Genomic DNA, 53,344 nt, shown 5'->3' with positions numbered 1-53,344 from the left:
CGCCGGTCGCCTCCTGGTGCGATACCTGCTTGCCGTCAACGGTGATCGTGCAGGTCACCTGCGTGTCGGCCGGGGTCTCGTTGTCGATGTCCAGGGACGGGTAGGCGCTGACCGTCCAATCCTTTTGGGCGTCGTCACCGGTGATGGTCTTCTCCCATTGGCCCGTGACGGTCTCGTTGCTGGTTCCGCCGCCCTTGCCATATGACACCTCGGCATTGCCGTTGCTGATGGTGACCTGCATCGTCAGGGACTTGGCGCCCTCGTTGACGATGCCCTTTGCCAGATTGTCGGAATCATGCTGGGCTTTCTTGCTGGCTTCGTCGAGGCTCTTGCTCGCGTCATCGACCGCCTTGCCGTACATGGATTGGGTGTAGAGCACCACGCCGCCGGAGATGAGGGAGATCACGACCGCGGCGATGACCAGGGCGCGGCCCTTCTTCCTTCCCTTCTTTCCGGTCGCGTGCAGGGCGAAGCATCCGAAGATGAGGCCGGCCAGTGCGAAGGCGAAGGCCACGTTGTTGACGATCGGGATCCATGAAAGTATGAGGGCGATGACCGCGAGCACGAATGCGGTGATGCCCAGCGCGCTCATATGCCTCTCCGCCGGAGCCTGCTGGACGGGCGACTGCGGTGCCGGCTGTTGCGGCTGCATGGATGGCTGCGGTTGCGGATTGCTGTCTGTCATCGGAATTTTTCCTTTCTTCTCTGCCGGCGGAGCCGGTTGTTCCATCGTAATCCCATTTGCTATCCGCCGTTGCCGGCCTCGGATGACGGTCCTCGCCTCACCGCACGCACACGCCCATGTCGCGCAACGCCTGTCTGTAATCGTCCAATACCTGAATGGTCACACCCAGTTCCGTGGCCATCATCCACTTGTCACCCTCGTATGTCTGTTCCGCCAGACCGTAGTCCACGGGGCTGATCAACGCCAACGCGGTCTCCCTGCGGCATCGTCGCTCGCATCTGGTTCCGTATTGGGTGCCACATCCGGGATCATGATGCCGGGCGTGTATGAGTTCGTGGCATAGGGTGCAGCGGCGTTGGTGGCCGGCCAGTCGTTCGTCGAGGATGACGAGGCGTAGCGGGTCGTAGTAGAGGCCGCATCTGTCGCCGGCCAGCCTACGTTCCTCGATGCGCACTCCCATGGTCGCGGCCCATGTGGATAGGGTGTCGTCATTCACCTGTTTTCGCGTCCTCGTCCCTGAATCCCGTGCCTTCGATGCGTTTCTCGTCGCGTTTCGCCCTGCGTTCGACCCTTTTGATGTCCTCCATCGCGGGGAGGTCCTCGGGTGCTATGCCGCGGTCGATGAGGCTTTTGCGTACCGCCTTGTTGTTGTCCACGTGTTCGCGGGTGATCGCGGGCGTTCCGTGCAGGTCCCGTTCCTGGATTCCGTAGTTCGTCATTTGGGTGGCGAGTTGTTTGGCGGTCACCGCGATGGGGTGGAGCCTGTCGGCCAGTGGCTGGTTTTTCGGCGCTTCGAGTTTGAGTTTCATGTCGGTGGTGCTCATGCCGAACAGTGCCTGGTCGCCGCGTGAGCGGATCATGCCGAAGTCCTTTTCGTTGACTCCGCGCTGGTATGCGAGGGAGCTGAGCTGTTTCTCCTCGGCGGTCAGCGCGTGCCGTCCGGCGATGCGCAGTATCTCGCCCATGCGTTGTTCCAGTAGTTCGGCGGTTCGTGTCTGTACGGCGAAATAGCTTTGCAGCAGTGCGACCTCTTCCTTGCGTGGGTCGCCGTTCTGGGCCGTCAGGTAGCAGGCGTAGCGTGTGAGTTTCACGTCGTCGATGGAGCGGATGGCGCCGCTTCCGAGTTCCACGTCTCGTTTGGTGTCGCGGAAATGCGCGTCGATTGGCTGTCCTGCGTTGCTGCATGAGACCCGTGCCTTTTCGATGACTTTGCTGAAGTTTCTCCATTCGGTGTATCGCATTTGTTCCATCAGGTCGCGTGCGTACCAGAATTCCACTTCGTTGTCGTCGGTGTGCATGATGGAGTCGAGCGTATTCGCGTGTTGTTCGATGTCGTTTCTGTCCATCTTTCCGTTCCTTTCGTGGTCGACCATTTTGTTGGCGCCAACAAAATGGTCTGTTCGTAGTGTTTCCAACGATCTCGGTTTGCAGGAGGTCTTTGGCTATTCTCTTGGCGTGTCCCGTTCCAGTTCCTTGTTTTTGTCCTGGTTGGCGGCCATGTCGTATTCCTCGGGGTGCGCGGCGATCCGGCTGATCGCCTCATCCGTAACAACAAACCCGCGAGCGCGGTCATCGTATTCGCGGGCACCATCAATTGAGGCAGATCCGCAAGCTGCTGCGATTAGCGAGAGAGCGTCTGGCAACCCAAAGAGGGGTGAGATACGGTCAAGTTCACTGATTGCCCAACTTCTTTTCCCGAGTACTCGGTCGCTGATATATCCTTTTGATCTGCCGTCAAGAGCCTTGGATAAATCTGCCTGGGTGACGTTCCTAGCTTCCATTGCTTGATTGATATACTGACGAATCACCGCGTCAGTGCGAGTTGTACTGCTGTCCATATCGATGACTGTATTCGAATTCTCGGTAAGCTACATCTTGATACCGTTCGGCGTGTCGCGTTTGCTATACCAAATATTCGGGATTATATTGAGGGCGTATTACCAAATATCCGGTAATTATCGAATGGTGTCCCGAATATTTGGGGATTGGAGGTGATGTGACAAGCAATGAATATGTGACGCGAGCAATCAAAGTGCGTATGGCTCGGCTTGGAATAACCCAATCCGATATCGCAGATGCGGCTGGCATCAATCGTGTGGTGATGAGCCGATACATGCGTAATCAGCGCGAATGGCCGATTCGGGTCTTGGACAAGATTGCTCCCGCATTGAGATGGCGGGACGGTCTTGACATCTTCCTTGCGGCAAAGACAGAAGAAAGAGACCAACAGACGGCGCTCGCTAGCGCTTGAATCGAAAGGATAATCCGAAATGAGCATCAACATCCCGGACGAAACCCCCAAAAAGGCCACGGATTGTCCGTTATGTGGCGGCAACCCGGAGATCCACGTGACGAAACATGTCTATTCGCTCAACCACAGGATGGATTACTTCGGCATATCCTGCCCGAACGGGCATGGCCCTGCAGAGGATGGCGTCTCGCGGGAATTCATGCTGAAACGGTGGAACGCCTGGGCGGCCAAGGCCACGTCGATTCTCTCGTCGCCAATCCGCCCGTGCCCGTTCTGCGGTCACATGCCACACGTCAAATCGAACGATCTGGGCCTCATACTCGACTGCGAATGCGACGGAACAAGCTCGAAAACGGTCTCGGATCCGGTCAGCGCCATCGAAGTCTGGGAGCGGGGCATCGAAAGACGAAAACGTCTCAACGCCGACGCCGAGTTCCTGAACGGGACCATCGCCCGGGCATCGGAAAAGGGTGCGTGATGGACAAGTCCGAGTACATAGGTTTCAACATCACCGACCTTTCGACGGGGAAGGCAAGCCGCATGGCCACCTACCTCTTCGCGCATTCCGGCAAGTGGATGGCGGAACTAGCGGGCAATTCGATCAGAGTCGATTCCATCGGCGACGGGAAAGCAATCGTGACCTTTCCGGCAATCGCGGAAGTGGACATGAAGGAATTCATGTCGATGTTGGGAGATGAGTGAGTGATGGGCATCTATGAATTGCGCCGCCGCCAGCTGAGGAACGGATTCTACACCGGCGGCGACTACACCAGTGCCGTCAAGGCGGCAAGGCTCACCTACGGACTTGGCGAATCAACAACTGCGTCTCGTCAACGGATTTATCCAGAAGCGTCATCGCATACGCGAGATCGTTCAATCCCTTCGCAAGCTCACGCTGCGAGTAATCCGTCGCCGAATTGGAGGCGTTATTGAAATGCGTTTGCGCGGAATGAAACCAGCTCGTCGCATTACTCATGATTCTTCTCCTAACTGTTCGGCCCGCACGTCGCAAATGCGGGATGACACCGATTTTAGGAGAGGGCCGGGCGGTTCTCCTAACGCCGCCCGGCATCATACACGACAAGGGGGTGCGTGATGTCAAAAGAGGATCTAATGTCTTTGGGTATTGGTGAGGCGTTGCTCGATCTCGTCGCTTCGTCTGCCGCCCAGCTCGGTCGTATAGACGACATGGACGTTGACCTTGCATCCGCCGCGTCCGATGAAAGTGAAGCCGGGCTGCGCGTTCAGACGGTCGACACCAGCTTGGTCTTCGAATATCTTCTGCGCGAAGAACTCATCTTCGAATACGATCTCGCCGAACGGCGCAACCTCATCGACATGCCGTTGCGCAACGGTCTGGTCTTCGTTGCGGATGAACACCTGCACGTCTCGTGCCATGTTGGGGCAGTCATTGACCAGGAAGACGGTCGAAGCGTCTCCATCGTACCCGACCCTCCACTTGTAGACCGTCTGGTCGGCGGTGACAGCCAACGCCCGCTGGCTGATCGAGTTCGCGTCTGCAGCTATCTCGTTCGCCTTTCCTGCAAGGCCGTTGGCCTGCTTGGCGATCCTCTTCGAGTCGATGGAGATCCGGTTGGCTTCCTCCGCCGTTCCGTTGGCATCCTTCGACAGCTTGTTGCCGCGATGCGTCTGGAACAGGGCGATGCAACCGGTGACGCAGCCGATCGCGGACAGGACGAGACCGATGACGTTGAACCAAACCATGTGAACGATTCTACGCGCGATGGAGGTGCGTGATGGCGTTACGGCAGATGATGACCACCGCCCAGGTGGCACGACTCTTCGGCGCCGAAACCCCGGCGGAAGTCAGGACCCGACAGGCGTATCTGGCCCAACTGAGATTCCGCGGACAGGGACCACGGTTCGTGAAGCACGGCCGCATGATCCTCTACCCGCAGGACGCGGTCGCCGAATGGCTCGAGGCCGGCGAGACCGACTGCACAAGGAGCATGCGATGAGCTGGATGGATGACGGCGGGTTCGTGATGAACCTCCTGCCGCACAGGAGACACCTCGATGGCGGCGGGATCGTCCGAACAGGTAGGGCGGCATCACGATGAGACTATCCACCCGCATCAGAACAAGACGCCTCCACCGCAGGCTCGACGCCGCAAGCTACGCGGCGATGTCCCTGTGGTCCGAAACGAGCCGAAGCGACAACCCCGACGAGGGAGAGCTGGCACCCGTCCTCTGGGAGATCCTGAAGGACATCGAGGCCCTGAGGGACGAGACGCTGGAACTCGCACGACACGCCAACCGGAAGGAGGAGCCATGAAGCGTCTCATGTCCGTGATCCTCATACAGCTATTGGCCGTGGCGTGGCTGCTGGCCCTTTACGTGCTGTTCGGCATGTCGGCCTGCACGCATCCGGTCGAGCATCTGCTCGCCATACCCGTGGCGGTCCTGCCGCCCGCCCTGCCCGTCATATGCCGGCTGGGTTCCGACGTGCGCGTCAGGCGCTGGCTCGCCGACCTGGACGGCGAATGAATGACCTGGACGGCTCCCGCATTCACATTGCAGGCACTCGTCATTCGCCCCGTGGGGCCGTCCGAGCGTCAAGGAAAAGACGTCAACACCACCGGCCGGGTGTCTTCTTCTCCTCCCGGCCGGCCCTGCCGGGGCCCGCGATGGCGGCGGGCGCCATGGATCCGCGTGTCCGGGACACGCGGGCGAACGGATGACGTGGTCCGAAACCACGCCCCGGCACAAGCATCCACAGAACAAGGAGTCCATTGATGAAACAGACATACAGGCCGGAGGGCGAGCGGTGGTTCGAGTGGCCTCTGACACCCGACAGCATCGGCATGAGCTCCGGCGAGCTGATCGCGGAGCTCTATGAGATCGTCAGCAAGCTCAACCACGACCGCGGCTGGGACCTCACCATGGTCGCGCCGGCACGCTTCGGCGACGTCATCATCGACAGGCAGGCCGGCTGCCTGCGTGCCAGGTGCGCGTGGAAGGCCAAGGATCCCGGCCAAATGGGTGCCGAACCGTCCACCTACGTCAAGGAGGCATAGCCATGGCCGCAGAGACCGTCATCACCGTCATCGGCAACCTGACCGCCGACCCGGAATTGAGGACCACCGGCCAGGGCACGCAGGTCGCGGGCTTCACCATCGCGTCCACGCCACGCAACTGGAACCGGCAGACCAACCAATACGAGGACGGAGCGGCCCTGTTCCTGCGATGCTCCGCATGGCGCGACCTTGCCACGCATTGCGCGCGGTCGCTGTCCAAGGGCATGCGCGTCATCGCGCAGGGCAGGCTCCAGCAGCGCTCCTACCAGGCGCGGGACGGCTCCAACCGCACCGTCATCGAACTGCAGGTCGACGAGATCGGCCCATCGCTCCGTTATGCCACGGCGCAGGTCTCCCGCACCGGCCACCGGCAGGAGGGCGGCATCTACGGCGATCCGGCCAGCCAACCGCCCGTGGCCAACACCGGGCCGGGCGGGTGGAGCCAGCAGCCACGACAGGCCACGCCGCAGCAACCCACCCAGGACATGCAGGAACCGACGGACGACCCGTGGGGCCAGCCCGCAGCCGAACCGGACTTCTAGAGGGAAGGAAACGAATCATGAGGAAAACGGAACAACAGGCGCTCATCCCGCAGGAGGCCACACCCGACCTGCTCATCGACCTCATCGGCAAGACCCAGCAGATCACCAAGGCCGCGGCCGGCGTGCTCAAGGCATGCCGTACCTGCATGGACACCAGGACCAAGAAGGAATACATCGAGAAATGGGGCGGGATCCACACCGTCACCGAGGCGGTCTACGACTGCGCCGACCTCGCGCAGCGCATCGTCGATGCCGGGCTGGCGATGGAGACCATGTGCGCGAAGCCGGCCGGCAGCCGTCAGATGATCCTCATCGACGACCTGCGGCGCAGCCTCGACATGGAACACGTCGATCCGTCCACCGGCGAAATCGACTGAACCACGAAAGGAGCAAGGGAGATGTGGTTCATTATCGACGACCAGATGGCCGACGACAGGCGCATCCGCCGTCTGCCGCTCGCCACGGTCGGCCTGTGGGTCAAGCTGTGCGTCATCCATTCCAAGGGCGTTTCGATGCAGTCCAAGGATCCGAACGCGTATCCGGGCCGCTTCGACAGACTGGACCTCAAGGACGCCGGCGGCACCATGAGGCAGCTCCAGCAGCTCATCGACGCCGGCCTCATGGAGGAGCATGACGGCGGCTGGCGTCCCGTCTACGCCGAGGGCATCTGCAAGGAGCCCAAGACGCTCTCGCCAGGGCAGCTCGAAGCGCGCCGCAAGGCCGGAAGCAGGGGAGGACGAAGCAAGGCCGCCAACCGGAAAGCCAAGCAAACATCTAGCAAGTTGCTAGCGAACGGCCAAGCAAACGGGGAGCAAGACGGTAGCGAAACGTCTAGCAAGTTGCTAGCAAACAGCCAAGCAAAAACGTGGCATAAAACCGATACCTATACCGATATACCCTTCCCGACCCCTCCCGCCGGCAAACCGAAGCAAACCGGAACCGAACCGCCGGACGCCGGCTACGAGCGGCTCGCCGAAACCTATCCCGGCACCGTCGGCGCGAAAGGCCGCAAACCCGACCTCGAAGCCCGAAGCCTGTACGCGAAGATCGCCGAGGACCCCGCCCAGCTCGCCCGGCTCCAATCCGCCGTCCGCCGATACCAGCGGGCCGTCAACGACGGCCAAGTCCGCTCCGGCCACATCCCACGGCTCAACACCTGGCTCCGCGACCAGTGGCAGACCTGGGCACCCGAACCCACCACACCGACCCGACCACACCGCCACACCTGGGACTGCGAACACGTCCACCGGCTCATGGACCCCCACGAAGACGAATACGACCACACCGGCAGCCTCAGAGACGGCCATCCCAGCGAATGGTGGCAGGCATGCCAGGCATGCGCGGAAAACCTCAACCAACAGACCAGCAAGGAGAAGCAATGAGCGACTACCAGAGCAACGAAATCAAGCTCATCAACACGAGCCTGATCGACCCGCACCCGGACAATCCACGCAAGAACATCGGCGACGTGTCCGACCTCGCGGCCAGCATCAAGGCCAACGGCCTGCTCTCGCCCCTGTCCGTCGTCCCCAACGGCAAACGCTACAGGGTCATCGCCGGCCACCGTCGCCTCCAGGCATGCAAACAGGCCGGCACCGGCGCCGTACCCTGCTTCGTGCTCGACCTCGACCCGCTCCAACAGCTCGAAGCCATGGTCACCGAGAACACACAGCGCGAACAACTCACCGTCCTCGAGGAAGCCGACGCCATCCAGGGCATGCTCGACCTCGGGGCCACCACCGCGAGCGTCGCCCACAGGCTCGGCCGAAGCAGCGACTACGTGCGCGACCGCAGCAAAGCCGCCAGCATCCCCGCCGAAATCCGCCGGACCCGCAGCGACTTCGACCAGATCACCATCGGCCAGCTGATCGTCATCAGCCGATACGGCGGCCAACCGGACCGTCAGGAACGCCTCGCACACGCCGCCGGCACATCGAACTTCGACTACATCCTCAACAGCATCGAACGCGAGGAGCATGACCACCGATGGTTCGAATCGATCGCCGCGCTCCTCGGGGACGAAACCACCGGCCTTAACCTCATCCCGGACCCGGAAAAACCGTTCAACGACCCCGAATGGCGTTACGACGGCTGGGTCGGTGCGGCCTCCGGCACACCCGAAGAGACGTTGGAGCGCCTCCGGGAGCAGCGGCCCGACGCGGTCTCCGTCCACGAGTCGTCCTGCCAGATCTACCTGTGGCGCCGTCGGGACCGGGCCGCCGCCTCCGCCGAGGAGGAACGACGGGCGCTCGAACGGGCCGAACGCGACGCGAGGATCCATGCGCTCGAGGAATACGCCGCCGCCTCCGCCACCAAACGCATGGCATGGCTGCACGCCAACCTCCACGCCATCAAACGCGCCAGACTCATCGAAACCACGGCGAGGCTCGGACTCCTGCAACTCGTCGACCCGGACCCGGACGGCTTCGCCAAGGCGCTCTCCACGTGGGACGACGTCAACTGCGGCCGCATGGAATACGAGAAGATTACCGGCATCACCGCCGAAGACGCCCCGCACGCCGCCCACGCCTGCCTGCAAACCGCCGACTGGCCACTGGAGGCCGTATCCGTTCTCGCCGCACGCATCGAATGGTTCATCGAACCATCCGACTGGTCCGACCAGGGAGACATCGACATAGCGCGCATCATCACCGCCTACTACCGGATCCTCGTGGACCTCGGCTACGAGCCGGCCGACGACGAGACCAGCCATCTCGGAACACTCCGCCAGGCCATCGAACAGGCCGACCAAGAAACGGAGGAGGACGAATGACGGCCGACCAACGCAACCAAAACCAACGAAAGGAAACCCAACCATGACAGCCAATCATGTCCCCGAAACCCCTGCGGACGGAGGCGACGCGATGAACAGGCCAAAAATCGTGGCGGACGCACAATACCGCCGCATCGGCCCCCTGCACGTGATCGTCACCCACGGCGTGACCGCGGAAACACCGCACGGCTTCGCATCCGTGAACCTGCAACGGCCGATCCGCTGCATCGCATGGAGCCTGCGGAAGGTCTGCACGAAAGCGGCCGACCATGTCTGGCCGATCGTCCAGGCCATGGGCGAGGACCTCGCGGCCGGAACGGAGGAATCATGAGCGACGACGAACAATCCACCAGCGAGCCGTCCGACCCGCGCGTGCTCGCCGCCGCCATCGCGCTCTGGGAATGCAACTGGGCACTGCCCGACCGGATCACGGGCCCCGCCGCACGACACTTCATGGCCGAGAACGAATGGATCCGCGCCGGCTTCATCCGACAGGCGCAACGCGTCATCGACGCGATCGACCGGATCGGGGACGACCGGTGAACGACGCCGAACTCGAAGCGGCGAAAAGGGCCGCGCTCGCACGCCAGGGCCATCACTGCCAGCGGTGCGGCCGCAACATCCACGACCCGGCCCTCTGGCCGGGCCGCAGCGGCCACCACCGGCAACTGCGCCGCACCGCGGATCCGCAGGTCCGGCACAGTCCCGAGAACATCATCGAACTGTGCGGGTCGGGCACGACCGGCTGCCACGGCTGGATCCACGCCCACATCGACGAGGCGCGGCGCAACGGCTGGATCGTGCCCGCCGGAAGCGAGCCCGCATCCACGCCCGTCAGGAACTGGACCGGCCGCTGGCAGCTCCTGCTGCCGGACGGCACGGCCAGGACACTCACCCCAGGCGAACTCATCGCCATCAGAACCAAGGAGGAACCCCAATGACCAGCAGACCCGACATGCTCCTATGGATGGACGTGGAAACCATGGGCCTCGACCCCGACACCGACATCCTGCTCGAAATCGGCATGCAGTGCACCAGCATGGACGCATCCGAAACCATCGACACGCTCCACCGCATCATCAGCCCCGACAAGGGCAGGCTCACCATCGGCGAGCGCGAGGTGACGGCGTTCGAATGCCATGCGGCCAACGGCCTGCTGAGGGAGGCACTTGAGGCCTATCCGTCGTGCGACAGGCAGTCGGCGGCCAATATGGCGGGAAAATTCGTGGCGGGGTTGGCGCAGCGGTTCACCCTGCATCCGGCCGGTTCGAATGTGGCGTTCGATCTTGACTGGCAGACGGTCGGACGGGATCCATACGACAGTGGCCACACATCGACGCATCGGGTCATGGACTGCATCGACCGTGACATCCGCGATTACATGGCGATGCTTGCCCAGGTCAGGGGAGTGGTCGTATGAGAGGGACCGTCAACCGTATGGCCGGCCGTGTGGGCGACGTCACGGCCACGCTGTTCACCGTCGCCGCGATGCTGCTCGTCCCGCATGCGGCCATCAGGCCGATCCTCGGCTATGGATGCGGATGGTGGATTCCGCTACGGTTGCTCGCCCTGCATGCGGCGCTGACCATCCTGCTACTCGCCGTCAGCCTCGCCTCCTACACCATAGCCGAGGCCACGGCATCACAGCCGCCGGAGGCGTACTGACATGGCCGGCAGGCAGGAGAGCGTCCTGATCGGGGTGGACACGCAGTACCGGGTCGCCGAGGCGATCTACCTGCGCTGGCATCGCAACGGGCACCGGCATCCACGCCCGTGGAACGAAATGGACCATGGGGACAGGGAGCCGTGGCGGCGTATCGCCATGGACGCCATACGCACGTTCCACCTCTCGCCCGAGATGCGGGACATGCTCGACGACGCCTACGACGAGGGATACGACGACGCAAGCCGACCGGAGGAGGACACGGAGTGAGCGTCATCATCCCACTGCGCAAATGGCGGACGGCCGACCCGGCCATCCCGACCGGCCGCCGCTGCATCGCCCGCACCGAACAGGACGTCATCATCGACGGCCGACTCGAACTATGCCGCGGCATGGACGGAACCGCATGGCTACGCTTCCAAGGCCTCGGCCGCAACATCATCCGCCATGACCCGAACGATCGTTCGAACAGCATGGCCGAAGGCATCCGAAACCTCACCATCCACACCAAGGAATGACACGAAATGAAAAGAAAAACCAAAATGGCGCTCGCCGACGGCGGGGAGGAACGGGATGCGCAAAACCCGTTCCAATGCCAACGCGACGAACTCGCCACGAGTGACATGCACGCCTGCGACCTGTGCGGCGGGTGGGTATCGAGTCCGGTCTATCAGGTTCTGCTGGCCTTCAACGGCCAAAGCAAGACGGCTACCGAGGTGTGCGCCGACTGTATGGATCGACTCGGATTCGAGCCGACCAGAGTGGTGCCATTGGAGGCATATCGGGATTATGAGCGTTGGGTTTATCGCGCATCCGGGGAAAGCGAGGATATGAAATGAGCGGGAGACGCAATCTGGCGGCGGCTCATACCGGGTACATGACCTGGGATCCGCCGGAGGTCCGTTGCCGTGGATGCGAGTGCCGCTTCGACTCGTGGCAGGCGTTCGGCGAGCACGTGGACGGTCTGCTCTCGGCCCCGCCGCGGTCCAGGGCGCAGGCCGTGAGGGACGTGCTGGCCGATCATCTGGGTGACTTCGGTTCGGACGGCGCCCTCGAGCCGTGCATCAACGGCCATGGTCGCATCGTTTGCGGCTGCGGCTGGATGGCGAAGGGCCCGGACGTCGGGGACTGGTACGACCATCTCGCCACCGCGATCCAGACCGGGCTGGACAGCGTGGCCGCCGAAGCGGTCGGGGGACACGCGACCGACAGTGAGCCGGGCGAGTGGGGAGATGGGTATGGAGGATAGGATGCTCAGATCCCGTGAGGCCGCGCGGATGATCGGGATCTCGCCCAGGACGTTGGCGAAGTGGCGTCAGAGGGGCGTCGGCCCGCAATGCGTGAGGTTGGGGTACAACCTCGTGGTCTACCGCCTTTCGGACATCGACGCATGGATACGAACGCGCGCGTGCTCCGCGCCGAAGGCCACCGCGGACGACCTCGAAGGGACCATAGGCCTTGACTGCACCGGCGGCCTCAATTCGGTCGATTACATCTCACGGCTCAGAGACGACCGAACGATCAAGACGGGTAAGGAAGAAAGCAAGGAAAGCGGAATGAAAGCCGAATACCACGAGCTCACCCGCCGTACGGACCGACTCAGGGACCTACTGGCCAAATACGCGGACGGCACGCTCGACTTCGAGCCCGCCTGTCCGATCGCACTGCTCAGCCGCCAGCTCGACGTCATGGACGAATACGCGCTCATCCTCCGCCGCCGAGCCAACATCGAGCACATCGATCTCGGAGAACAACTCATCGGCACAGGCATCCTCCGCGACACCAAACCAAACAGGGAGAACCAATGAGCAACGACATCGACACCAGCGCCAAACGCCTCGAACTCGCCAACCAGATCCGCGAGCGCTCGCGTGACATCGAACGGCGCATCGGCGAACTCACCGCGTTCATGTCCGCACAGCTCGGCGATGACGACCACGCCGTCGACGAACTGTGCGGCATCATGCTCGACACGCTCGTCAAATGCGCCAAACACGCGCACCACCTCATCGACGAGGCCGAGGCCCTCGACCACGCCGACAGGCGCGAGGAGGAGGAACACATGAGGGCGCTCGCCATGCGGCGCACGTTCGAGAGGATGGCGGGCGGGCAATGAGACGGCGGGCGGAGCGCAGGATCGTGGAACGTCACATCATGCAGGGCATGAGCGACATGGAGATCCTCAGGGTCATGCGCAATGGCATCACCATCGAACGCATCCGGAACATCCGGAGCCGGTGTTCCGGACCGGGGGACGCGTCGACGCCGCGGGACCGGTCCCATGGCGGATAAAAGGACAGGCCCCAACCCTTTCGAGCCGGAGCCTTGGAGACCATTCCTAATGGTACTCGCCCGAAAGGACTCAGATGGGAGCATGCGGATACTGCCGGCGGCCGGCCGGCGGAACATTGTGCAGGGACTGCGCGCGACGAATGGTCAGGGATGTGAACGACCTGGCGCGGCTCATCCCGGAACTGCGCGCATTGGCCGAACGCAAGGCGCGCATCGGCGGACGGGAGGGCGCCATGAACCATGCCGTGGCCGGCCTGCCGGTCAGCTGCGAATGGATGGACGTCCACGACGAGGCGCGTACGCTCATGCTGCGCGTGGCCGCCCTGGGCGAGATCCGCTGGATGCTCGCCCCGCCAGGGGCATGGAAGGGCGCATGGCGGTGGATCCTCGCCAACCATGCGAAGGTCACCTCAAGCCCGCAGGCCGGCGACCTGCTCGACGGGCTCGAACGGCTCCTGCACCATATCGACCGCGCCACCACGCCGTGCGACGGGCGCGTCACCGTGGTCGACTGCCCGTCCTGCGGGCAACGGCTCGCGGTGCCCGAACACATGGAATCCGGCCGGTGCCCTGCCTGCCATGACCGGCTCGATGACCTGCAGGGCCTCGTGCGAAGCCGGCTGAAGGACCTGCATGAACGCACATGGCAGGGCTCGCCGGCCGAGGCGGCCCTGTGGCTGACCGGCCATGCGGGCGTGCGCGTGACCCGCAAGCAGGTCACTGACTGGCTGCGCCGCGGCCGCCTGCCCAAGGCGCGGGCCCTGCGCCGGGGCGTATGGCTGTTCAACCTGGCCGAGCTCGTCGAGGTTGCGCAGGCCCCTGCCGCCGCGTAATATATACAGTGACTCGCACCCATGCGCCCACAGGGCTGGTGCTTTTCTCGTTAAGGAGCCCCGACCCATGGGCAATCCACGCTACGCCAACGGCCACCGGCGCCGTGAGGTCCAGGCCTACTGGAGGGCGCGCAAGGCCGACTGCTACATCTGCGGCCGGCCCATCGACTACACGCTCCGCCCGCCGGATCCATGGAGCTATGTGGTCGACGAGACCGTGGCCATCGCCAACGGCGGCCGCGTATGCAAGGCGAACAGCGGGCCGGCGCACCGCTGGTGCAACGCGGTCAAGGGCACGCACACGCTCGCATGGGCGCGCGCCGAGGTACGCCGCAGGCTCGCCGGCCACCGTCCGGGCACCGTCATCGCCGCCGACTGGGAATCGGCCGACTGGTAACCCCACGGGACCATACCCCCCACCCGGTTCGGGGGCGACCTCGGGTGCAGCGCCGATACCTCTCCCCGCGAAAAAATATCGTCACCCGCACCCCGCCGTCCCAAGGAGGCAGGCCATGCCGACCAGAACCTGCGCGCGCTGCGGCGCCGAAATGCCCAGAAACGCCAGTGCCAGACGCAAATACTGCTCCGACACGTGCCGCAAGCTCGCCTCCAAACGCCGCGCCCGCGACGCCGACGCACCGTCACCCGGACCGTCACCGTCACCGTCACCCGGACCGGCCACCTACCGCGACCTGCTCGAAGTGTCGCGCACGGCCCTCATGCGCAACCTCGAGGACGCGCACTGCCCGGCCACCGCCGTGGCCGGCCTGAGCAAGCAGCTGCTCGCCGTCGGCAAGGAACTGCTCGAACTCGACGGCGACAAGGACCCCGACCCGATACTTGACGATCCCGAGGAGATGACGGATGGCATCGAAGACGAACCCTTCGACGCCGAGGCTCTCTGAGGCCGCCCGCGTCCTGAACATCCCCGAAGGCATCACGTCCAGCGGATTCGGCCGTGTCCGCCGCGTCGCCGAACGCCTCGACATCCACTTCGACCGATGGCAGGAAGGCATCGGCACGCTCATGCTCGCCAAACGAGCCGACGGCGGCTACGCCTCAAGCGTCGGCGGCATCGGCATGTCGATCTGCCGGCAGACCGGCAAGACCTTCACCGTCGGCACCATCATCGTCATCGAATGCCTGACGCATCCCGGGCTCAAGGTCATCTGGACCGCGCACCGCACCCGCACGTCGGCCGAAACGTTCAAATCGATGCAGGCCCTCGTCAAACGGCCCGGCCTCGCCAGACACTGCAAGGCCATCCGCCAGACCAACGGGCAGGAGGAGATCGCGTTCGCCAACGGCTCGCGCATCCTGTTCGGCGCCCGCGAGCAGGGCTTCGGCCGAGGCTTCGCGGCCGTGGACGTCATCATCTTCGACGAGGCGCAGATCCTGACCGAAAAAGCCCTCGAGGACATGATCCCGACCGCGAACGCCGCGAAAAACCCGCTCATCATCCACATGGGCACCCCGCCCAGACCGGTCGACCCCGGCGAAGTGTTCGCCGAACGCCGCACGGCAGGCCTCAACCACGACCCCGACAGCGTCTGGATCGAATTCGGCGCCGACCGGGACTGCGACACCGCCGACCCCGACGCCTGGGCGCAAGCCAACCCCAGCTATCCGCACCGCACCAAACCCACCGCGATGCTGCGCATGCTCAAGAACCTCGGCGAGGACAGCTTCCGCCGCGAGGCCCTCGGCATCTGGGACCAGGACAGCGAACACGCGGCCATCGACCCCGAACTGTGGGCGCAGGCCGCCACCGTCGAACGCAAACCCGGCGGCTGGACTGCCATGGCCGTCGACATGCCCCCGCATCGCGGCTGGATCACCATCGGCGCCTGCCAGGCGTACGCGGATGGCACCGCGCACATCGACATCGCCGCCCTCAAGGGCGTGCGCAGACATGGCACCGGATGGCCCATCGCCTACCTCGCCGAACGGTGGCCACGCCTCGCCGCCGTCGTCATAGACGCCCAATCGCCCGCCACCGTGCTCATCCCGCCACTCAAGGCGGCCGGCATCGACGTGACCGTCACCGGCGCGTCCGACATGGGCAAGGCGTGCGGCCGCATGCTCGACATGCTCCAATACCACGAGCTCACGCACAAGGCCGGCAGGCAGCCGCTCGACCAGGCCGCCGCCGGCGCGAACATCCGCCGGATCGGCACCGGCGGCGCGTTCGGCTGGAACAAACTCGGATCCGACGTGGACATCAGCCCGCTGGTGGCCACCACGCTCGCCCTGCACGGCGCCGTCACCAGCACGCGCCGGCCCGGCGACGAACCAGAACAAAGGATGATCGAACTACCATGAGCCTGCTCGAACCATTCCCCAACGGCGCCGACGGCCTGAGCGACGACGAGACAGCGGCCCTGCGCCGTCTGGCCGCCAGACTCGTCCGCCACCGCACCCGCAACCGCATCCGCACCGTCTACTACAACGGACGCAACCAGCTCAGGGACCTCGGCTACAGCCTGCCGCCCATCGCCAAGGACGTCGAAATCGTCGTCGGCTGGCCCGAAAAAGCCGTCGAAGGGCTCGCCAACCGCGTCGTACTCGACGGCGTGACCACGCAGGACGGCAGCGACCTGGGCAAACAGGTCAGCGACCTGCTCGACGCCAACGACCTCGCCCAGACCGCCGAGAACGCGCACACCGACGCGCTCGTGCACTCCTGCAGCTTCATCGCAGCCCTCCAAGGCATGCCCGACAGGGGAGAGCCGGCCGCGATCATCCAGGAATTCCCCGCCGACGTGGCCACCGGCACATGGGACAGCCGCATCCACGGGCTGACCGAAGCGCTCCTGTTCGACGTGGACGAGGACGAGACCTACGGGCGGCAGATCCGCGCATGCTACCTCATGCTGCCCGGCCGGCTCGTCGGCATCAGCCGCGACGGCTGGCGGTGGCGCGTCTACGCGCGCACCGACTGGCAGGGCCGCCTGCCCGTCGAACTGCTCGCCTACCGGCCCGACAGCAAACGGCCCTTCGGCCGAAGCCGTATCAGCCGCACCGTCATGAGCCTGACCGACAGCGCCGTGCGCACCTTCCTGCGTTCGGAGGTGCAGGCCGAACTCTACAGCGTCCCGCCCAGATACTTTTTGGGCGTCACCGAAAACATGTTCCGCCGCGACGACGGCACCCTCAGACCACGATGGCAGATCATGCTCGATCAGGTCCTCGCCCTGCCACGCGACAAGCAGGGCAACCTGCCGCAGGTCGGCACGTTCACCCAGGCGAGCTTCGAACCGCACTCCGCGCAACTGCGCCAGACCGCCCTGATGTTCGCGGCCGCGACCAGCCTGCCACCCGACTCGATGGGCGTGCTCACCGACAATCCCAGCAGCGCGGAGGCGATCGACAAGGCTGTCAAGGAACTGTGCCTGAACGCCGAAAGCTGCCAGCGCCGATTCGGTCCGGCATGGGAACGCATCATCGCCACAGCCGCCCGCATCGCCGGCGACGGCCAGGCCGCGGCGGTGTCCAGCCAATGGCGCAACCCGGCCACGCCCAGCCGCGCCGCAGCCGCGGACGCGGCCGTCAAACTCGTGGGAGCGAACATCCTGCCCGCCGACAGCGACGTCACCTACGACATGCTCGACCTATCCGACCGGCAACGCCAGACATTGCGGCGCGAGCAACGCGCCAAACGCGCCCAGCAGGCGCTTGACCGCATCGACCAGACCATAACCCAGCAGCAAGGAGTCGACAATGCGAACAGCCAGCCGGCTGCCGAAGACACAGGAGGCACTGGACAGGCGGCTCGACCGACTGCATGACGCCTACCTGCAACGGCTCGAACGCCTCAAGCTCGAATCCGGATGGAGCCTCGACTCCATCTGGGACGACACCTATACGTGGCCGGACGACGAAAGCCGGTGGGAAGCCGCCTGCAAGGAGGTCGAAAGCTACAACGACAAGGCCGGGCAGGCCGCCGCCGACTACTTCGAGCAGATCCGAAGCGAATGGTCGACGTATCTCGGCGAAAGCCTGCCGGACTTCGACCGCCAGCCGCTTCCGGACGCCAACCGGACGGTCTGGAAGCTCGCCGGCGGCTCCAACAACACCGACTACCCAGGCCTGCGATACGAAGACGTCATCCCCGACGCCAACGGCCAAGTCCGCAACAAGGCCGGCCTGCGCATCGACGACCTCTGGCCCAAACACGCCGACCTCGACCAATGGAAGGCATACCTGCGGCACGTCGTCTCCACAGGCAGCCGCATCGGCATGCTCGACCAGATCGGAGCCGACCCGTCGAAACCGCGATGGGCCCGCGTGCCGGTGGGGGAGACGTGCGAGTTCTGCGTCATGCTCGCATCCCGCGGCTTCGTCTACCTGACCCGCGAGACCGCCAGCCTCGGCGGCGGCTTCCATAACGGCCGATGCGACTGCAACGTCATCCCATCCTGGGGCGAACGCCACATCGCCGGCTACGATCCGGAAGCGCTCTACAGGCAGTACAGGGCATGCGCCGACACCATATCCACGCTCACCACCGAGGAACGCTACCGGCAATACCTTGCGACCCTGTCCGACGAGGCGAAGGCCAAGGCGCCCGAATACAGGAGATGGAAGCGGGACCTCGAACTCGCCGAGATGCGATGGCGCGACCGCACATGGCTCAACACCGGCACACCGCCACCGATCACATTCCCCGACGATGAACTCAAACGCGAGACCGAAACCGCGCGGCCGCAGGAGATCCGCACGGCAAACCGACTTAGAAAACATGGAGTGACGCCGGCGTTCCGAGTCGACTACATCGCCGTCAAAAACCCGCAAACCGGAATCAAGGAACGGAAAGGACTCGCGGACTGGGCCGGAGGGATCGAAATCAAAACACCCGACAAAGCCGGGAAAAGAACGACCATCGAACACTACCTGGCCAGCGCATCAAAAAAACAGGACTGCACGCGACTCATCATCGACAACACCGAAAACGCATGCATGTCCGACGAACAACTCATCGAAATCATCAAAACAATCAACCGATTCAAAAGAGGAAGCGTATACATCCTCGATCATTCCGAAAACCTCATCAGAATCAAATGAGCGCCTCGGAAGCTATCGAAAAGACGGCAACGGGGGGCGCTCATGTAATTCCATCCTACCACACCGGCTGGCTACCGAAGAGGTCGAACGGAGCCGACTGTAAATCGGCCGCGCCATGCACGCCACGCAGGTCCGAATCCTGCGCCAGCCACTCACCGCGGACCCCGCACGCCGCGTCGCTAACCGTGCGCAAACCCATCAAGGAGCACCAATGCACCTCATCCACCGCAAACGCCACCTCATCATGCAGCGTCTGCGTCTTATCGAAGGCGGAGACCCGCAAGGAGGCGGAAGCGAACCGTCCGCAGGCCAAACCACCGGCGGCGAAGGCGACGACGCCAAGAACGCCAAAGACGACCAGTCCAAGGAGTTCAGCCACGCCCTCGCCGCACGGGTCGAACAGGAACGCCAGAAAATCGAAGCCAAATACGCCGACTACGCCGACCTTAAAGCCAAAGCCGACAAATACGACCAAGGCGAAAGCGACAACCAAAGCAAACTCGAGGAAGCCAACAAGGCCCTCGAGGAAGCCAGGACGAAGATCGAGGAACTGGAACGGCGGACCGAAGCCCTCAAAGCCAAGGAAGCCCGCACGGTCCTCATCGCCGAAATCGCCAAGGACACCGGCCTCGACACCGACCTCATCGCCCGACTGCAAGGCGACGGAGACGAGCTGAAAGCCAACGCGAAGGCGCTCGCCGACACCATCGCGCCGAACCACGGTCTGCCGACCCCGCCGCCCGCCGGGCATGCGGGACGGACGGGAACGCTTTCGCCGCTGCAGCTCATCTCGCAGGCCTACGCGGCGGCACAGTAAACCAGAAAGGAAACCATCATGGCACTCACCCTCGCCGAGTCCGCCAAACTCTCCCAGGACACCCTCGCCAAGGGCGTGCTCGAGACGTTCGTGCAGACCAGCCCGATCCTCGACCGCATCCCGTTCATGGAGGTCGCCGGCAACGCGTACGCCTACGACGAGGAGGCCACCCTGCCGGGCGTCGCCTTCCGAAGCGTCAACGAGGCCTACACCGAATCCACAGGCACCGTGAACCAGAAGAGCGAGAAGCTCGTCATCCTCGGCGGCGACGCCGACGTGGACCGGTTCATCCAGCAGACCCGCAGCAACGTCAACGACCAGCGCGCCGAACAGACCGCGCTCAAGGTCAAGGCAATCAGCTACAAGTTCCAGGAGACCTTCTTCACCGGCGACTCCAGCGTCGACACCAAGAGCTTCGACGGCCTCAGGAAGCGTCTGACCGGCAAGCAGGTCATCGACGCCGCGACCAACGGCATGCCGATCCTGGGCTCCTCCAACGCGGACATCCACCAGTTCCTCGACAAGCTCGACGAACTGCTCGCCGCGGTGCCCGGCATCAACTCCGCCAACGGCGCGATCTACGCGTCCGCGGCCATCATCCGCAAGATCGGCAGCGCGATGCGCCACATCTCCTACGACACGACCCTGCAGCAGGACATCGCCGGCAAGAGGGTCATGCAGTGGAACGGCATCCCGATCCTCGAGGCCGGCCAGACCCCGGCCGGCAAGGAGATCCTCGACACCACCGAAACCCAGGGCACCGCCACCAACACGGCCAGCATCTACGCCGTCAAGTTCGGCCAGAGCGAAGGCGACCAGGGCGTGACCGGCCTGACCAACGGCGGCGTGATGGTCGAGGACCTCGGCCAGCTGCAGGAGAAGCCCGCCTACCGCACCCGCATCGAATTCTACTGCGGCCTGGGCGTGTTCTCCGGCAAGGCCGCCGCCCGACTGAAGGGAGTCCTCAATGGCTAACGGCAAGCATCCGATCGACATCACGCCGCAGGAGCCCGCCATCGAGATCGACGACGACGCCGCGGCCGTAGGGGCCACGCCGCCGGAAACACCCGAACCGGCGGGGGAGGACATCCCGGAGGAGTTCCCGCCGGCGGGCCACCGGTGGGAGACGTTCGAGACGGCCCGCCCCGATGGGGTGCGGGTGAGCGTCACCCGTGACATCGACACCGGCGTCCAGCGGGTCCATCCCGTGGAGGGGTAATGCCATGACGGCCGAACCCTTCGCCAAGGTCGCCGACCTCGAGCAGGCGTGGCGTCAGCTCGACCAAACGGAACAGGCCAGGGCCGAACGGCTCCTGGCCGCCGCAAGCCGCAAGATCCGCCTGCAATGCCCCTCATGGCGGTCGGCCGAGACTGCCGAGCCGGGCGTCTGCAAGGACATCTGCTGCGCCATGGTCAAACGCGCCATGCTCGCCGACGAGTCCAATCCCGAAGGATGGAGCCAGGGCACGCGCACCACCGGCCCGTTCACCGACTCGTGGACGTACGCGAACCCCAACGGCGACCTGTACCTCACCGGTTCGGAACTCGACGACCTCAACGCCCTCTCCACAAGCCGCATGTTCACTGTGAGGATGATAGGAGACGACACATGAGCGCGGAAACCATCGAAGTGTGGCGTGGCACGGCCATGACCGACGTGGACGGCAACCCCATCCAAGGTGACCCCGCCCCCATCAAAACCCTGCAGGCCATGGTCGCGCCGACCGAACACGACGACCAGGCCGACGAGGGCGGCCGGCCCGACACTCTCGCCTGCACGCTCTACATCCGAGGAAGCCAGCCGACGGGCATCCAGCCGACCGACCTGGTCAAGGTGCGAGGCCAGCTCCTTCACGTCAACGGCCGGCCACAGGTCTGGCATGACCTGCACGGCCGATATGTCGGCGACGTCATCCAAGCCACGGAAAGGACAGGCTGATGGGCGGACGATGCAGATTCGTGATCAACCGCAAGGCGTTCAGCCAACAGGTCCTCAAAAACGAGACGCTGCGCTCGCGCATGAGGGACGCGGCCGAAACGGCCGTCACCGACAGCCGGTGCATGGTGCGCGACCATGACGGTGCGAACCGCAGCGGCGTGGCCATCCTCTGCCCGTCGGCGGTGGAGGCGGCCCACGGCACGTTGGAGGACGCGCTCGGAAGGATGCGCGTATGAGCATCCCCGTCACTCCGGTGCGCGCCGACTCGCTCCTGCTGCCTGCCTTGCGCGAGAGATTCCCCGACTACACGTTCGGCACGGTGCGCCGCCACGACGATCCGCCGGTCGAGGTCACCCTGGCGGACAGCATGCAGGGCATGTGCACGCCCATCTCGCAGTATGCGCGCCTGCGCGTGAGCGTCCGGTGCCGGGGTTCCGGCGGATGGCAGAAGGCCGCGGACATCTGGGCGCAGGTGTGCGCGGAGATCATCAGGCTTGGGACCACACGGCCGTTGAACAACGCGTCGTTGGAATCCGGGCCGGTACGCATGGTCGATGAGGACGGCCTGCAGGCGTACGCGTACGGCGTGCTCCTGCTGGAGGTCTCCATCGTCTGAAACCCCGACAATTTTTTCCGAAACGATCGAAAGGAGAAACGCCATGCCAGAACCGGAAACCATCGACTACGGGTACGTTTCCAGCGGCAATGACGCGAACAACACCCGACTCATCAAGAACTACGCGCTGTTCCTCTTCCCCAAGGGCGACAGCACGTTCCAGGCGCCGACGGGAGTGAAGTGGACCCCGCCGGCGGGCAAGAAGCCGATCGGCTATTCCACCGAGGACGGCGCCGTACTGCATCCGGAGCCGGGCGACAGCACCGACTACAAGGCGCATAACGGCGACATCGTCCTGTCCGACACCGATCCGGGCTATTGGACGCTCCAGCTCGCCGGCATGGAGGGCCGCAAGGACGTCGTCGGCGCGTATTTCGACGTGGATGTCGCCGCCGACGGCGGCATCACCGTCGCGGGCGCCGGGTTGAAGAAGGAATGGATCCTCGTGCTCGTCGCCCTCGACCAGCAGGACCGTCCGTTCCTCCTGTACGGCACGAACGCGAAGGTCTCCGACCGTGGCGACGTGAGCCTGAAATCCTCCGAGATCATGAGCTTCGACATGACGTTCAAGATGCTCAAGGGAACGGACGGCAGCCAGTTCCACGCGTGGGGCCTGATCACCGAAACCTCCTGACGGCCATCACCCCCTTTTTCTTGGCGCGGCCGGCCGGCGGCCCCGCCACGCCAAGGACCCCGCACATACCCATGACCACGGGCCGCCGCCACTTTCCCAATCATCCGAAGGAGAGACCGCCATGACGGACAACACCTACCACGTCGTCAACATCGACCTGACCGACGCCGAAGAACTCAAACCCGACGTGCACCTGGAGGTCGCGGGAACCAGACTCGACCTGCCGAACCTCACCAACGCGGAACTGCCCATCGAACTCGTCCAGGCCATCCTCCTGGTCAAAAGCAGGCAGGTGCTCACCGACGAGGAGAACGCCGCCGTGTTCGCCACGTTCCTCGCCTACTTCCAAACCATGAAACCGAACTTCTGGAACGCGCTGCGCAAGACCGAACGTCCGATCGAATACCTGGTCGCCACCGTCAAGGCATGGGCCGAGGAATCCGGACTGGACCCAAAAGCATTCTCCTCAACGCCCTCTGGCAACACCACCGGACAGCGCTAGCCTACGACTGGATCAAAGCCTACGGGCAAGTCTACAAACCCGTCACCCTCGCCGCATGGCTGCAAGGCCAGCGTCCCGTCATCGACTGGGGCCTCGCATGGCAGCTCACCAAGGAGATCCTCAAGGACCATACAAGCCACTCATACATGGCACTCACCGGCGCCGTCTACGCGCCCGACGGAGCCGAACAGGCCATATGGCTACTCGCCGGCCAACACGAGAAACGCCCATGGTTCGACACGACGCATGACCCGCTCCGACAGCCGGCGCACGTACACAACCTCACCGCAAGGCAACGCGAGGACAGGGAACGGCTCAAACAATATTTCCACATCGAAGACGACCTATAGGAGGTGATTTGCGATGGCGCAGGACATCGGCGTGGCCTACGTGCACGTCGAACCCTCCGGACAGGGCTTCGGCAAAAGCATCGAAGGCAGCATCAACGACGCAGTCGGCAAAGCCTCCAAGAAAAGCTCATCGAACCTCATGTCGAAACTCGGCGGCGCATTCGGCAAAATAGGCAAAGCCGGAACCGCCACCATCGCCGGCCTGGCGACCGGCATCACCGTGCTCGCCGCCAAAGGCGGCTTCGAACGCGCCCTCAACATCGAAAACGCCAAAGCCAAACTCACCGGCCTCGGCCACGATTCGCAAAGCGTTACCGAAATCATGAACGACGCGCTCGCATCCGTGAAGGGCACCGCGTTCGGCCTCGGCGACGCGGCGACCGTGGCCGCGTCGTTGAGCGCGTCCGGCGTGGCGGAAGGCACCCAGCTGACCGAAGTGCTCAAGACCGTCGCCGACACGGCGCAGATCAGCGGCCGTAGCCTGACGGACATCGGCACGATCTTCGGGTCGGTCGCGGCCCGCGGCAAGCTGCAGGGCGACGACATGCTCCAGCTCATGAGCTCGGGCATCCCGGTCCTGCAGATGCTCGGCAAGCATCTGGGCAAGACCAGCTCGGAGATCTCCGACATGGTCTCGGACGGCAAGATCGACTTCCAGACGTTCGCCGACGCGATGAAGGAGGGCCTGGGCGGGGCCGCGCAGTCCGCCGGCGACACGTTCACCGGCGCGTTGGCGAACGTGAAGGCCGCGTTGAGCAGACTCGGCGAGAGCGCGGCCACGCCGCTCCTCAATGGGTTGCGCGGCCTGTTCAACCAGGCGATACCGCTCATCGACTCGTTCACATCCACGGTGAAACCGACATTGGAGAAGGTCGGCGCGTCACTCCAGTCAGGCCTGGAGAACGCCATCCCGACCATACAGGCGAAACTGAAATCGTTGGGCGACACGATCGGAAGCATTCCGGGCCTGCAGATGCTCGCCTCGGCGGCCGTCAGCCTGAAAGCGCAACTGGCCGGGCTCGCCGGCGCGCTCATATCGCTCGCCTCCGGATTGAACGCCGGCGGCAGGGCGTCGGCGGCATGCTCCACACTGGTGTCGGCGCTCGGGGGAACGCTCGCCTCCATGACCCAGGCATTGTCAAACACGGTCGGATGGGTGAAGGAGTTCGTCAACCGGCTCGCCGCATCCGGTTCGCTGCAACCGTTCCTCGAAAGCCTCCTCAACATCGCCACCAGCCTGGCCGGTCTCGCGTCGGCGCTCACACAGACCGTGCAGCACATGCTCGGATTCGACAACAGCGCATCCACCGCGTCCGACATGGCGCAACGGTTCTCCACCGTGCTCGACACGCTGGCCGGCGTCATCAGGCCGGTCGGCGAATGGATCCGCAGACTCGGCCAATGGGCCCAATCCAACGGCGCCCTCATCGCCACCGCGTTGAAGACCATCGCCGTCGCGTTCCTCGCCATGAAAGGCTGGCAGGCGATAGTCTCCGGCGTCCAGGCCGTGACCGGCGGCCTGAAGGCCGTCACGACGATGGCCGGCGGCATCACCAGGACCGCGACCGCCGTGTCCGGCCTGATTAGCGGAATATCCGACGCGGGCGGCATGGCGGGCGCATTGTCGAAACTCGCCGGCTCGTTCAGCATCGTCAAGACCGCACAGGCCGCATGGAGCGCCGTGACCAAGGCGGCCACTGCCGTACAGCTCGCATTCAACCTCGCCCTGCAGGCGAACCCGATCGGCATCATCGTCACGCTCATCGCGGCCATCGCCGCGGCACTCGCCCTGTTCTTCACGAAAACCAAGATCGGACAGCAACTGTGGGCGTCGTTCACGGCGTTCCTCACGTCGGCATGGCAGTCCGCCGTCGGCATGGTCACCTCGGTCGGCCAGGGCATCGTCACGTTCCTCACGTCCACGGTGCCGTCCGCGATCCAGTCGGCCGGCCAGTGGTTCCAACAACTGCCCGCCAACATCGCCTCATGGCTGGCGGGAGCCGTGGCGGCGGTCGCGTCATGGGCGGCGGGCCTGGGCCAGTCGGCAATGCAGGCGGGCCAACAGTTCCTCACGAACCTGTCCAACGCGATCATGAACCTGCCCGCCACGATCGCCTACTGGCTCGGCTACACCATCACCAGCATCACGCTCTACGCGGCGGCGTTCGCCACACAGGCGGTACAGATGGGAAGCCAGTTCCTTACGAACATAGGCACATTCCTCATCCAACTGCCCGGACGGATCGCCGGCTGGCTGGCGTCGGCCATCTCATCCGTCTCGGCGTGGGCGTCCGGCATGGCGGCGCAGGCATCCCAGACGGGAAGCCGGTTCCTCACGAACATAGGCACGTTCCTCGCCCAACTGCCCGGACGGGTCGGCTCATGGCTGTCGAACACGATCGCCAAAGCCGGCGACTTCGCCTCGCAGATGGGTTCGAAGGCCATGCAGGCCGCCCGACAGTTCGCGTCGAACATCGTCCAAGGGCTCGCCTCACTACCCGGAAGGATGGTCAGCATCGGCGCGAACATCGTCAACGGCATCATCAACGGCATCAGGAACAGCATCGGCCAGATCGGCAGCACCCTCATGTCCGGCGTCAACGACGCCATCGCATCGGTCAAAAGCAAGCTCGGCATCAAATCGCCGTCACGCCTCATGCGTGACGAGGTCGGCGTGATGATCGGCCGTGGCCTCGCCCTGGGCATCGACGATTCGAACGCAATCGTGTCCAGATCCATGGACTCGCTCATCGCGGGCATGACGTTGGACGACGCCGACTGGTCGAAGAACGGCCGCATGACCGTCGCCACCGGCGTCACGGCGGCCGGCGGCGGCGATGGCATGGCCATGCTCATCGCGGCCGTCGAATCGCTGCACGCCGATCTCGGCCCGACCATCAGCCGGTATGCGCCGTCGATCAGCGACAGGGACTTCGCGAGGAAGGTGAGGAATGCGATCTCTTGAATACGTGTGCGCCGCCACCGGCGGACGCATCGGCTTCGAAGGGCCGGTCTATGGGGAGACCATGACCGGCCTGCGCGGCCGCGAATGGTCCTACAGCGTCGGCGGGCGCGGCCTGTCGGACATCATCCGCAAGGCGCGCGAACTCACCATGAACGTGAAGGTCAACCGGAGCGAGACGAGCCTCGACCTCATGCACACCATGTTCGACGCCGACATGCACGCCGGCACGCCGGGCAGGCTCGTGTGCGACGGCGAATGGGAGGCGCAGGCATGGATCCCGAAGACTAGCATCAAATCCATATCGCCGACGATGGTCGAGGCGGAACTGACCATCGTCCTGCATGACGGGCAATGGCGGCGCATGGCCACGACGCAACGGTTCAGCCCGCTCGCGGCCGTCACGGACGAAACCCTCGACCAGCCGTACGACCTACCCGTGGACCTGTCCAGCCCGCGACTGGTCATGCACGTGCACAATCCAAGCCCGACCGACAGCGAATTCGTATGCCGCGTGTTCGGACAGGCCACGAACCCGCAGTTCACCGTGGGCGCGAACCTCTACCAGCTGAACGACGTGATCGTCCCCGATGGCGGCTATCTGACATTGACCGCGTTGAACGATCGCAAAAGCATCGTCCTGACGGCCCCCAACGGCGACAGGGTCGACGTGTTCTCGAGCGGCATGCGCGGGTCCGGCAAAGGATGCGGAACCTATGTCTTCGAACCGATTCCGTCGGGCGATAGCGTGCTGACCTGGCCGGGCGACTACACGCTCGAGTTCGACGTCTACGAAGCACAGGGGGCTCCACCATGGTCGACGTCATCCTAGCCGACGGGAACCTGAAACCGGCGGGCGTGAGCGTCTCGGCCGGATTGGATTGGGCCGCCGGGTCAAGCGAGAACGATTTCGAACTGACGCTCGAGCCGACGGCACCCACCCCGGCGGACGGCTGGTATTTCTGGCTGGACGGCACGGACGTGGGCGGCAGGATCACCGACCGGCGCAGTACCGTGACGGGCGCGTCCAGCGTGATCACCTGGCTGGGCGTGAGCTGGCATGGCCTGCTGGCCGGCAAAATCCTCAAACCGGACAGGGGACAGGACTATCTGGTCGTGTCCGGCACCATATCCTCCATCCTCGCGAACCTGATCAAACGTGTCGGATTGGACACGGTGTTCACCGTACGGGCCGGCCCGCAGGATCCAAGCCTGTCGAACCACCGGTTCGAGAATCCCCGTTACGTGGATGCGTACACGGGCATCACCGGCATGCTCAAATCCCATGGTCTGCGATTGGACTTCAAGGCCATGGACGACATGATCATCCTCTCCGCGCAGCCGATCACGCGCGTCACGAACACCGTCGACTCCGATCTGGTGGATTTCAAGGCGCAGACCAGCCATCGGGTCACGAACCATCTGATCGGTCTCGGCCAAGGCGAATTGAAGGACCGGCTCGTGTCGGAATGGTATGCGGACAGGAACGGCAACGTGTCGCAGACCCAGTCGTTGACGGGCGTGGACGAGGTCGTCGAGATCTACGATGCCAGCAACGCCGACGCGGACGAGCTCGCCAAGAACACGAGGAAGAGGCTCGAGGAATACCAGACCGGCGGCAGCGTCGACATCACCGTCGGCGACGGTCCGGCCGACACGCTCATGCTGGGCGACCAGGTCACCGCATCCGACCGGAACACCGGCCTGCAGGTCACGAGCACCGTGATCAAACGCGTCGTGAAGATCTCGGAGGGCGTGCTTTCCGTCGACCACGAGCTGGAATAGGAGTCCGTTGGGGTGCCGCCTGATGGGCGGTGCGGGCCGACGTTATCGAAAGGAAACGGTCCGGCGGAAAGGCCCTCCGCCGGACCGGAACGTTTTTGTGGGAAAGGACCATGCAATGGGCAGACAAAAAGGATATTCCAAACTCTCCTGCGACCGATGCCAGTCCAGCACGTTCGTGTCGGACGGCAGCACGGACTCGCAGTCATGGCATGACATCAGCCATCTGAATTCGATGGCCGCGGCCGGCGGACATGCGCCCAGCACGCTCACCCTGTGCGACGACTGCTACAAGAGCTTCCAACGGTATGCCACGAACGGGGACGCATTGTTCGACAAGTGGCTCAGGAGCGGTAAGGGGCAGGAGTCATGACGATCGAACTGGTCGACGGCAAGGCCGGCACCGCGCACATCTCCAGCGAGGACAAGGCGATCGTCCATCAGGCGAAGTTCGGCAAGGGGTCGATGGTGTTCGACTGGGGCGACAGCCTCAAATGCACCATGCAGGACGCGAACAAGGCGACCATCGGCACCGGCTGCGCCTCCATCCAGGGCCTGGACTGGCACATCACCAGCGCCGAGACGGTGACCATCACCAACGGGTCCAGCGGGCTGAAACGCCATGACATCATCGCCGCGCACTACCATCGCGACACCACGACCGGCGTGGAGACGATCGGCCTCATCGTGTTCAAGGGCACGGCGACCCTGGGCACGCCCGTGGATCCGGCCATACCGGACAACACGATCCTCAACGGCGCGGCCGACGCGTACCAGGCGTTGTGGCGCATCCCGTTGGACGGCATCACGGTGGGCACGCCGGCACGCCTGGCCACTCCGGTCACGGCCGTATTCGACTCCGTGACCCGGATGGACGGGTGGCAGGTCATCCGCCGGAGCCAGGGCTATGACGCGTACAGGACCGTGTCCATGACGTGCAAACCGCACACGAACACGACGAGCGACATCACGCTGCCGATCCCGGCCGCCGTGTGGGACTCCTACATGGTCGGACTGCAGTTGATGAACAACGTCGGCGGCAAGGTGCCGAACTTCAACAATATCCAGCTGATCACCAACCTGCACACCGCCAGATCCTTCCAGCTCGTCGCTTGGAACGATTCGTCCGACACTCTCACCTACCGCGTCGCCATCGGCGTGCACGTCATGGACGCGGCCGCCTGACCCTCATGGATCCTCCCTTCTTTTTGGAAAGGCAGGCGCAGGAGCATGCCCGTCATATTGCGTGAACTGATCGGCTGGCTCGTCCCGTTCCTGTGCGGCGGCGGGGTGACCGCGTCCGTGCTGGCCTTCAAGTCGGGCAAGGCCATGGTCAGGGGCATGCGATGCCTGCTCAAGACCGAGCTCATCCGCATCCACAGGGACACCGTGCAGGCGGGCCTGCCGGTGCCCATCGACGTGAAGAACGAGGCCGACGACCTGTATTCCTGCTATCACGCGTTGGGCGGCAACGGCGTCGGCACCCACCTGCATGCGGAGATCATCGCCGCCCACGCATGCGACCAGATTCCCCAGGGCCGGAGGCCACGGGAAACGGACAACACCATCAGAAAGGAGACAGGATGATCAACAACAAGGGCAAACCGAAACACAAGCGGCCAGCCATCCGCGACTGGCCGAGGACGATCGTCGCATTGGCGTTCGCCCTGTCGGCCCTGCTCGCCCCATGCGCCACGGCCGACACCGGCATCGACACGGCCAGCTACCAAGGCTGTTGGGACGGGGCGCGGGCGAAGGCCGCCGGCGTCAACTTCGCGTTCGTCAAACTCAACGAAGGCACCGGATACGTCAACCCGTACGCGACCTGCCAGATCAGCACGATGCGGGCCAACGGCATCCGCGAGGGAGCCTACGATTTCGCCAGCCCGCAGACCAGCACGCCCGAAGCCGAGGCCGACAGGTTCGTTTCGGAGGCCAGGACGCGCGGCATGATCGGACGTGCCATCCCGGTGCTCGACTGGGAGCCATCCGCCCCGGGTGGATACTGGGCGCGCCAGACATGGTGGGCGCTCCGATGGGTCAACCGCGTGAAGGCCACGTGGGGCGTCACGCCGATGATCTACATGAGCGCGTCCACCATATCCAGCGCCGACTGGAGCCAGGTGGCCGCCACCGATGCCGGCCTGTGGGTCGCGGGCTATCCGCGCGGATACGCGGGCGAACGCCTGCGTAATCCGGGCGCCGTCCCGTACGATGTCGGCCCGTGGCCGTTCGCGGCCGCATGGCAGTACTCCAGTTCGGGCTCGGTCGGCGGCGTCAGCGGCGCCGTGGACGTCAACTGGTTCTACGGCGACGCGCTCACCTGGCAGAAGTACGCGGGCACGGCCGCCGACAGCGTGCCGTCCAACACGACCACCACGCCGAAGAACAACAAGACCAACGGCATGCCGGTCGCCGACACGCAGACCCTCGCCACCCTCGTCATCCGAGGCGACTACGGCAATGATCCGCAACGCCGCCGGCTGCTCGGCAGCCGGTATGCGGAGGTCATGGCCGTCGTCAACCGCCGGCTGTCGGGATCCTCCGGCAGCGTGGCCGGCAACAACGGGGGAGCATACTGCGTCGTGGTCTCCTCCGGTGACACCGTCTCGGCGATCGCCGCACGCACCGGCCGCACCCCGGCCAGCGCATGGAGCGTACCATCCGGCAACATCAACCGCATCTGGCCCGGCCAGAGGATCTGCCACGGCGGATCCACCACCGTCCCGGCCGGTGGCACGCACGTGGTCCGTTCGGGCGAAAGCCTGTGGTCGATCTACGGAACCGGCTGGCGGGCCGCCGCCCAACGCAACGGACTGCGCTACCCATACACCATCTATCCGGGCCAATACTTGCGATAGGAGGTGAAACACATGACCGACAACAACACCGACGTTGACGTGCAACCGCCCGCATGGCTCATTCCCGACAGACTGTACGACATCCTCAAATGGGCGGCCCTGATCGCGTTGCCCGCGCTCGCCCTGTTCGTGCAGGTGGTTGGCCCCGCGTGGGGCCTGCCATACGTCGACCAGATCGTCACCACGGTCAACGCCGTGGGGGTGCTGGTCGGCGCCCTGATCGGCGCGAGCACGATCAAGGCGAGACTCACGCCCACGGCCTGACGGAATACGCCCTCTCCTTCCTACCGAAGGGGAGGGCGTATTTCTTTGTCTTGGGGACGGATCGCCAACAACGTTCTGACAACATTTTGACAACATTTTTTTAAAAAACGACGTGATTTCTGTCATGTCCATAATCATTCCCGCAGTCCGAAAACCGTTGGGAATAAAGGAAAAGCCGCCATTTCCGGCGGCTTTCGAATGGTGGAGCTGCGGGGAATCGAACCCCGGTCCGATAACCGAACCCTCAGTCTTCTACGTGCGTAGTCTGCTGGCCGTGCGGCGGTTTTTCTGCCCCCATCGATATCGCAGACAACTGATGGCGAGCATATCCGCAGTTAAAGTCCCTCACCGGCCCTGTGGCTCAGCCGATGAAGCAAGTCTTCTAACGACGCTCAGCATCCTCCCGAAGACGAGAAGGAGTGAACGGAGCGGCTGCTCACTGGTTAATCCTAGCGCGAAGCTCAGGCAGCGAGAGCGAACTCAGTGCGGTTAGATTTAGCACTTATTCTTGTGTAGGGGTCATCCACGAGCGGACCCTACGTTCTCGGCACGCTTCCCTGCGACGAACAGGTCACCGTCGAAACCGATCAGCCCCAATCTTGAGTTATCAAGCATTCCGACTTTGCAGCCGGACATTTCAAGATATCATAGGTCTGCTGGGAATCGCAAGTTTTCTTCGAGCGATTCCCGACAATCGCCCTGAACGTCGATATCCGACGTCTTGGCTCATGTGTTGATGCGGATGCCGAAGAAGTCCATGACCAGCTCGCAGAACATCATGTTCGCCCAACTGAACCATGGCCTGGTGTACTGCGTCGGATCATTCACGTCGAAGCTTTCGTGCATGAGATGCGTGCCGGCGTCCGCCGCGACAAGCTGATCGAGGAGGTGTTCCTTTTCGGCCCTGTCGTTGCTGGTCAGGCCCTGCATGGCCATGGCGATCGGCCAGACATACCCGGTTGGCGTATGCGGCGAACCGATGGCGCGGGCAAAACGGCCTTCGAAATAGTAGGGATTCTCGGGACTGAGCAAGGTGCGGCGGGTTGACAGATACAACGGATCGTCGGCATCGCAGAAACCCAGATACGGAGCCGAAATAAGATTGGGCACGTTGCTGTCGTCCATGAGCAGGGCATTGCCCAGACCGTCCGTCTCGTAGGCATAGATCCGTTCGCCTGCCGCGTTGCGTATGGTGGCATGCTGCGCGATGCCGTCGGAGATGTCGTGCTGCAGTTTGCCTGCGCGGCGTACGATTTCGGTGTCGTCAAGCACGTCGGTGAAGATCCGTTGAAGATGACCCATGACCACGGCCGCGAACATGTTGGACGGCACGAGGTACGGGTAGGTGCAGGCGTCGTCGCTGGGGCGGAATCCGGACCAGGTCATGCCGGTGACGGCGAATGGTCCGCCGAATCCGCCGTTCGGCACGGAATCACGTGGGTCGTCATTCGGGCGGAAGAACCGGTAGCGAGAGTCGGCATGATTCTGCTCGGTCTCGAAGGTATCAAGGATCCGGCGTACGCCCGAGACGAACGATTCGTCGAAATGCGAGGTCAGTCCGGTATTGCGGTACAGCAGCCATGCGAGCTGAATGGGGTAGCACAGCGAATCCACTTCGTATTTGCGTTCCCATAGCCATGGGCCGAACGAGTCGGTCCGGTCGTCCTGATCCCAAGTGGCTCCGCTTGGCGTCTCGTTGAACGCGTTGGCATACGGATCGATGTTGATGAACCGGAACTGCTGTCGGACGAGGCCCGCGATGAGATCGGCCATATCCGGGTCGTCCTGGGCTATGACGAGGTAGGGGCGGAACTGCGCGGAGGAATCACGTAGCCACATGGCCGGGATGTCACCGGTCAGAAGGAATGTGGTGCCGTCGTCGTGCCGACGCACGGTGGTGGTCAGCGTGTTGGCGAAGCAGGCGTTGAAATTCTCGGCCCAGTCCGCATGTTCCGTGCCGCACAGCTCGGTGATGCGTTGCATGAAGATGGGAACGGATCGGGGTATGGCATTGGTGGTCGGTGGCATGGCAACTTCTTCGTTGGGTACGTAAATCGATTGACGTACATCCATCATAACAGGTGTCGGCATGCAAGAAGGTCCGTGGCATCGAACGATGCCACGGACCTTTGGATGATGATGAGACCGGGAAAGGATTACTTGGCCGCTTCGGCGAGATAGTCCGGAACGCCTTCGGCGGGGTAGGTCGGCCAGCCGCCTTCCTTGGTGCAGACGTAGGCGGCGGTGTTCACGGCTGCACGGTGCGCTTCCTTGAGGGGCGCGCCGGTGAGGATCTTGCCGGTGAAGGAGCCGGAGAAGGAATCGCCTGCGCCTACGGTGTCGGCCACTTCGACATGCGGGGTGTGCAGGGTGGAGATCTCGCCGTCCCTGGCGATGATGGTGCTGAAGGTGGAGCCGCCGGTCAGGATGATATACTCCAGATCGAAGTTCTTGATGAACCAGTTGCACGCTTCCTCATCGGGGGATTCGGGAATGGCGAACATGTCGCGCATAAGCAGCAGCTCGTCATCGTTGATCTTGAACACGGTGGCGTAACCGAGCAGCTCCTCGATGAGCTCCTTGGAGTAGAAGTCGGAGCGCAGGTTGATGTCGAAGAACTTCAGAGCGCCTTCCTTGGTGTGCTTGAGCAGCTCGATGATGGTGTCGTGGGACTCGGGGGAGCGCAGGCCCAAGGTGCCGAAGCAAACGGCGTCGGCCTTGGAGACGGCTTCGATGAGATCGTCGGTGAGCTTGATGTGATCCCATGCGACGTTCTTGACGATGGTGTATTCCGGAATGCCGTTGGTCAGTGCCACGTCGACGGTGCCGGTCGGGAATTCATTGGTCTGCACCAGGGTGTTGATTCCGGCTTTGTGGGCGTCGGCGATCAGCTCCTCACCGAGCTCATCGTTGCCGACGGCGCTGATGGCATAGCCCTCCGCACCGTTCTGTGAGGCGTGATAGGCGAAGTTGACGGGGGCACCGCCGGCACGCTTGCCGGTAGGGATCATATCCCAAAGGATTTCACCGAGGGAGATGACGGTTGGCTTGGACATGGTTTTCCTTTCTTTGGTTGGCGGCGTGCTATGCGACGTCGAAGAACATCGAGGGATGTTCCAGAAAATTGGTGATGGCCACGGCGGCGGCTCCGGTGACGGTGGCATCGGTGGGCAATGCGGACAGGGAGATGGTGGTCTCCGAACTCACCTCCGGAATGGTGTGTTCGGAAACGATGGTCTTGACTTCGTCGAGCAGCGGCTGGCCCGCCTGGGAGACGATGTCGCCCAGAACGATGTGGCTTGGGTTGAAGGCGTTGATGATGGTCACGCATCCGAACCCGATATATCGGGCCGCTTCGTTGACCAGCTGCCGTGCTGCCTCGTCGCCTGCATCGGCCTTGGCGAACAGCGCCGCGCAGGCCTGCGCGTGGGTCATGGATTCGCATCCGGGCACGATGCCGCCGTTGGCCCTGAGCTCTTCATGGATGGCGACCGCCGAGCAGTACCGTTCCAGACATCCGATGTTGCCGCAATCACAGGGTCTGCCATTGACGTCGACGGAAACGTGCCCGATCTCGGTTGCGGTGCCATGTGCGCCGTAGAAGATCCTGCCATCGTCGATCAGGCCCAGTCCGATGCCTTCGCCCAGCAGATAGTAGGCGAGGGAGCTTTCGGACAGTTCGGGATTGAACAGGAATTGCGCCAATGCGCCGGCACGGGCGTCCTGCTCCACGAATACCGGTACGTCGAAGGCCTCGCTGAATTCATGGATGAAATTGACCTGCCTCCAACCCTGCATGGAGGAGACAAGGGCGGTATGTCCCGCATCCCGCAGATACGGGCCGGGAACGGCCATGCCCACGGCGACGATCTGCGGATCGTCGGCGATGAGCTGCCGGACGGTACGGCGGATTCGTTCCACGGTATCGGGGATATGCTCCTCGTTGACGGTGGGAAGGTCGGTCAGCGAAATCTTGTTGCATTTGAGGTCGAATACCGCGATCTGCACCAGGCTGCGGGCGAATTTGACGCCGACCACGTGGTATTTCGCGCAATTGAGGCTCAATCCGATGGAGCGGCGGTTCTTGTCGCCCTCCATGTCGCCCGTCTCTTCGATGACGCCTTGGGACAGCAGTCTTGCCGTGATCTTGGTAATCGCTGCGGGGGTGAGTTCGATGGCCTTGGCGATCTGTGCGCGTGAACAGATGCCGTTGTGGTACAGATATTGCAGGATACGAGACCGATTGTTCTCGGAAATCGATGATTGCTGCATGCTGTAGCTGCTCATAACACCTCCTTGCGCCGATGCATGGATTCTCTCGTTTAACTAGTTGATATATTAACGCTGTTAATGTCGATGTACAAGCCGTGTGTCGTCTGCGTGTCGCTGGACGAATATGGTTGAAATGCATGGTTTTATCGGACATGTCTCATATACCGACCGGACCTCGATATCGTCCCGAAGACCGCAGGGTCAGGTAAATGAACAACCTTTTGACTCTGGTTGATGCGGAAAAAGGTGATATTGCCGTGCGTGAAACGTGTGGTTAACATAGTGCGCCAATTCTAGGGGGTCAGACATCTCGTTCATGGGATGGCTTTGGAATTAAGGAATTAGAGAGAGGATTCCCTCAGTGAATCGCAAGAAAATCATCGCCGCGCTCGCTTCCATCGCGGCTATCGCATCCCTTGCCGCTTGTGGTGGCGTGAAGGATGGCGGTTCCGCGGCAAGTGGCAGCACCATCACCATCGGCACCACCGACAAAATCACCAGCCTTGATCCGGCCGGCTCCTACGACAACGGCTCCTACGCCGTGCAGATTCAAGTGTTCCCGTTCCTGTACTCACAGGATTACAACACCTCCGAGCTGTCCCCGGACATCGCCGCCGATGACGGCACCTGGAGCGCCGACGGCACCGAATTCACCGTCAAGATCAAGTCCGGCCTGAAGTTCGCCAACGGCCATGATCTGACCTCCTCCGACGTCAAGTTCTCCTTCGACCGCATCAACAAGATCAACGACGAGAACGGTCCGGCATCCCTGCTTGCCAACATCGACTCCGTTGAGGCCAAGGACGACACCACCGTGGTATTCCACTCCAAGGTCAAGAACGACGTGACCCTCAAGCAAGTGCTCTCCAGCCCGGCAGGCCCAATCGTCGATGAGGAGTCCTTCGACGCCGACAAGCTTACCGATGCCGATACCATCGTCAAGGACAATGCCTTCGCCGGTCCGTACAAGCTCACCTCCTACAAGGTGAACGAAGCTCTGGCCTATGCCAAGAACGATTCCTACAACGGTTTGACCCCGGCCAAGAACGACGCCGTGCAGGTCAAATACTTCGCCGATTCCTCCAACCTGAAGATGGCCGTGCAGCAGGGACAGGTCGACGTCGCCTACCGTTCCATGACCCCGACCGACATCGAGGACCTCTCCAAGGACGACAAGGTCAAGGTCGTCAAGGGCCCGGGCGGCGAGGAGCGTTTCCTTACCTTCAACTTCAAGATCATGCCGTATGGTGAGAAGTCCAGCGAGCCGAACGCCGACAAGGCCAAGGCCGTGCGCCAGGCGGTCGCCAACCTGATCGACCGCGACGAGCTGTCCACCAAGGTCTACAAGGGCACCTACACCCCGCTGTACTCCTTTATTCCGGATGGTCTGTCCGGCCACGACGACACCCTGAAGGAAACCTACGGCGACGGTGACGGCAAGCCGAGCACCGACAAAGCCAAGAAGGTCCTCGAAGATGCCGGTGTCAAGACTCCGGTCGAGTTGAAGCTCCAGTACAACCCGGACCACTACGGACAGTCCTCCGCCGACGAGTATGCCGCCATCAAGTCCCAGCTCGAAGAGGACGGCCTGTTCAAGGTCGACCTGCAATCCACCGAATGGACCCAGTACAGCAAGGACCGTGTGGTCACCTCGGATTCCGACGGTTCCTATCCGGTCTACCAGCTCGGCTGGTTCCCGGACTACTCCGATCCGGACAACTATCTGTCCCCGTTCTTCCGCGACGGCAACTTCGTGAATAACGGCTACTCCAACACGGAAATCAATGACCTGATCGTCAAGCAGGCAGGCCAGACCGATGACAAGGAGCGTGAGGACACGCTGAAGGAGATTCAGAAGCTCGAGACCGATGACCTCTCCACCATCCCGCTGCTGCAGGGTGCCCAGGTCGCAGTCACCGGTTCAAGCGTGAAGGGTGTCGTGCTTGACGCCTCCTTCCGTTTCCGCTACTCCTCCGTGACCAAGTCCTGAGACTGACTTGATGCCCCTGTTCGGCCGTTTCGAGCCGGATGGGGGCTTTGATTTGTATCCGCACACCTATCAAGGAAAAGGAGCCAGTCGTGACGCAAAGCGCAACCGTGGCTCAGCCGAAGGCCAAGAGAAACAAGCTTTCGAGCGGATTCTTCCGTTTCGTGCTTACCCGCTTCCTGCTGATCATCCCTACCGTATTCATTCTCGTTACCATCGTCTTCTTCGTGATGCGCGCCACAGGCGATCCGATTTCCGCCGCCCTGGGTGGCCGTCTTACACCGGAGGAACTGCAGAAACGCATCCACGCGGCCGGCTATGACCGTCCGCTGATCGTGCAGTACCTCGACTATCTTGGTGGTTTGTTGCACGGCGACCTGGGCACCACGTTGACCGACAACCAGAAGGTCATCACCATTCTTACCCGTTACGGCGCCGCCACCTTCGAACTGGCGTTTCTGGCGCTCATCGTGGCGCTCGTCGTCGGCATCGGTCTGGGCCGCATCGCAGCGCGCAGGCGCGATCGCGCGGCCGATGCGGGCATCCGCACCTTCGCCATCCTGTGCTATGCCACTCCGGTGTTCTTCCTCGGCCTGATCCTGAAGCTCATCTTCGCCATCTGGCTGAACGTGCTGCCGGCTTCGGGACGCTCGTCATTGGGCAGCGAAATGGAGTTCTCCCGACTGGTTTCGCCGACGGGCTTCTACATCATCGACGCACTCCAACTGGGCGATATGAACGTACTCGTCGATGTATTGCGTCATGCGGTGCTCCCGGCCCTTGCGCTGGGCCTGCTGACCGCAGGTGTGTTCATCCGACTGGTGCGTACCAACGTGATCTCCACCTACACTTCCGGCTACATTGAGGCCGCCCGTTCCCGTGGCGTCTCCGAAAAGCGCCTGCTCAACAAGCATGCCTGGAAGCCGGCCCTTATCCCGATCATCACCGTCATGGGCATGCAGATCGCCCTGATGCTCGCCGGCGCGGTGCTCACCGAAACCACCTTCGAATGGAAGGGCCTCGGCTTCATGCTTTCGCAGTATCTGAAGGCGCGTGACTTCGTGGCGGTGCAAGGCATCGTGATTCTTATCGCCATCATCGTGGCCGTCGTCAACTTCATCGTCGACGTCATCGCCGCACTGGTCGACCCGAGAGTGAGGTACTGACATGACCGCAGCATCCACCAACAACGTCACCGTTCCCGTCGATGACCGCCTGGACAAGCTCGACATCGACAAGAAAACGCCTCTCTGGCGCAGGATTCCAATCATTAAGGAACTCCACGTGGCCGTCGGCTGGCAGAAGGGCATGCTGATCACCGGTCTGGTGCTCACCGCCTTCTTTTTGCTGGTCGCCATCTTCGCACCGATGATCGCGCCGTACGGGTACGCCCAGCTGAAGGACTCCAACGGTGTGTCCTTCCCGGCGCAGGCGGCACCGTCGTCCGAACATGTCTGGGGCACCACGGCAGGCGGCTACGACGTGTTCAGCCGTGTGGTATGGGGTGCGCGTACCGCAGTCATCGCCATCGTCGTCGCGGTTCTGCTGTCGATCTTCGCGGGCGTGCTGCTTGGCCTGGTCTCCGGCTACTTCGGTGGCTGGATCGACCGCGTGCTCGTGATGGTCGCCGACGCCGTCTACTCCTTCCCGTCGCTGCTGCTGGCGATTCTGATGGCGATTATGATCTCCCACGGCCAATCCGGCCTGTGGAGTGGCATCTTCGCCTCCGGCATCTCCATAACCGTGGTCTATATTCCGCAGTACTTCCGTACCATCCGCGCCGAGGTGATCCGTATCAAGGAATCCGCATACGTGGAATCCGCCCGTGTGGTCGGTGCCTCCACCTGGCGCATTATGACCAAACACCTGTTCAAGAACTCCACCCGAACCTTGCCGGTCATTCTGACGTTGAACTCGTCGGAGGCCATCCTGACCCTTGCCGGTCTGGGTTTCCTTGGCTTCGGCATCGAGCCGACCGCGGCCGCGGAATGGGGTTACGACCTCAACCGTTCCGTATCCGACGTGACTGCCGGAATCTGGTGGACGGCAGTGTTCCCGGGTATCGCCATCGTACTGATCGTGTTGGGCATCACCCTTGTCGGCGAATCGCTCAACGATCTTGCCGATCCGCGACTGCGCACACGTAAGTCCGCGGGGGAAGTGGTCGGAGCCATTGAAGATACCTCCGTTGACCCGAATGGAAAACCGGGCGCGCGCAACGAGGTCATGGCGGAGCTCGCCGCAGCCAGGAATCCGATGGGCGCCCTCGACGATCCGGTGACCGTCACTGATTATGATCCGTCATTCATAGCCTCCGAATGGGGCTCCAAGGAAGGGGAGTGAACCGATGAGCGAAATCGGCAACGGCAATCTCGCCGAAATCAAGGACCTGAGCGTCTCCTTCATGACTGACGCCGGATCCATCAAGGCCATTGACGGGATCAGCTTCGAGATTCCCCGCAAGAAGGTCATCGGCGTGGTGGGGGAATCCGGTTCCGGCAAATCCGTGACTGCGCGTTCCATCATCAAACTGTTGCCGGAGACGGCAACGACCTCCGGTGTGATCTACCTGTCGAATCGCGCCGGCAGCGAGAAACTCGACGTGCTGTCCCTATCCGGCGAGCAGCTGCGTGAAATGCGTGGCTCCGAGGCTGCGATGGTGTTCCAGGAGCCGAACTCGGTGCTGAACCCGGTGTACACCATCGGATGGCAGATAGAAGAAGGTCTGCGGGCCCATGGCATGAAAGACAAGAAGGAGCTGCGTGCCAAGGCCGTCGACATTCTGAAGAAGGTCGGCATTCCCGACGCCGAAACCCGTGTCGATTACTACCCACACCAGTTTTCCGGCGGTCAGAAGCAGCGCATCGTCATCGCCATGGCGCTTGTGCTCAATCCCGGCCTGATTCTGGCCGACGAGCCGACCACAGCCCTTGACGTGACGGTACAGGCCGAAATCCTCGACCTGCTGCGTCTCGCACGCGACGAATTCAACGCCTCCGTACTCATCATCACGCACAACATGGGCGTGATCGCCGATATCGCCGACGAGGTCGTGGTCATGTATCGGGGTCACGTGGTCGAGCAGGGCGATGTGGAACAGATCTTCTATTCACCGAAAGACGACTACACCAAGCGCCTGCTGGGTGCCGTGCCGCGCATCGGGCAGAGACTCGTCGTGCGGGATGACGAAGGCAAGGTGATCGAACGTAAGAAGGATTGGCGCGAACAGCCGGTCGCGGTTGAAGCCAAAGGCCTGACCATCACGTATCCGGGCCATCTGATGCAACCTGACTTCACGGCCGTGGACGGCATCGACTTCACCATCCACCGTTCCGAAGTGCTGGGTCTGGTGGGCGAGTCCGGTTCCGGCAAATCCACCACGGGCCGCGCCATTGCCGGCCTGCAGAAGGTCTCCGGTGGTTCGCTCAACGTGCTTGGCATTGAAATGAACGGCGTGAGGGAACGTACGTTTAAGCCCAAGCGCGCCGATATCGGTTTTGTGTTCCAGGATCCCGGTAGCTCATTCAACCCGCTGATGACCATCGCGGAGAACGTGGCCGAACCGCTGATCGTGCACGGGAAATACTCCTCCGTGGCCGACGCAAGGCATTATGTGGGCGATTTATTGGAGATGGTGCAGCTGCCACGTGCGTATATGAAACGCTTCCCGCACGAGCTGTCCGGAGGTCAGCGCCAGCGTGCCTCCCTGGCACGTGCCCTTGCGTTGAAGCCGAGTCTGCTCATCGCCGACGAACCTACCTCCGCGTTGGATGTATCGGTTCAGGCGAAGGTGCTGGAACTGTTCAAGAAGCTACAGGTCGATATCGGCTTCGCATGTCTGTTCATCACCCATGATCTTGCGGTGGTCGATATGCTTGCCGACCGCATCATGGTGATGCACAAAGGCAAGATCGTCGAACATGGCGAAGCCGACCAAATCATGCAGCATCCGCAGAACCCGTATACGCAAAAGCTACTGGCCTCGCTGCCGGTGCCGGATCCGCGCGAACAACGCGAGCATCGCGAGCATCTGCACGAGCTGCTCGCGGCCCAACAGTAGGGATGAGGGATTTAGGAGCATAGACGGCAATGCCTGCGACGGACCGATCGTCGCAGGCATTGCCGTCTTACGTTGGCGGGAACTTCAGTGGATCTCGCCGTTGAAGGCGAATTGGGCGTGCGCATCGCCATTCGCCTTGTTCTTCAGGTATTCGCGCACGTATCCCATGCGCTCCACCGTGGTGGCGGCCAACGGCTCAGGCAGATCGTCGGGGGAGAACCATCCGACGTTGAGACTTTCCTCATCGCCTACGAACGGCTTGTCATTGCCGTTCGGATCGGGCCTGCAGACGAACAGGTGATCCATGTACATCGTGTTGTCGCCGTTCGCATAGGTAAGCACACGGCGAGACGATTTCACCGACACCAGATCGGTGACGACCACGTCTACGCCGGTCTCCTCCTTGACTTCGCGGGCCACGGTATCGGCCGGCTCCTCGCCGGGCTCGTTGATGCCGTATACCATGGCCCATTCGCCCGTATCGGAGCGCCGGCCCAGCAGCACGCGGCCCCGTTCGTCTTCGACATAGCCGGACACGCCCATCAGCCACAACAGGTCGTGACCGATTTTCCTACGCAGCTCCAATACGAATCCAGGGGTTGCCATAGCGCTCCTTTCCTCCCCTGTCAGGGGATGCGGTGGGTGGTCATTCCGCCATATCGGCCATCCAGGCCTCGACGTCGTCGATCTGCTTCGGAATGCCGGCGGAGATCCATTCAGGGCCATGCTCGGTCATGAGCACGTCATCTTCGATGCGGATGCCGATGCCACGGTACTCCGGCGGAATCAGCAGGTCATCCTCACGGAAGTACAGGCCGGGTTCGATCGTGAAGACCATGCCCGGACGGATTTCGGCACCCTGATACGACTCATAACGGGCCTGCGCGCAATCATGCACGTCAAGACCGAGATGATGTGCCACGCCGCAGGCAAGCCAACGGCGATGCTGCTGGCCTGCGGGGGAGAGCGACTCCTCCACGTCGACCGGCAGAATGCCCCAATCATGCAGGCGTTCGGCGATCACACGCATGCAGGCATGGTGAATATCGGAATACGTGGCGCCCGGCCTGGCCGCTTCGAAACCGGCCTGCTGGGAGTCCAGTACGGCCTGATACAGCTTCTTCTGAAAATCGGTGAACCTACCGTTGGTCGGGAACGTGCGGGTGATGTCGGCCGTATACAGGCTGTTGACCTCGACGCCGGCGTCGATCAGCAGCAGTTCGCCGGATTCGACGGTGCCGGTGTTACGCATCCAGTGCAGAATCGGAGCGTGCGCACCGGAGGCGATGATGGTGTCGTAACCGACCTCGTTGCCCTCCTCGCGGGAGACGGCGTTGAACGCGCCCTCCAGCATGCGTTCCGAACGCGGCTTGCCCAAAGCGGCCGGCAGCTTGCGCAGGATGTTGTCGAAGCCATGCTTGGTGGCGGCCACGGCCTTGCGCATCTCGCGCACCTCATACTCGTCCTTGCACATGCGTGCCTCGGCGGCGAACTCGTGCAGCTTGTCATCGGCGGCGGTGTTGCCGTCCGGATCGGCGAATCCGTTCGCCTCGCGAATGTCCTCGACCATCTTGGTGATCTGCGGATCGGCTTCGCGAATCACGCGCACGCGCACCGCACCGGCCTCGGCGCCGACATCCTTGCCGAGCACGTCGGCCAGTTGCGCGATGTCGTTCGTCTCGATGCCCGTCATGGCGGTCATCTCCTTCAGGCCTGCGCGCGGGCCCACCCAATACTCGCCATAGTGGGCGTTCATGAAGAAGTCCTGCGTGTAATGGTTCGCGCGCGGCGCCACGAACAGTTCCGGCACATGCGTCCTGCCCGCCTTCGCGTCCGCCGAATCCGGATCGACCGGGTTCAGTACCAGCACCGCGCCCGCCTCATAATCCTCACCAAGGCCGGTGTAGTACGAGAAGGTGGTGTCCGGGCGGAACGCGTAGTCGCAGTCATTGCTGCGCACCTTCGGCTGTCCGGCCGGAATCACGATGCGTTCGCCCGGGAACGCCCTGCCCAACGCCTCCAGACGGGCCGGCGTGTATCTGGAGGATTCCAACGGTTCGATGGCCGGTTCGTTGTCATCCCAGCCTGTGGTCATGAACTCCTTGAACGCTTCGGAACGGGGGCGCAGGGAACGATTGTTCACACGGTCGCTCATGGCCTGATCCGGCCCAGGCGCGGTCTTCCGCTCCATGGCCTCATATTCCCTATCCTTATCGGTAATGGCTTCGCTCATCACATCTCCTGAACAATCCGATGAATTACCGCCACCAATCCTATTACGTTTTGCGGCAGCATAACGTTCATACACCCACCTAGAATGGGGACGGTTTTCAGTGAACAGGCATCGAGCAGCGTAAGGAAACAGCACAGCATGTCGTTTGAACATCCCAATCGCAACAACGAAAGCATGATCGACGTGGAACGCGACATCATGAGCCGTCCGTCGGAACGCAACACCACCAATCTGGACCTGCAGCGCATGAAGATGATCCTCGACATCATGGGGCATCCGGAGGAATCCTTCCGCGTGGTCCACGTCACCGGCACCAACGGCAAGGGATCCACCGCCCGCATGGTCGAGGCCATCTGCCGCGCCTACGGCATGCGCACCGGCCTGTACACTTCGCCGCATCTGGAGCACGTCAACGAACGCATCGCCATCGACGGGCAGCAGCTTTCCGACGACGACTTCGTCGACACGTGGGATCAGGTGCGCGACCTGATCGCCATCGTCGATATGAAGATGGAGGAACTCGAGAAGCCGAAGATGAGCTTCTTCGAAGTGCTTACCGCCATGGCCATCTGGAAATTCGCCGACGCCCCGGTCGATGTGGCCATCGTGGAGGTCGGCATGGGCGGTCGCTGGGACGCCACCAACGTGCTCGACGCCGATGCCGCCGTCATCGGCCCCATCGACATGGACCATATGGCGTGGCTGGGCGACACTGTCAACCTGATCGCCTCGGAAAAGGTCGGCATCATCAAGCCCGGTTGCACCGCCGTCGTCGGACGCCAGCCGCATGAGGAAGTCGTCATGCCGATTGTCGAGAAGGCCGTCAAAGACAACCACGCCAATCTGGTGCGTGACGGCATCGAGGCGGAAGTCGTCACCCGTGTGCCGGCCGTCGGCGGCCAGATGGCGACGTTGCGCACACCCAATGGCACCTATGCGGAAGTACCGATCGCCAAATTCGGCGAGCATCAGGCGCATAACGCGCTCGCCGCCCTGTGCGCGGCCGAAGTGGTGATTCCGGTCAACGGCGCACTCGACGGCGATCTCGTGGCCGAGGCGCTGAGCACGGTGAAGATCCCCGGCCGCATCGAACAGATCCGCACCTCGCCGACCATCATCCTTGACGGCGGGCACAATGTGAATGCGGCCGAATCGCTGCGCGCCGCCATCGAGGAGAACTACGACTTCCAGCAGCTCATCGGCGTGATCGCCATGATGGGCGACAAGCAGGTCGAAGAGTATCTCGGCGTGCTTGAGCCGCTGCTGAGCCATGTGATCGTCACCGAAAACTCATGGCGCGATCGTGTGATGCCGGCTGAGGATCTCGAGAAGGTCGCCGACCGTGTGTTTGGACCGGAACGCGTCACTTGTATCCCTGAACTGCCGGACGCCATTCAGGAGGCCGTCAACATGGTCGATGCCGATGATGAGCTCGGCGTCGGTTACGGGCACGGCGTGCTCATCTGCGGCAGCTTTACCACCGCCGGGGACGCGCGCCTCATGCTGGAGGAGAAGGTCGATCCCGATCTGAAGAAGCCGAAAGCCGAGCGCGTGTTCCAGGAGGCCGTCGAGCCGGAGCCACGCAAGGACCAGGACGCGGCCGAGATGGATTTCGAATCCGACGCCAACCCCGATTTCGACGTCAATGATTTCGGCAATGTCGGTCCCGATGATTCCGGGGAGGCTGAGGATTCCCAGGCATAGATCGGAATGATGGGACGGCGGGGTGGCTCCGCCGCGCTTTCAGCGCAGGGATCTGGCTCGGGCCACAGTGTCTTCCACCAGTACGGCCTGCGCGTCGATGATCGGCAGCTGGGGCAGCGGGAATGCCTCGTTCAGCACGCTCAGTTCGGTGCAGCCCAGAATCAGCGCATCGCAGGCGCAGGGGCCGGCCGGGTCGAGCATGTCGCGTAGTACGGATTCATACCGTTCCGGGTTGAGTTCGCCGGAGCCTTTCACATCATCGTAGATCAGCGAGGTGATGCGGGCCTGCAGGTCGTCGGTCGGTTCCACGAAAGTGTACCCGGCTTCGGCGGTCGCACGCGCGTACACGCCCGATTTGCGCGACCCGGAGGTGCCGAGGAATCCTACTCGCGGGAAGCGTTCCTTCGGGTAGCGTTGCGCCATGCGGTTCACGGCACCGCGTGGCATGTGCAGAATCGGTACCGGCGTCAGTTTCTGGAAATCGTCGTAGAAGTAATGCGCCGTATTGCAGGTGAGTACGATGAAGCTAGCGCCCATCGCGGTGGCCTTCTCGATGTCATCGGCGATCACCGGGAACGGGTTCTCATTGGATTCCCCTGTGATATACGCGGTGCGATCCGGCACCGAGGCGTCGTTGAACACCACATAGTCGAGGTAATCCTGGTCGCCATGCGCATGCGTGGCGCGATTGACCAGACGGATGTAGCTTTCGGTGGCCAGCGTGCCCATGCCGCCCAATACGGCGAAGAACGGTCGTTTCACTTCATCTCACCCTTTTTGGTGAAGTATTTGGCGTAGCTTTTCCTGTAGATCGAGAACATGTGCCTGATCATCAGCCAGCGCAACGGATTCATGTCCTTGGAATACTCCAGTGTGGTACCCCAGTCTCCGGATTCCAGCATGCGTTTGCCGGTCTCCTTGTCATCTCCTTCGGCCACGTAATCAAGGAAGATCGACTTCGGAATCTCCAGCCACAGCTTCGAACCGCGACCGAACAGCGTCTCACCGTCGAACGGCGTGTCCTCGACGAGATCGTCCACGAAGTATTTGGCCAGATTGAAACCGTTCAACGTTACGAAATAGCTGGAACGGCCCTGGCGCAGATTGATTTCGAACAGCTTGTATTCGCCGTCGCGCTCATCGTACTTCATATCGAAATTGGCGACGCCCTCATAGCCGATGTCCTCGAGGAACGTCTTGATGCGACGGAACACGTCTTCGTTGTAGTCGGGCAGGATCGCCGCATAGTTGCCGGCCGCCACCGGAGACGGATCCTCCAGCAGCGGGTGGCCGAGGAACATCATGCGCACGCGATGATGCCGGTCCACGTACGCGTTGAGCACGCGCATGCGTGAGTCATCGCCGGGGATGAAGTCCTGAATCACCATTTCGGAGGTGTATCCGGCGTCGTAGGCACGTCTGATGATCGTATCGAGTTCGGTCGGGTCGTTGAAGATATAGGCCTTGCGGCGCCCCTCGAATTCGACGTTCAGCCACTCCACGGAATTGGCCGGCTTCATCGCGACCGGATAGGGGAACGGCAGCTCGCGGTATTCGCCCGCCTTCACTCCGTCGGCGGTCACGGTCTTCGTTTTCGGATGCGGCAGGTCGTACTGCTCGCAGATCCGATAGAACGTGGATTTGTATGCGAGCCTGCGCGACAGGTTGATGTCAAGTGTGTTGTATACGAAATAGCCGCGTAGGTCGTCGCCGCATTGGCTGAGCAGGTTCGCATACACGTCGCCGCAGGGGATGAGCAGCAGTGCACGGTCCGGATCCTCGGCCTTCATGCGCTTGCCGAGGTCGAGCATGAAATCGCGGAACGTCACGAAATTGTCGAAATCGTCGACGATATGCACGTTGACGATATTGCTGAACTTCGTAGGGCTGAGCTGGAAGTAGGCATACGCCTCGGAGATGATGCCGTACTCCTCATGGAACGCCCTGGCCATGCCGTAGACGTTAATGTCGCTGCCGAGCAGAATCGGTTGGAATCGTGTCATAGTGACCTACCTTACCCCGTGCCGTGTGACGAATGGTCCTGCTATTTGCCGAGTACGCGACGCACCACGGCGCCGTCGCCCTCATACGGCACGGGCCTGCCATCGATGATGTTGCGGGTCTCATCGCCCTTGCCGATGACCAGCACGATATTGAACCGGTCCGCATGCTCGTATGCGTCGGCGATGGCCTTTTCGATGGCGCGTTCGCGTGGCACGACGATCTGCGTGAGCGCCGCCGGATCGGTCACATATGACTGCATCTGCCGCGCGATGTCCGTGGGGTCCTCGTAATTCGGGTCGTCCAGGGTGAAGATGAAGGATTCCACACGGCCAAGCGCACCCTTGACGATGCCCTCACGCCTGTCGATGGCCTTGCCGCCGGTGGTGCCGGAAACCAGCGTGATGCGCGGATGGCGTTCACCATAGGTCCGTACCATCTCGTCGACCAACGATTTGACGGACAGGTAGTTGTGGGCGAAATCGATGTAGACCAACAGATCGTCGTCCGCTTTGATGCGTTCCATACGTCCGGGCACCTGCACCCGGCACATGGCCGCGATCGACGGGTCGGATGCCGGCACGCCGGCCTCGATGGCGATGGCGACGGCTGCCGCGGCGTTCGCGATGTTGAACTCGCCCGACATGTCCAGCTCCATCGGCGCATGATCCGAACCGTTGACGGAGACGATGAAACCGGCTTTGTTCCCGGGATCGACGCGGGCGATGACCTGTGCGGGGGAGTCGAGGCCCCGCAAGGCGTCATGCAATGCGAATTCGGTGACCTTGATGCCCGCCTCGGCGGCATCCTGCACGAGGAGATCATGGTGATCGCAGTCGGCGCCGAGCACCAGCGAACGGCTGTTGGCGATCAGCCGTCGCTTGCAGCGGAAGTAGTCCTCGAAGGTGGGGTGTTCGATGTCGCTGATGTGGTCGGGGGAGATGTTGAGGAAGGCTCCCACGTCGAAGGTCAGGCCGTGGACGCGGTCGACCTTGTAGGCCTGGGAGGAGACCTCCATCACCAGGTAGCGCATGCCGTTGTCCGCGGCTTCGCGCATCATGCGGAACGCGTCCAGCGACTCCGGCGTGGTCAGCTTCGATTCCAGCATGGTGTGGCCGTCAAGACACAGGTTCACCGAAGAGAACAGTGCGCAATGGCCATGCGAATGCCCGTTCATAATGGCATGTGCCAGATAGGCGGTGGTGGTCTTGCCCTTGGTGCCGGTGATGCCGATGACCTTGAGCTCGTTCTGGGGCATGCCGTAGAACGCGGCGGACAGCAGACTCATGGCCTTGTGCACATCCTCCACGATGACGCCGATGGCTTGCGTGCGATCGGCGTATTCGGTTTCCGCCACGTACACGGCCAGGCCCTTGCCGTCGATGCCGTCAAGAAATTCAGGCTTGAAACGGCCCTTGACGAACAGCATCGAGCCTGGCTCGACCTTGCGGGTGTCGTAGGTGATCGACCCAATCGGCCTGTTCGCGCCGGGCAGACCCGTGGCGTCAAGCGTCCATCGGCGCCCGTGAACGATCTCGCGAAGCAGATGGTGCTCCTTCAGCACGTCGACTGCATGGGCAAGCGTGAACGTTGCAGGTCTGATCGCCATTCCGCGGTGCTCCTTGAAGATAGTATCGTCAGATCGCCATGAACGAATCATGGGCTCGAAGACGATGCTACTCCTACGCCATGTTCAGCAATCGTTCCACCACACAATCATCACCTTCATAGGCCACATGGCTGTTGAGATCCTTGATCCAGCGCTCATGCCCCTTGCCGATGATGAGGATCACGTCAAGACCGTTATGGGAACGCGCGTCACGGACGGCATTCTCGATGGCCTCCACTCGGTCGACGATCACTGCGGTGCCCACATGGCCGTTGGTGACGTGACCGAGCATCTCATTGCAGATGTCGATGTACGGTTCGGTGTCGGTGTCTTCGGCGGTGAACACGAAGCGCGCGATGCGATCCTGCGCGGCCTCGACGATTTCCTGACGGCGATCGAACGCCTTGTTGCCGGCGGAGCCGGTGACGAGCGTGATCCGCGGCTTGCGCTCGCCGTAGCGCTGTTCGACGAAATCGATCAGCGCACGCACGCTGGTGTAATTGTGCGCATAATCGACGATTGCCACGATGTCGCCGTCTGTGTCGGTGAACAGTTCCATGCGTCCCGGCACGCGCACCGATTCCATGGCGTGCATGGCGGCCGAATCGAACGGCACGCCGGCCTCATGAGCCAGCGCGACGGCGGCAAGGGCGTTCGCATAGTTGAAATCACCTGCCAATGACAGGCTGAACTCGCCCAAATCGTGACCGTTCGCGGCGATGTGGAATGCGCTGTGTCCGGCGTTTGCCGGGCGGGCCACCAAAGCTGCGTCCGCGGGCGAACCATCGGTGCGCAGGGCGAAATCCATAAGCGGGATGCCGGCGGCCTGCGCGTCCTCACGAATGAGATCGGCGTGGTCGGCGTCGGCGTTGAGCACGAAGGCGCGCGCATTGTATGCCAGCCGGCGTTTGCAATACAGATAGTCCTCGAAGGTGGGGTGTTCGATGTCGCTGATGTGGTCGGGGGAGATGTTGAGGAAGGCTCCCACGTCGAAGGTCAGGCCGTGGACGCGGTCGACCTTGTAGGCCTGGGAGGAGACCTCCATCACCAGGTAGCGCATGCCGTTGTCCGCGGCTTCGCGCATCATGCGGAACGCGTCCAGCGACTCCGGCGTGGTCAGTTCGGATTCCACATAGGTATGGCCGTCAAGGCAGTTGTCGACCGAGGAGAACATCGCGCAGCGACCGTCGGAATGGGCGTTGAGGATGGCCTGTGTGAAGTAGGCGGTGGTGGTCTTGCCCTTGGTGCCGGTGATGCCGATGACCTTGAGCTCGTTCTGGGGCATGCCGTAGAACGCGGCGGACAGCAGGCTGAGGGCCTTGCGTGCATCATTGACGATGAGGCCCGGCACGTCGGTGTAATCGGAGTAGTCGCGTTCCGACACATAGGCGACGAGACCCCGATCCTCGAGACCATCGAGGAACTCCGGTTGGAAACGGCCCTTGCACACCAGTAGCGTGCCTTCGCGCACGGCGCGGGTGTCATAGGTGATGTGTGCGAACGGTACGTCGGCATTGTCGATGCCATTGACGTCCAGACTCCAGTGCTCGGGGGTGATGACCTCATCAAGCAGATGATGGGAGGACAACAGTTGCACGCCGTAGGCAAGTGTCAGTGACATGGGAAATCTTTCTCTCAGCGAAAAACCATCATGATTATACAAACCGTGTGTTCTGGGAAAGAGCTTTGAATCGCTTGGGAGTTTTGCGAACATCGCCGCATGCGGCATGCCGGTAGAATGAGAACGTGACCGATGAGCAGGAAAGCATGACGAACAGGCGCGCGCGCTTCGAACAGCTCGCCATGCCCATCGTCGACGTGCTCTACCGTCAGGCCATGAGGCTGACCAACAATCCCGACGACGCGCAAGATCTGGTGCAGGACACCTTCGAACGCGGGTTCAAGGCCTTCGATTCCTTCAAACAGGGCACGAACTTCGCCGCGTGGATGACCACCATCGAACGTAATGCCTATTTCAACCAGTACGCCAAGGCCAAACGCAGGCCGCAACGCGCCAACGGCTCCACGGGCGAATACGACGACTGGGACATCTACTCCGCCTCCGAACATTCGCCGGAACAGCTGAAATCGGCCGAGCAGGAGTATCTGGATGCCTATGCGCCGGAAGAGATCATGGCTGCGTTGAACAGGCTTTCGCCGGAACGCAGGCAGGTGTTCATCGATGCGGCCATCGACGGCAAGTCATATCAGCAGGTGGCCGATGAGCAGGGTGTGAAGATCGGTACGGTGATGAGCCGTCTGAACCGTGCCCGCACGCAGCTCAAGCAGGAGCTTGCGTCGTATGCGAAGGAACGAGGGTATGCCGCCGGCGCACGCTCCGGTGCAAGGGAGGCTTCCGTCGGAAGGGGAGAATCATGAACGGTGGTTCCGTCGAACGTCACGTCTCCATGGCCAGCAGGAACGTGGACGGCTCCGTAACGCATGTGACGCACGCGAGCGTGCGTGTCACCTCGGAGGAGCGCTTCGATCCGGAAACCTGCTGTGATGAGCGTGAGCGGGCGCTGATCGCGGCGATGCGCGCCTATCTGCGCCCCGAACAGGCGCCGGAGCGTCTGCTGGAACGTCTCCGTACCACGCTTGACCATTGTTGCGGCGAATAGAAAACCCGCGGAACCGATTGCGATTCCGCGGGTTTTGATGCTCCGTGGCGTTATTCGCGCCGGCAGGGATCAGGCGTTCGGGCGCTTGCCGTGATTGGCGGCCTTCTTACGACGATCCTTGCGCTTACGTCCGCGCATGCCCATGATTGGACTCCTTTACTTGCGATTAATAAGCCTTCGGGATTATCGCACACCGGTGCGACGTTGTGCAAATCGGACGTTCATCGGGCGAGCGCGCCGAGGAACAGCGAAGTGCTGCTGGTTTCGCCGGGCCTGATCGTGATGAGGTCGTTGCCGGTGTTGAATGCGTTGGCGTAGGCGGTCTGCGGTTCCACGGCCACGCCTGCCGGATGCTTGAAGGCCGGGAATCCGGTGCCGGTGCACACTTGGAAGGAGGTGATGGTTTCGTCGCCTCCGACTTTGACCTTCAGTCCGTCCGGGCGGGTGAACACCGCGGTGACGGTGCCGTCTTCGGCGTGATCGAGATCGGTCCAGGCGTCGTCGAAGGGCTGTTCGGTGAGCGGTGTGTCCTTGCGCAGGTCGTACTTGGTGCCGTCCACCGGTTCGGTGCCGGTCGGGATCAGGTTTTCGTTCACGGTCACATGCGTGTTGCCCGGCAGGGTCAGGCTGCATTGCGCGTTGTGGCCGTCGATCTCGTCGCCGTATCCGTTCAGGCCGTTGGCGAGCCATGGGTGGATGGCCAGGGCCCACGGGGCGTTCGCATCGCCGTTGTTGTAGGCGTCGATGGTCAGGTGCAGGCCGTCGTCGGCAAGGCTGTAGGTGGCGGTGGCCACGATGTCGAACGGATAGCCGGCCATGTTGGGTGCACGCCAGGTCAATGCCACGGAGTCCTCCGTGAGGCTTGCCAGTTTCCAGTAGGAGCGGTAGCCGTAGCCGTGGATGGCGTTGTTGCGTGCGTGCTCGTCGATCGGCAGCGTGTAGGTCTTGCCCTCGAAGGTATATTCGCCGCCTTCGATGCGGTTCGGGAAC

Annotated in this window: 71 protein-coding genes, 1 tRNA gene and 1 other RNA gene (2 of these 73 running past the window's edge); 55 read left to right on the top strand and 18 right to left on the bottom strand. The window is 62.6% G+C overall.

Annotated elements, in window-relative coordinates; translation table 11 throughout:
- From BMOU_RS01305 to BMOU_RS11465, 4 genes are all read right to left on the bottom strand, one after another.
- Positions 1–685, bottom strand: the 5' portion of a protein-coding gene (locus BMOU_RS01305) for a hypothetical protein (protein ID WP_051428847.1). 41 nt of this gene lie to the left of the window's left edge; 685 of the gene's 726 nt are visible here — the first part of the coding sequence; the start codon lies at positions 683–685; its stop codon lies beyond the left edge, outside the window.
- Positions 686–782: 97 nt separating this feature from the next.
- Positions 783–1,145, bottom strand: a complete 363-nt coding sequence (locus tag BMOU_RS01300; protein ID WP_371851401.1) for an ImmA/IrrE family metallo-endopeptidase — start codon at positions 1,143–1,145, stop codon at positions 783–785.
- Between the two features lie 28 nt (positions 1,146–1,173).
- Positions 1,174–2,031: a DNA damage-inducible protein D gene (gene dinD / locus BMOU_RS01295; protein WP_034874009.1), complete on the bottom strand. Its 858-nt coding sequence runs from the start codon at positions 2,029–2,031 to the stop codon at positions 1,174–1,176.
- Positions 2,032–2,127: 96 nt separating this feature from the next.
- Positions 2,128–2,523, bottom strand: a complete 396-nt coding sequence (locus BMOU_RS11465) for a helix-turn-helix domain-containing protein (protein ID WP_235143629.1) — start codon at positions 2,521–2,523, stop codon at positions 2,128–2,130.
- 158 nt (positions 2,524–2,681) lie between these two features.
- Between BMOU_RS11465 and BMOU_RS01285 the strand changes: the two genes are divergently transcribed.
- Genes BMOU_RS01285 through BMOU_RS01275 form a run of 3 tightly spaced genes read left to right on the top strand, consistent with a single transcriptional unit; the run spans position 2,682 to position 3,638 of the window.
- Positions 2,682–2,936, top strand: coding sequence for a helix-turn-helix domain-containing protein (locus BMOU_RS01285; protein WP_137648358.1), 255 nt, complete (start codon positions 2,682–2,684; stop codon positions 2,934–2,936).
- A 19-nt stretch (positions 2,937–2,955) separates the two neighbouring features.
- A complete protein-coding gene (locus tag BMOU_RS01280) occupies positions 2,956–3,414 on the top strand; it encodes a hypothetical protein (protein ID WP_034874005.1) in 459 nt (152 codons plus the stop codon).
- The gene (locus BMOU_RS01275) at positions 3,414–3,638 is read left to right on the top strand and encodes a hypothetical protein (RefSeq protein ID WP_034874003.1); all 225 of its coding nucleotides are present in this window, start codon (positions 3,414–3,416) and stop codon (positions 3,636–3,638) included. The genes BMOU_RS01280 and BMOU_RS01275 overlap by 1 nt, the downstream gene beginning before the upstream one ends.
- Positions 3,639–3,729: 91 nt before the next feature.
- Here the strand turns inward: BMOU_RS01275 and BMOU_RS01270 are convergent, their stop codons facing one another.
- Both BMOU_RS01270 and BMOU_RS01265 read right to left on the bottom strand, forming a co-directional pair.
- A complete protein-coding gene (locus tag BMOU_RS01270) occupies positions 3,730–3,912 on the bottom strand; it encodes a hypothetical protein (protein WP_034874001.1) in 183 nt (60 codons plus the stop codon).
- A gap of 134 nt (positions 3,913–4,046) precedes the next feature.
- The gene (locus BMOU_RS01265) at positions 4,047–4,661 is read right to left on the bottom strand and encodes a hypothetical protein (protein ID WP_034873999.1); all 615 of its coding nucleotides are present in this window, start codon (positions 4,659–4,661) and stop codon (positions 4,047–4,049) included.
- 32 nt (positions 4,662–4,693) lie between these two features.
- Here BMOU_RS01265 and BMOU_RS01260 point away from each other — a divergent pair, with 32 nt between their 5' ends.
- The 45 genes from BMOU_RS01260 to BMOU_RS01035 all read left to right on the top strand — a co-directional run bounded on the left by BMOU_RS01260 (position 4,694) and on the right by BMOU_RS01035 (position 31,867).
- The gene (locus BMOU_RS01260; protein ID WP_034873998.1) at positions 4,694–4,915 is read left to right on the top strand and encodes a MerR family transcriptional regulator; all 222 of its coding nucleotides are present in this window, start codon (positions 4,694–4,696) and stop codon (positions 4,913–4,915) included.
- 97 nt (positions 4,916–5,012) lie between these two features.
- Positions 5,013–5,231, top strand: a complete 219-nt coding sequence (locus BMOU_RS01255) for a hypothetical protein (protein ID WP_034873996.1) — start codon at positions 5,013–5,015, stop codon at positions 5,229–5,231.
- Positions 5,228–5,443 carry a hypothetical protein gene (locus BMOU_RS01250; protein WP_034873993.1) on the top strand — a complete coding sequence of 72 codons (216 nt, stop codon included), beginning with the start codon at positions 5,228–5,230 and terminating at the stop codon, positions 5,441–5,443. The genes BMOU_RS01255 and BMOU_RS01250 overlap by 4 nt, the downstream gene beginning before the upstream one ends.
- A 248-nt stretch (positions 5,444–5,691) precedes the next feature.
- Positions 5,692–5,973: a hypothetical protein gene (locus BMOU_RS01245; protein ID WP_034873991.1), complete on the top strand. Its 282-nt coding sequence runs from the start codon at positions 5,692–5,694 to the stop codon at positions 5,971–5,973.
- A gap of 2 nt (positions 5,974–5,975) precedes the next feature.
- Positions 5,976–6,515: a single-stranded DNA-binding protein gene (locus BMOU_RS01240; protein WP_034873989.1), complete on the top strand. Its 540-nt coding sequence runs from the start codon at positions 5,976–5,978 to the stop codon at positions 6,513–6,515.
- Between the two features lie 17 nt (positions 6,516–6,532).
- Positions 6,533–6,892, top strand: coding sequence for a hypothetical protein (locus BMOU_RS01235; RefSeq protein ID WP_051428846.1), 360 nt, complete (start codon positions 6,533–6,535; stop codon positions 6,890–6,892).
- 21 nt (positions 6,893–6,913) lie between these two features.
- Entirely contained in the window at positions 6,914–7,897 is a 984-nt protein-coding gene (locus BMOU_RS01230) for a hypothetical protein (RefSeq protein WP_034873987.1), read from the top strand.
- Complete coding sequence (locus tag BMOU_RS01225; protein WP_034873985.1) at positions 7,894–9,288, top strand: ParB/RepB/Spo0J family partition protein; 1,395 nt, start codon at positions 7,894–7,896, stop codon at positions 9,286–9,288. The genes BMOU_RS01230 and BMOU_RS01225 overlap by 4 nt, the downstream gene beginning before the upstream one ends.
- 43 nt (positions 9,289–9,331) lie before the next feature.
- Complete coding sequence (locus tag BMOU_RS01220) at positions 9,332–9,619, top strand: hypothetical protein (RefSeq protein WP_034873983.1); 288 nt, start codon at positions 9,332–9,334, stop codon at positions 9,617–9,619.
- Entirely contained in the window at positions 9,616–9,831 is a 216-nt protein-coding gene (locus tag BMOU_RS01215) for a hypothetical protein (RefSeq protein WP_034873981.1), read from the top strand. Before BMOU_RS01220 ends, BMOU_RS01215 begins: the two co-directional genes overlap by 4 nt.
- Positions 9,828–10,229, top strand: coding sequence for a hypothetical protein (locus BMOU_RS01210; RefSeq protein ID WP_034873978.1), 402 nt, complete (start codon positions 9,828–9,830; stop codon positions 10,227–10,229). Before BMOU_RS01215 ends, BMOU_RS01210 begins: the two co-directional genes overlap by 4 nt.
- A complete protein-coding gene (locus BMOU_RS01205) occupies positions 10,226–10,708 on the top strand; it encodes a 3'-5' exonuclease family protein (protein WP_034873976.1) in 483 nt (160 codons plus the stop codon). The genes BMOU_RS01210 and BMOU_RS01205 overlap by 4 nt, the downstream gene beginning before the upstream one ends.
- Positions 10,705–10,953 carry a hypothetical protein gene (locus tag BMOU_RS01200; RefSeq protein WP_137648360.1) on the top strand — a complete coding sequence of 83 codons (249 nt, stop codon included), beginning with the start codon at positions 10,705–10,707 and terminating at the stop codon, positions 10,951–10,953. The genes BMOU_RS01205 and BMOU_RS01200 overlap by 4 nt, the downstream gene beginning before the upstream one ends.
- Position 10,954: 1 nt before the next feature.
- Positions 10,955–11,221 carry a hypothetical protein gene (locus tag BMOU_RS01195; RefSeq protein ID WP_034873973.1) on the top strand — a complete coding sequence of 89 codons (267 nt, stop codon included), beginning with the start codon at positions 10,955–10,957 and terminating at the stop codon, positions 11,219–11,221.
- The gene (locus tag BMOU_RS01190) at positions 11,218–11,469 is read left to right on the top strand and encodes a hypothetical protein (protein ID WP_034873971.1); all 252 of its coding nucleotides are present in this window, start codon (positions 11,218–11,220) and stop codon (positions 11,467–11,469) included. The genes BMOU_RS01195 and BMOU_RS01190 overlap by 4 nt, the downstream gene beginning before the upstream one ends.
- 6 nt (positions 11,470–11,475) lie before the next feature.
- Positions 11,476–11,790, top strand: a complete 315-nt coding sequence (locus tag BMOU_RS01185) for a hypothetical protein (protein WP_034873969.1) — start codon at positions 11,476–11,478, stop codon at positions 11,788–11,790.
- Positions 11,787–12,200 (top strand): hypothetical protein, encoded by a 414-nt coding sequence (locus tag BMOU_RS01180; protein WP_051428845.1) that lies wholly within the window; start codon positions 11,787–11,789, stop codon positions 12,198–12,200. The genes BMOU_RS01185 and BMOU_RS01180 overlap by 4 nt, the downstream gene beginning before the upstream one ends.
- Complete coding sequence (locus BMOU_RS11375) at positions 12,190–12,759, top strand: helix-turn-helix transcriptional regulator (protein WP_200864812.1); 570 nt, start codon at positions 12,190–12,192, stop codon at positions 12,757–12,759. Before BMOU_RS01180 ends, BMOU_RS11375 begins: the two co-directional genes overlap by 11 nt.
- Complete coding sequence (locus BMOU_RS01165) at positions 12,756–13,067, top strand: hypothetical protein (protein ID WP_034873967.1); 312 nt, start codon at positions 12,756–12,758, stop codon at positions 13,065–13,067. The genes BMOU_RS11375 and BMOU_RS01165 overlap by 4 nt, the downstream gene beginning before the upstream one ends.
- Positions 13,064–13,243, top strand: a complete 180-nt coding sequence (locus BMOU_RS01160) for a hypothetical protein (protein WP_034873966.1) — start codon at positions 13,064–13,066, stop codon at positions 13,241–13,243. The genes BMOU_RS01165 and BMOU_RS01160 overlap by 4 nt, the downstream gene beginning before the upstream one ends.
- 152 nt (positions 13,244–13,395) lie before the next feature.
- Entirely contained in the window at positions 13,396–14,076 is a 681-nt protein-coding gene (locus BMOU_RS01155) for a helix-turn-helix domain-containing protein (protein WP_137648361.1), read from the top strand.
- A 67-nt stretch (positions 14,077–14,143) separates the two neighbouring features.
- Positions 14,144–14,473, top strand: a complete 330-nt coding sequence (locus BMOU_RS11160) for a hypothetical protein (RefSeq protein WP_051428844.1) — start codon at positions 14,144–14,146, stop codon at positions 14,471–14,473.
- A gap of 115 nt (positions 14,474–14,588) precedes the next feature.
- Positions 14,589–14,981, top strand: coding sequence for a hypothetical protein (locus BMOU_RS11155; RefSeq protein ID WP_034873961.1), 393 nt, complete (start codon positions 14,589–14,591; stop codon positions 14,979–14,981).
- Entirely contained in the window at positions 14,941–16,398 is a 1,458-nt protein-coding gene (locus BMOU_RS01140) for a phage terminase large subunit (protein ID WP_034873960.1), read from the top strand. Before BMOU_RS11155 ends, BMOU_RS01140 begins: the two co-directional genes overlap by 41 nt.
- On the top strand, positions 16,395–17,864 hold the full coding sequence (locus BMOU_RS01135) for a phage portal protein (protein WP_034873958.1): 1,470 nt from the start codon (positions 16,395–16,397) through the stop codon (positions 17,862–17,864). Before BMOU_RS01140 ends, BMOU_RS01135 begins: the two co-directional genes overlap by 4 nt.
- Positions 17,797–19,140: a VG15 protein gene (locus tag BMOU_RS10645; RefSeq protein ID WP_051428843.1), complete on the top strand. Its 1,344-nt coding sequence runs from the start codon at positions 17,797–17,799 to the stop codon at positions 19,138–19,140. Before BMOU_RS01135 ends, BMOU_RS10645 begins: the two co-directional genes overlap by 68 nt.
- A gap of 65 nt (positions 19,141–19,205) precedes the next feature.
- Positions 19,206–19,291: transfer RNA gene (locus tag BMOU_RS01125), tRNA-Tyr, on the top strand.
- A gap of 60 nt (positions 19,292–19,351) precedes the next feature.
- Positions 19,352–19,957 (top strand): hypothetical protein, encoded by a 606-nt coding sequence (locus BMOU_RS01120; RefSeq protein WP_034873955.1) that lies wholly within the window; start codon positions 19,352–19,354, stop codon positions 19,955–19,957.
- An 18-nt stretch (positions 19,958–19,975) separates the two neighbouring features.
- A complete protein-coding gene (locus BMOU_RS01115) occupies positions 19,976–20,932 on the top strand; it encodes a major capsid protein (RefSeq protein WP_034873952.1) in 957 nt (318 codons plus the stop codon).
- A complete protein-coding gene (locus BMOU_RS01110) occupies positions 20,925–21,176 on the top strand; it encodes a hypothetical protein (RefSeq protein ID WP_034873949.1) in 252 nt (83 codons plus the stop codon). The genes BMOU_RS01115 and BMOU_RS01110 overlap by 8 nt, the downstream gene beginning before the upstream one ends.
- Before the next feature lie 4 nt (positions 21,177–21,180).
- Positions 21,181–21,570 (top strand): Gp19/Gp15/Gp42 family protein, encoded by a 390-nt coding sequence (locus BMOU_RS01105; RefSeq protein WP_034873946.1) that lies wholly within the window; start codon positions 21,181–21,183, stop codon positions 21,568–21,570.
- Complete coding sequence (locus BMOU_RS01100) at positions 21,567–21,896, top strand: hypothetical protein (protein WP_034873944.1); 330 nt, start codon at positions 21,567–21,569, stop codon at positions 21,894–21,896. The genes BMOU_RS01105 and BMOU_RS01100 overlap by 4 nt, the downstream gene beginning before the upstream one ends.
- Positions 21,896–22,132: a hypothetical protein gene (locus BMOU_RS01095; RefSeq protein ID WP_034873942.1), complete on the top strand. Its 237-nt coding sequence runs from the start codon at positions 21,896–21,898 to the stop codon at positions 22,130–22,132. The genes BMOU_RS01100 and BMOU_RS01095 overlap by 1 nt, the downstream gene beginning before the upstream one ends.
- Positions 22,129–22,512, top strand: a complete 384-nt coding sequence (locus BMOU_RS01090) for a hypothetical protein (protein WP_051428842.1) — start codon at positions 22,129–22,131, stop codon at positions 22,510–22,512. The genes BMOU_RS01095 and BMOU_RS01090 overlap by 4 nt, the downstream gene beginning before the upstream one ends.
- Positions 22,513–22,555: 43 nt before the next feature.
- Positions 22,556–23,146: a hypothetical protein gene (locus tag BMOU_RS01085; protein ID WP_051428841.1), complete on the top strand. Its 591-nt coding sequence runs from the start codon at positions 22,556–22,558 to the stop codon at positions 23,144–23,146.
- Positions 23,147–23,267: 121 nt separating this feature from the next.
- Positions 23,268–23,648: a hypothetical protein gene (locus BMOU_RS01080; RefSeq protein WP_034873940.1), complete on the top strand. Its 381-nt coding sequence runs from the start codon at positions 23,268–23,270 to the stop codon at positions 23,646–23,648.
- Positions 23,573–23,998, top strand: coding sequence for a hypothetical protein (locus BMOU_RS11290; RefSeq protein ID WP_137648422.1), 426 nt, complete (start codon positions 23,573–23,575; stop codon positions 23,996–23,998). The genes BMOU_RS01080 and BMOU_RS11290 overlap by 76 nt, the downstream gene beginning before the upstream one ends.
- 13 nt (positions 23,999–24,011) lie before the next feature.
- Positions 24,012–26,963 (top strand): tape measure protein, encoded by a 2,952-nt coding sequence (locus BMOU_RS01070; RefSeq protein WP_034873934.1) that lies wholly within the window; start codon positions 24,012–24,014, stop codon positions 26,961–26,963.
- Positions 26,950–27,792, top strand: coding sequence for a hypothetical protein (locus BMOU_RS01065; protein ID WP_034873933.1), 843 nt, complete (start codon positions 26,950–26,952; stop codon positions 27,790–27,792). The genes BMOU_RS01070 and BMOU_RS01065 overlap by 14 nt, the downstream gene beginning before the upstream one ends.
- Complete coding sequence (locus BMOU_RS01060; protein WP_034873931.1) at positions 27,774–28,745, top strand: hypothetical protein; 972 nt, start codon at positions 27,774–27,776, stop codon at positions 28,743–28,745. The genes BMOU_RS01065 and BMOU_RS01060 overlap by 19 nt, the downstream gene beginning before the upstream one ends.
- Before the next feature lie 115 nt (positions 28,746–28,860).
- Positions 28,861–29,115: a hypothetical protein gene (locus BMOU_RS01055; RefSeq protein WP_034873929.1), complete on the top strand. Its 255-nt coding sequence runs from the start codon at positions 28,861–28,863 to the stop codon at positions 29,113–29,115.
- Positions 29,112–29,927, top strand: coding sequence for a hypothetical protein (locus BMOU_RS01050; RefSeq protein ID WP_034873926.1), 816 nt, complete (start codon positions 29,112–29,114; stop codon positions 29,925–29,927). Before BMOU_RS01055 ends, BMOU_RS01050 begins: the two co-directional genes overlap by 4 nt.
- A gap of 45 nt (positions 29,928–29,972) precedes the next feature.
- On the top strand, positions 29,973–30,329 hold the full coding sequence (locus BMOU_RS11285) for a hypothetical protein (protein WP_034873924.1): 357 nt from the start codon (positions 29,973–29,975) through the stop codon (positions 30,327–30,329).
- Positions 30,326–31,603, top strand: coding sequence for a GH25 family lysozyme (locus tag BMOU_RS01040; protein ID WP_051428840.1), 1,278 nt, complete (start codon positions 30,326–30,328; stop codon positions 31,601–31,603). Before BMOU_RS11285 ends, BMOU_RS01040 begins: the two co-directional genes overlap by 4 nt.
- Positions 31,604–31,615: 12 nt before the next feature.
- Positions 31,616–31,867 (top strand): phage holin, encoded by a 252-nt coding sequence (locus BMOU_RS01035; RefSeq protein ID WP_034873923.1) that lies wholly within the window; start codon positions 31,616–31,618, stop codon positions 31,865–31,867.
- 199 nt (positions 31,868–32,066) lie between these two features.
- Here BMOU_RS01035 and ssrA read toward each other — a convergent pair.
- The 4 genes from ssrA to BMOU_RS01020 form a co-directional block, all read right to left on the bottom strand.
- Positions 32,067–32,462: a transfer-messenger RNA gene (ssrA, locus tag BMOU_RS10815) on the bottom strand.
- A gap of 131 nt (positions 32,463–32,593) precedes the next feature.
- A complete protein-coding gene (locus BMOU_RS01030; protein WP_034873921.1) occupies positions 32,594–33,895 on the bottom strand; it encodes a glycoside hydrolase family 125 protein in 1,302 nt (433 codons plus the stop codon).
- Between the two features lie 128 nt (positions 33,896–34,023).
- Positions 34,024–34,923: a carbohydrate kinase family protein gene (locus BMOU_RS01025; protein ID WP_034873919.1), complete on the bottom strand. Its 900-nt coding sequence runs from the start codon at positions 34,921–34,923 to the stop codon at positions 34,024–34,026.
- Between the two features lie 28 nt (positions 34,924–34,951).
- Positions 34,952–36,154 carry an ROK family transcriptional regulator gene (locus tag BMOU_RS01020; RefSeq protein WP_034873917.1) on the bottom strand — a complete coding sequence of 401 codons (1,203 nt, stop codon included), beginning with the start codon at positions 36,152–36,154 and terminating at the stop codon, positions 34,952–34,954.
- A 346-nt stretch (positions 36,155–36,500) separates the two neighbouring features.
- On the opposite strand from BMOU_RS01020, the gene BMOU_RS01015 reads away from it, so the two are divergent.
- From BMOU_RS01015 to BMOU_RS01000, 4 genes are all read left to right on the top strand, one after another.
- Entirely contained in the window at positions 36,501–38,129 is a 1,629-nt protein-coding gene (locus BMOU_RS01015; protein ID WP_034873915.1) for an ABC transporter substrate-binding protein, read from the top strand.
- Positions 38,130–38,218: 89 nt separating this feature from the next.
- Positions 38,219–39,292 carry an ABC transporter permease gene (locus BMOU_RS01010; protein ID WP_034873912.1) on the top strand — a complete coding sequence of 358 codons (1,074 nt, stop codon included), beginning with the start codon at positions 38,219–38,221 and terminating at the stop codon, positions 39,290–39,292.
- Between the two features lies 1 nt (position 39,293).
- Entirely contained in the window at positions 39,294–40,469 is a 1,176-nt protein-coding gene (locus tag BMOU_RS01005; protein WP_034873910.1) for an ABC transporter permease, read from the top strand.
- A 4-nt stretch (positions 40,470–40,473) separates the two neighbouring features.
- Positions 40,474–42,186 (top strand): dipeptide ABC transporter ATP-binding protein, encoded by a 1,713-nt coding sequence (locus tag BMOU_RS01000; protein ID WP_034873907.1) that lies wholly within the window; start codon positions 40,474–40,476, stop codon positions 42,184–42,186.
- Between the two features lie 84 nt (positions 42,187–42,270).
- Here BMOU_RS01000 and BMOU_RS00995 read toward each other — a convergent pair whose 3' ends face one another.
- Complete coding sequence (locus BMOU_RS00995; protein ID WP_034873904.1) at positions 42,271–42,792, bottom strand: NUDIX hydrolase; 522 nt, start codon at positions 42,790–42,792, stop codon at positions 42,271–42,273.
- 40 nt (positions 42,793–42,832) lie between these two features.
- Positions 42,833–44,419, bottom strand: coding sequence for an aminopeptidase P family protein (locus BMOU_RS00990; RefSeq protein ID WP_034873902.1), 1,587 nt, complete (start codon positions 44,417–44,419; stop codon positions 42,833–42,835).
- A gap of 174 nt (positions 44,420–44,593) precedes the next feature.
- Here BMOU_RS00990 and BMOU_RS00985 point away from each other — a divergent pair, with 174 nt between their 5' ends.
- Positions 44,594–46,123, top strand: a complete 1,530-nt coding sequence (locus BMOU_RS00985) for a bifunctional folylpolyglutamate synthase/dihydrofolate synthase (protein WP_171002102.1) — start codon at positions 44,594–44,596, stop codon at positions 46,121–46,123.
- Between the two features lie 39 nt (positions 46,124–46,162).
- Here the strand turns inward: BMOU_RS00985 and BMOU_RS00980 are convergent, their stop codons facing one another.
- The 4 genes from BMOU_RS00980 to BMOU_RS00965 form a co-directional block, all read right to left on the bottom strand.
- Complete coding sequence (locus BMOU_RS00980) at positions 46,163–46,885, bottom strand: aspartate/glutamate racemase family protein (protein WP_034873899.1); 723 nt, start codon at positions 46,883–46,885, stop codon at positions 46,163–46,165.
- The gene (locus BMOU_RS00975; RefSeq protein ID WP_034873897.1) at positions 46,882–48,126 is read right to left on the bottom strand and encodes a carboxylate--amine ligase; all 1,245 of its coding nucleotides are present in this window, start codon (positions 48,124–48,126) and stop codon (positions 46,882–46,884) included. The genes BMOU_RS00980 and BMOU_RS00975 overlap by 4 nt, the downstream gene beginning before the upstream one ends.
- 41 nt (positions 48,127–48,167) lie before the next feature.
- A complete protein-coding gene (locus tag BMOU_RS00970) occupies positions 48,168–49,733 on the bottom strand; it encodes a UDP-N-acetylmuramoyl-L-alanyl-D-glutamate--2,6-diaminopimelate ligase (RefSeq protein WP_034873896.1) in 1,566 nt (521 codons plus the stop codon).
- Positions 49,734–49,806: 73 nt separating this feature from the next.
- Positions 49,807–51,354 (bottom strand): UDP-N-acetylmuramoyl-L-alanyl-D-glutamate--2,6-diaminopimelate ligase, encoded by a 1,548-nt coding sequence (locus tag BMOU_RS00965; protein WP_034873893.1) that lies wholly within the window; start codon positions 51,352–51,354, stop codon positions 49,807–49,809.
- A 146-nt stretch (positions 51,355–51,500) separates the two neighbouring features.
- Here BMOU_RS00965 and BMOU_RS00960 point away from each other — a divergent pair, with 146 nt between their 5' ends.
- Together BMOU_RS00960 and BMOU_RS00955 are read left to right on the top strand one after the other, a co-directional pair.
- Positions 51,501–52,112, top strand: a complete 612-nt coding sequence (locus tag BMOU_RS00960) for a sigma-70 family RNA polymerase sigma factor (protein ID WP_081738454.1) — start codon at positions 51,501–51,503, stop codon at positions 52,110–52,112.
- The gene (locus BMOU_RS00955) at positions 52,109–52,354 is read left to right on the top strand and encodes a hypothetical protein (protein WP_034873888.1); all 246 of its coding nucleotides are present in this window, start codon (positions 52,109–52,111) and stop codon (positions 52,352–52,354) included. The genes BMOU_RS00960 and BMOU_RS00955 overlap by 4 nt, the downstream gene beginning before the upstream one ends.
- Positions 52,355–52,423: 69 nt before the next feature.
- Here BMOU_RS00955 and BMOU_RS11765 read toward each other — a convergent pair whose 3' ends face one another.
- Both BMOU_RS11765 and BMOU_RS00950 read right to left on the bottom strand, forming a co-directional pair.
- Entirely contained in the window at positions 52,424–52,498 is a 75-nt protein-coding gene (locus BMOU_RS11765) for a 50S ribosomal protein bL37 (RefSeq protein WP_003817083.1), read from the bottom strand.
- A 77-nt stretch (positions 52,499–52,575) separates the two neighbouring features.
- On the bottom strand, positions 52,576–53,344 hold the 3' portion of the coding sequence (locus tag BMOU_RS00950; protein WP_034873886.1) for an aldose 1-epimerase family protein. The gene runs 185 nt beyond the window's last position; 769 of the gene's 954 nt are visible here — the last part of the coding sequence; its start codon lies off the right edge, out of view; the stop codon is at positions 52,576–52,578.

Source organism: Bifidobacterium moukalabense DSM 27321 (assembly GCF_000522505.1).
In the GTDB taxonomy this organism is placed as follows: Bacteria; Actinomycetota; Actinomycetes; order Actinomycetales; family Bifidobacteriaceae; genus Bifidobacterium; species Bifidobacterium moukalabense.
The sequence above is the reverse complement of the archived record's forward strand: the minus strand, read 5'-3'. Positions and strand labels throughout refer to the sequence as shown.

Bases quoted from the DNA above. Each gene is read 5' to 3' on its own strand.
- BMOU_RS00990 (WP_034873902.1), bottom strand. From the start codon at position 44,419: ATGAGCGAAGCCATTACCGATAAGGATAGGGAATATGAGGCCATGGAG.
- BMOU_RS01095 (WP_034873942.1), top strand. From the start codon at position 21,896: ATGGGCGGACGATGCAGATTCGTGATCAACCGCAAGGCGTTCAGCCAA.
- BMOU_RS00970 (WP_034873896.1), bottom strand. From the start codon at position 49,733: ATGGCGATCAGACCTGCAACGTTCACGCTTGCCCATGCAGTCGACGTG.
- BMOU_RS01255 (WP_034873996.1), top strand. From the start codon at position 5,013: ATGAGACTATCCACCCGCATCAGAACAAGACGCCTCCACCGCAGGCTC.
- BMOU_RS01025 (WP_034873919.1), bottom strand. From the start codon at position 34,923: ATGTCCAAGCCAACCGTCATCTCCCTCGGTGAAATCCTTTGGGATATG.
- BMOU_RS01225 (WP_034873985.1), top strand. From the start codon at position 7,894: ATGAGCGACTACCAGAGCAACGAAATCAAGCTCATCAACACGAGCCTG.
- BMOU_RS01005 (WP_034873910.1), top strand. From the start codon at position 39,294: ATGACCGCAGCATCCACCAACAACGTCACCGTTCCCGTCGATGACCGC.
- BMOU_RS01215 (WP_034873981.1), top strand. From the start codon at position 9,616: ATGAGCGACGACGAACAATCCACCAGCGAGCCGTCCGACCCGCGCGTG.
- BMOU_RS01260 (WP_034873998.1), top strand. From the start codon at position 4,694: ATGGCGTTACGGCAGATGATGACCACCGCCCAGGTGGCACGACTCTTC.
- BMOU_RS01100 (WP_034873944.1), top strand. From the start codon at position 21,567: ATGAGCGCGGAAACCATCGAAGTGTGGCGTGGCACGGCCATGACCGAC.
- BMOU_RS00995 (WP_034873904.1), bottom strand. From the start codon at position 42,792: ATGGCAACCCCTGGATTCGTATTGGAGCTGCGTAGGAAAATCGGTCAC.
- BMOU_RS01245 (WP_034873991.1), top strand. From the start codon at position 5,692: ATGAAACAGACATACAGGCCGGAGGGCGAGCGGTGGTTCGAGTGGCCT.
- BMOU_RS01270 (WP_034874001.1), bottom strand. From the start codon at position 3,912: ATGAGTAATGCGACGAGCTGGTTTCATTCCGCGCAAACGCATTTCAAT.
- BMOU_RS00975 (WP_034873897.1), bottom strand. From the start codon at position 48,126: ATGACACGATTCCAACCGATTCTGCTCGGCAGCGACATTAACGTCTAC.
- BMOU_RS01000 (WP_034873907.1), top strand. From the start codon at position 40,474: ATGAGCGAAATCGGCAACGGCAATCTCGCCGAAATCAAGGACCTGAGC.
- BMOU_RS01275 (WP_034874003.1), top strand. From the start codon at position 3,414: ATGGACAAGTCCGAGTACATAGGTTTCAACATCACCGACCTTTCGACG.
- BMOU_RS01265 (WP_034873999.1), bottom strand. From the start codon at position 4,661: ATGGTTTGGTTCAACGTCATCGGTCTCGTCCTGTCCGCGATCGGCTGC.
- BMOU_RS01195 (WP_034873973.1), top strand. From the start codon at position 10,955: ATGGCCGGCAGGCAGGAGAGCGTCCTGATCGGGGTGGACACGCAGTAC.
- BMOU_RS00955 (WP_034873888.1), top strand. From the start codon at position 52,109: ATGAACGGTGGTTCCGTCGAACGTCACGTCTCCATGGCCAGCAGGAAC.
- BMOU_RS01065 (WP_034873933.1), top strand. From the start codon at position 26,950: ATGCGATCTCTTGAATACGTGTGCGCCGCCACCGGCGGACGCATCGGC.
- BMOU_RS01165 (WP_034873967.1), top strand. From the start codon at position 12,756: ATGAGCAACGACATCGACACCAGCGCCAAACGCCTCGAACTCGCCAAC.
- BMOU_RS01240 (WP_034873989.1), top strand. From the start codon at position 5,976: ATGGCCGCAGAGACCGTCATCACCGTCATCGGCAACCTGACCGCCGAC.
- BMOU_RS01160 (WP_034873966.1), top strand. From the start codon at position 13,064: ATGAGACGGCGGGCGGAGCGCAGGATCGTGGAACGTCACATCATGCAG.
- BMOU_RS11285 (WP_034873924.1), top strand. From the start codon at position 29,973: ATGCCCGTCATATTGCGTGAACTGATCGGCTGGCTCGTCCCGTTCCTG.
- BMOU_RS01140 (WP_034873960.1), top strand. From the start codon at position 14,941: ATGGCATCGAAGACGAACCCTTCGACGCCGAGGCTCTCTGAGGCCGCC.
- BMOU_RS11290 (WP_137648422.1), top strand. From the start codon at position 23,573: ATGGGCCGAGGAATCCGGACTGGACCCAAAAGCATTCTCCTCAACGCC.
- BMOU_RS01205 (WP_034873976.1), top strand. From the start codon at position 10,226: ATGACCAGCAGACCCGACATGCTCCTATGGATGGACGTGGAAACCATG.
- BMOU_RS11375 (WP_200864812.1), top strand. From the start codon at position 12,190: ATGGAGGATAGGATGCTCAGATCCCGTGAGGCCGCGCGGATGATCGGG.
- BMOU_RS11465 (WP_235143629.1), bottom strand. From the start codon at position 2,523: ATGGACAGCAGTACAACTCGCACTGACGCGGTGATTCGTCAGTATATC.
- BMOU_RS01235 (WP_051428846.1), top strand. From the start codon at position 6,533: ATGAGGAAAACGGAACAACAGGCGCTCATCCCGCAGGAGGCCACACCC.
- BMOU_RS01020 (WP_034873917.1), bottom strand. From the start codon at position 36,154: ATGAGCAGCTACAGCATGCAGCAATCATCGATTTCCGAGAACAATCGG.
- BMOU_RS01110 (WP_034873949.1), top strand. From the start codon at position 20,925: ATGGCTAACGGCAAGCATCCGATCGACATCACGCCGCAGGAGCCCGCC.
- BMOU_RS01050 (WP_034873926.1), top strand. From the start codon at position 29,112: ATGACGATCGAACTGGTCGACGGCAAGGCCGGCACCGCGCACATCTCC.
- BMOU_RS01120 (WP_034873955.1), top strand. From the start codon at position 19,352: ATGCACCTCATCCACCGCAAACGCCACCTCATCATGCAGCGTCTGCGT.
- BMOU_RS01035 (WP_034873923.1), top strand. From the start codon at position 31,616: ATGACCGACAACAACACCGACGTTGACGTGCAACCGCCCGCATGGCTC.
- dinD (WP_034874009.1), bottom strand. From the start codon at position 2,031: ATGGACAGAAACGACATCGAACAACACGCGAATACGCTCGACTCCATC.
- BMOU_RS01055 (WP_034873929.1), top strand. From the start codon at position 28,861: ATGGGCAGACAAAAAGGATATTCCAAACTCTCCTGCGACCGATGCCAG.
- BMOU_RS00960 (WP_081738454.1), top strand. From the start codon at position 51,501: ATGACGAACAGGCGCGCGCGCTTCGAACAGCTCGCCATGCCCATCGTC.
- BMOU_RS01085 (WP_051428841.1), top strand. From the start codon at position 22,556: ATGCCAGAACCGGAAACCATCGACTACGGGTACGTTTCCAGCGGCAAT.
- BMOU_RS11155 (WP_034873961.1), top strand. From the start codon at position 14,589: ATGCCGACCAGAACCTGCGCGCGCTGCGGCGCCGAAATGCCCAGAAAC.
- BMOU_RS01230 (WP_034873987.1), top strand. From the start codon at position 6,914: ATGTGGTTCATTATCGACGACCAGATGGCCGACGACAGGCGCATCCGC.
- BMOU_RS01060 (WP_034873931.1), top strand. From the start codon at position 27,774: ATGGTCGACGTCATCCTAGCCGACGGGAACCTGAAACCGGCGGGCGTG.
- BMOU_RS01180 (WP_051428845.1), top strand. From the start codon at position 11,787: ATGAGCGGGAGACGCAATCTGGCGGCGGCTCATACCGGGTACATGACC.
- BMOU_RS01135 (WP_034873958.1), top strand. From the start codon at position 16,395: ATGAGCCTGCTCGAACCATTCCCCAACGGCGCCGACGGCCTGAGCGAC.
- BMOU_RS00965 (WP_034873893.1), bottom strand. From the start codon at position 51,354: ATGTCACTGACACTTGCCTACGGCGTGCAACTGTTGTCCTCCCATCAT.
- BMOU_RS11160 (WP_051428844.1), top strand. From the start codon at position 14,144: ATGGGCAATCCACGCTACGCCAACGGCCACCGGCGCCGTGAGGTCCAG.
- BMOU_RS01070 (WP_034873934.1), top strand. From the start codon at position 24,012: ATGGCGCAGGACATCGGCGTGGCCTACGTGCACGTCGAACCCTCCGGA.
- BMOU_RS01105 (WP_034873946.1), top strand. From the start codon at position 21,181: ATGACGGCCGAACCCTTCGCCAAGGTCGCCGACCTCGAGCAGGCGTGG.
- BMOU_RS01200 (WP_137648360.1), top strand. From the start codon at position 10,705: ATGAGAGGGACCGTCAACCGTATGGCCGGCCGTGTGGGCGACGTCACG.
- BMOU_RS01300 (WP_371851401.1), bottom strand. From the start codon at position 1,145: ATGGGAGTGCGCATCGAGGAACGTAGGCTGGCCGGCGACAGATGCGGC.
- BMOU_RS01030 (WP_034873921.1), bottom strand. From the start codon at position 33,895: ATGCCACCGACCACCAATGCCATACCCCGATCCGTTCCCATCTTCATG.
- BMOU_RS01080 (WP_034873940.1), top strand. From the start codon at position 23,268: ATGACGGACAACACCTACCACGTCGTCAACATCGACCTGACCGACGCC.
- BMOU_RS01040 (WP_051428840.1), top strand. From the start codon at position 30,326: ATGATCAACAACAAGGGCAAACCGAAACACAAGCGGCCAGCCATCCGC.
- BMOU_RS01090 (WP_051428842.1), top strand. From the start codon at position 22,129: ATGAGCATCCCCGTCACTCCGGTGCGCGCCGACTCGCTCCTGCTGCCT.
- BMOU_RS01250 (WP_034873993.1), top strand. From the start codon at position 5,228: ATGAAGCGTCTCATGTCCGTGATCCTCATACAGCTATTGGCCGTGGCG.
- BMOU_RS01185 (WP_034873969.1), top strand. From the start codon at position 11,476: ATGAAAAGAAAAACCAAAATGGCGCTCGCCGACGGCGGGGAGGAACGG.
- BMOU_RS01280 (WP_034874005.1), top strand. From the start codon at position 2,956: ATGAGCATCAACATCCCGGACGAAACCCCCAAAAAGGCCACGGATTGT.
- BMOU_RS00985 (WP_171002102.1), top strand. From the start codon at position 44,594: ATGATCGACGTGGAACGCGACATCATGAGCCGTCCGTCGGAACGCAAC.
- BMOU_RS10645 (WP_051428843.1), top strand. From the start codon at position 17,797: ATGCGAACAGCCAGCCGGCTGCCGAAGACACAGGAGGCACTGGACAGG.
- BMOU_RS01115 (WP_034873952.1), top strand. From the start codon at position 19,976: ATGGCACTCACCCTCGCCGAGTCCGCCAAACTCTCCCAGGACACCCTC.
- BMOU_RS01220 (WP_034873983.1), top strand. From the start codon at position 9,332: ATGACAGCCAATCATGTCCCCGAAACCCCTGCGGACGGAGGCGACGCG.